General features: G+C 43.4%; 49 protein-coding genes (2 of these 49 running past the window's edge). 27 read left to right on the forward strand and 22 right to left on the reverse strand.

From position 1 onward, the window contains the following. On the forward strand, nucleotides 1-859 hold the 3' portion of the coding sequence (locus BTV98_RS01000; protein ID WP_058369378.1) for a DUF2628 domain-containing protein. 71 nt of this gene lie to the left of the window's left edge; 859 of the gene's 930 nt are visible here — the last part of the coding sequence; its start codon lies beyond the left edge, outside the window; the stop codon is at nucleotides 857-859. Nucleotides 860-909: 50 nt separating this feature from the next. Here the strand turns inward: BTV98_RS01000 and BTV98_RS01005 are convergent, their stop codons facing one another. From BTV98_RS01005 to gmk, 8 genes are all read right to left on the reverse strand, one after another. Next, nucleotides 910-2,799, reverse strand: a complete 1,890-nt coding sequence (locus BTV98_RS01005) for a monovalent cation:proton antiporter-2 (CPA2) family protein (protein ID WP_058369377.1) — start codon at nucleotides 2,797-2,799, stop codon at nucleotides 910-912. Nucleotides 2,800-2,861: 62 nt separating this feature from the next. After that, nucleotides 2,862-3,566 carry a hypothetical protein gene (locus BTV98_RS01010; protein ID WP_058369376.1) on the reverse strand — a complete coding sequence of 235 codons (705 nt, stop codon included), beginning with the start codon at nucleotides 3,564-3,566 and terminating at the stop codon, nucleotides 2,862-2,864. Between the two features lie 542 nt (nucleotides 3,567-4,108). Beyond that, the gene (locus BTV98_RS01020) at nucleotides 4,109-5,278 is read right to left on the reverse strand and encodes a cation diffusion facilitator family transporter (protein WP_058369374.1); all 1,170 of its coding nucleotides are present in this window, start codon (nucleotides 5,276-5,278) and stop codon (nucleotides 4,109-4,111) included. Between the two features lie 307 nt (nucleotides 5,279-5,585). Next, nucleotides 5,586-7,859, reverse strand: coding sequence for a primosomal protein N' (locus tag BTV98_RS01025; RefSeq protein WP_075102740.1), 2,274 nt, complete (start codon nucleotides 7,857-7,859; stop codon nucleotides 5,586-5,588). Nucleotides 7,860-8,066: 207 nt separating this feature from the next. Next, entirely contained in the window at nucleotides 8,067-8,447 is a 381-nt protein-coding gene (locus BTV98_RS01030) for a RidA family protein (RefSeq protein ID WP_058369372.1), read from the reverse strand. A gap of 125 nt (nucleotides 8,448-8,572) precedes the next feature. Continuing rightward, entirely contained in the window at nucleotides 8,573-10,759 is a 2,187-nt protein-coding gene (locus BTV98_RS01035) for a bifunctional (p)ppGpp synthetase/guanosine-3',5'-bis(diphosphate) 3'-pyrophosphohydrolase (RefSeq protein ID WP_058369371.1), read from the reverse strand. A gap of 469 nt (nucleotides 10,760-11,228) precedes the next feature. Then, complete coding sequence (rpoZ, locus tag BTV98_RS01040; RefSeq protein ID WP_058369370.1) at nucleotides 11,229-11,489, reverse strand: DNA-directed RNA polymerase subunit omega; 261 nt, start codon at nucleotides 11,487-11,489, stop codon at nucleotides 11,229-11,231. A gap of 170 nt (nucleotides 11,490-11,659) precedes the next feature. Then, on the reverse strand, nucleotides 11,660-12,289 hold the full coding sequence (gmk, locus tag BTV98_RS01045; protein ID WP_058369369.1) for a guanylate kinase: 630 nt from the start codon (nucleotides 12,287-12,289) through the stop codon (nucleotides 11,660-11,662). A gap of 303 nt (nucleotides 12,290-12,592) precedes the next feature. Between gmk and ispH the strand changes: the two genes are divergently transcribed. From ispH to BTV98_RS01105, 12 genes are all read left to right on the forward strand, one after another. Continuing rightward, on the forward strand, nucleotides 12,593-13,549 hold the full coding sequence (gene ispH / locus BTV98_RS01050; protein WP_058369368.1) for a 4-hydroxy-3-methylbut-2-enyl diphosphate reductase: 957 nt from the start codon (nucleotides 12,593-12,595) through the stop codon (nucleotides 13,547-13,549). A gap of 10 nt (nucleotides 13,550-13,559) precedes the next feature. Continuing rightward, nucleotides 13,560-13,805, forward strand: coding sequence for a hypothetical protein (locus BTV98_RS01055; protein WP_058369367.1), 246 nt, complete (start codon nucleotides 13,560-13,562; stop codon nucleotides 13,803-13,805). A gap of 120 nt (nucleotides 13,806-13,925) precedes the next feature. Next, nucleotides 13,926-14,741 carry a thioesterase family protein gene (locus BTV98_RS01060; RefSeq protein WP_058369366.1) on the forward strand — a complete coding sequence of 272 codons (816 nt, stop codon included), beginning with the start codon at nucleotides 13,926-13,928 and terminating at the stop codon, nucleotides 14,739-14,741. A 230-nt stretch (nucleotides 14,742-14,971) separates the two neighbouring features. After that, nucleotides 14,972-16,492, forward strand: coding sequence for a catalase (locus BTV98_RS01065; protein ID WP_075102741.1), 1,521 nt, complete (start codon nucleotides 14,972-14,974; stop codon nucleotides 16,490-16,492). A 248-nt stretch (nucleotides 16,493-16,740) separates the two neighbouring features. After that, entirely contained in the window at nucleotides 16,741-18,759 is a 2,019-nt protein-coding gene (gene htpG / locus BTV98_RS01070) for a molecular chaperone HtpG (protein ID WP_256713807.1), read from the forward strand. A gap of 212 nt (nucleotides 18,760-18,971) precedes the next feature. After that, nucleotides 18,972-20,462 (forward strand): C13 family peptidase, encoded by a 1,491-nt coding sequence (locus BTV98_RS01075; protein WP_058369363.1) that lies wholly within the window; start codon nucleotides 18,972-18,974, stop codon nucleotides 20,460-20,462. Between the two features lie 215 nt (nucleotides 20,463-20,677). Then, entirely contained in the window at nucleotides 20,678-21,568 is an 891-nt protein-coding gene (gene fghA / locus BTV98_RS01080) for an S-formylglutathione hydrolase (RefSeq protein ID WP_075102742.1), read from the forward strand. Nucleotides 21,569-21,952: 384 nt separating this feature from the next. Beyond that, nucleotides 21,953-22,198 carry a TIGR03643 family protein gene (locus BTV98_RS13835; protein ID WP_075102974.1) on the forward strand — a complete coding sequence of 82 codons (246 nt, stop codon included), beginning with the start codon at nucleotides 21,953-21,955 and terminating at the stop codon, nucleotides 22,196-22,198. A 105-nt stretch (nucleotides 22,199-22,303) separates the two neighbouring features. Further along, the gene (gene rpe, locus BTV98_RS01090; RefSeq protein WP_075102743.1) at nucleotides 22,304-22,996 is read left to right on the forward strand and encodes a ribulose-phosphate 3-epimerase; all 693 of its coding nucleotides are present in this window, start codon (nucleotides 22,304-22,306) and stop codon (nucleotides 22,994-22,996) included. A gap of 51 nt (nucleotides 22,997-23,047) precedes the next feature. Continuing rightward, complete coding sequence (locus BTV98_RS01095) at nucleotides 23,048-23,398, forward strand: hypothetical protein (protein WP_058369360.1); 351 nt, start codon at nucleotides 23,048-23,050, stop codon at nucleotides 23,396-23,398. A 67-nt stretch (nucleotides 23,399-23,465) separates the two neighbouring features. Then, nucleotides 23,466-23,777 (forward strand): hypothetical protein, encoded by a 312-nt coding sequence (locus tag BTV98_RS01100; protein WP_058369359.1) that lies wholly within the window; start codon nucleotides 23,466-23,468, stop codon nucleotides 23,775-23,777. Nucleotides 23,778-23,950: 173 nt separating this feature from the next. Further along, nucleotides 23,951-24,262, forward strand: a complete 312-nt coding sequence (locus tag BTV98_RS01105; protein ID WP_058369358.1) for a hypothetical protein — start codon at nucleotides 23,951-23,953, stop codon at nucleotides 24,260-24,262. Between the two features lie 114 nt (nucleotides 24,263-24,376). Here the strand turns inward: BTV98_RS01105 and rpmG are convergent, their stop codons facing one another. Beyond that, nucleotides 24,377-24,532 (reverse strand): 50S ribosomal protein L33, encoded by a 156-nt coding sequence (rpmG, locus tag BTV98_RS01110; protein ID WP_010201403.1) that lies wholly within the window; start codon nucleotides 24,530-24,532, stop codon nucleotides 24,377-24,379. A 39-nt stretch (nucleotides 24,533-24,571) separates the two neighbouring features. Then, a complete protein-coding gene (rpmB, locus tag BTV98_RS01115) occupies nucleotides 24,572-24,808 on the reverse strand; it encodes a 50S ribosomal protein L28 (protein WP_058369357.1) in 237 nt (78 codons plus the stop codon). Nucleotides 24,809-25,296: 488 nt separating this feature from the next. Here rpmB and BTV98_RS01120 point away from each other — a divergent pair, with 488 nt between their 5' ends. Both BTV98_RS01120 and purU read left to right on the forward strand, forming a co-directional pair. Then, entirely contained in the window at nucleotides 25,297-33,114 is a 7,818-nt protein-coding gene (locus tag BTV98_RS01120) for an Ig-like domain-containing protein (protein WP_058369356.1), read from the forward strand. Between the two features lie 201 nt (nucleotides 33,115-33,315). Next, a complete protein-coding gene (gene purU / locus BTV98_RS01125) occupies nucleotides 33,316-34,245 on the forward strand; it encodes a formyltetrahydrofolate deformylase (protein WP_082638055.1) in 930 nt (309 codons plus the stop codon). 120 nt (nucleotides 34,246-34,365) lie between these two features. On the opposite strand, the gene BTV98_RS01130 is transcribed toward purU, so the two are convergent. After that, nucleotides 34,366-35,157, reverse strand: a complete 792-nt coding sequence (locus BTV98_RS01130; RefSeq protein WP_178379338.1) for an inner membrane protein YpjD — start codon at nucleotides 35,155-35,157, stop codon at nucleotides 34,366-34,368. Between the two features lie 354 nt (nucleotides 35,158-35,511). On the opposite strand from BTV98_RS01130, the gene ffh reads away from it, so the two are divergent. The 7 genes from ffh (at nucleotide 35,512) to BTV98_RS01165 (ending at nucleotide 41,917) form a co-directional block, all read left to right on the forward strand. Then, entirely contained in the window at nucleotides 35,512-37,059 is a 1,548-nt protein-coding gene (ffh, locus tag BTV98_RS01135; protein ID WP_058369353.1) for a signal recognition particle protein, read from the forward strand. A 330-nt stretch (nucleotides 37,060-37,389) separates the two neighbouring features. After that, complete coding sequence (gene tsaB, locus BTV98_RS01140) at nucleotides 37,390-38,085, forward strand: tRNA (adenosine(37)-N6)-threonylcarbamoyltransferase complex dimerization subunit type 1 TsaB (RefSeq protein ID WP_058369449.1); 696 nt, start codon at nucleotides 37,390-37,392, stop codon at nucleotides 38,083-38,085. 82 nt (nucleotides 38,086-38,167) lie between these two features. Continuing rightward, nucleotides 38,168-39,010 carry an undecaprenyl-diphosphate phosphatase gene (locus BTV98_RS01145; protein ID WP_058369448.1) on the forward strand — a complete coding sequence of 281 codons (843 nt, stop codon included), beginning with the start codon at nucleotides 38,168-38,170 and terminating at the stop codon, nucleotides 39,008-39,010. Nucleotides 39,011-39,060: 50 nt separating this feature from the next. Next, nucleotides 39,061-39,954: a class I SAM-dependent methyltransferase gene (locus BTV98_RS01150; RefSeq protein WP_058369447.1), complete on the forward strand. Its 894-nt coding sequence runs from the start codon at nucleotides 39,061-39,063 to the stop codon at nucleotides 39,952-39,954. 77 nt (nucleotides 39,955-40,031) lie between these two features. Continuing rightward, a complete protein-coding gene (locus BTV98_RS01155; protein WP_058369446.1) occupies nucleotides 40,032-40,280 on the forward strand; it encodes a hypothetical protein in 249 nt (82 codons plus the stop codon). A 58-nt stretch (nucleotides 40,281-40,338) separates the two neighbouring features. Then, nucleotides 40,339-41,256: a 4-hydroxybenzoate octaprenyltransferase gene (gene ubiA, locus BTV98_RS01160; RefSeq protein WP_058369445.1), complete on the forward strand. Its 918-nt coding sequence runs from the start codon at nucleotides 40,339-40,341 to the stop codon at nucleotides 41,254-41,256. Next, a complete protein-coding gene (locus tag BTV98_RS01165; protein ID WP_058369444.1) occupies nucleotides 41,249-41,917 on the forward strand; it encodes a DUF4112 domain-containing protein in 669 nt (222 codons plus the stop codon). The genes ubiA and BTV98_RS01165 overlap by 8 nt, the downstream gene beginning before the upstream one ends. Nucleotides 41,918-42,022: 105 nt before the next feature. Here BTV98_RS01165 and BTV98_RS01170 read toward each other — a convergent pair whose 3' ends face one another. The 6 genes from BTV98_RS01170 to BTV98_RS01195 form a co-directional block, all read right to left on the reverse strand. Then, complete coding sequence (locus BTV98_RS01170) at nucleotides 42,023-42,658, reverse strand: hypothetical protein (RefSeq protein ID WP_075102744.1); 636 nt, start codon at nucleotides 42,656-42,658, stop codon at nucleotides 42,023-42,025. A 76-nt stretch (nucleotides 42,659-42,734) separates the two neighbouring features. Continuing rightward, complete coding sequence (locus BTV98_RS01175; protein ID WP_058369348.1) at nucleotides 42,735-43,172, reverse strand: secondary thiamine-phosphate synthase enzyme YjbQ; 438 nt, start codon at nucleotides 43,170-43,172, stop codon at nucleotides 42,735-42,737. A gap of 103 nt (nucleotides 43,173-43,275) precedes the next feature. Further along, nucleotides 43,276-45,267, reverse strand: coding sequence for an FAD-dependent 5-carboxymethylaminomethyl-2-thiouridine(34) oxidoreductase MnmC (gene mnmC, locus BTV98_RS01180; RefSeq protein WP_227511778.1), 1,992 nt, complete (start codon nucleotides 45,265-45,267; stop codon nucleotides 43,276-43,278). A 186-nt stretch (nucleotides 45,268-45,453) separates the two neighbouring features. Beyond that, complete coding sequence (locus BTV98_RS01185) at nucleotides 45,454-45,897, reverse strand: hypothetical protein (RefSeq protein ID WP_058369347.1); 444 nt, start codon at nucleotides 45,895-45,897, stop codon at nucleotides 45,454-45,456. After that, nucleotides 45,894-46,223: a YciI family protein gene (locus BTV98_RS01190; protein WP_058369346.1), complete on the reverse strand. Its 330-nt coding sequence runs from the start codon at nucleotides 46,221-46,223 to the stop codon at nucleotides 45,894-45,896. Before BTV98_RS01190 ends, BTV98_RS01185 begins: the two co-directional genes overlap by 4 nt. 192 nt (nucleotides 46,224-46,415) lie before the next feature. Next, the gene (locus BTV98_RS01195; protein WP_058369345.1) at nucleotides 46,416-46,967 is read right to left on the reverse strand and encodes an inner membrane-spanning protein YciB; all 552 of its coding nucleotides are present in this window, start codon (nucleotides 46,965-46,967) and stop codon (nucleotides 46,416-46,418) included. A gap of 190 nt (nucleotides 46,968-47,157) precedes the next feature. Here BTV98_RS01195 and BTV98_RS01200 point away from each other — a divergent pair, with 190 nt between their 5' ends. After that, nucleotides 47,158-48,042: a PHP domain-containing protein gene (locus BTV98_RS01200; protein ID WP_058369344.1), complete on the forward strand. Its 885-nt coding sequence runs from the start codon at nucleotides 47,158-47,160 to the stop codon at nucleotides 48,040-48,042. Nucleotides 48,043-48,394: 352 nt separating this feature from the next. Then, a complete protein-coding gene (locus BTV98_RS01205; RefSeq protein WP_227511777.1) occupies nucleotides 48,395-49,921 on the forward strand; it encodes a diguanylate cyclase in 1,527 nt (508 codons plus the stop codon). Nucleotides 49,922-49,961: 40 nt separating this feature from the next. Here the strand turns inward: BTV98_RS01205 and truD are convergent, their stop codons facing one another. Further along, entirely contained in the window at nucleotides 49,962-51,221 is a 1,260-nt protein-coding gene (gene truD / locus BTV98_RS01210) for a tRNA pseudouridine(13) synthase TruD (protein WP_082638052.1), read from the reverse strand. 371 nt (nucleotides 51,222-51,592) lie between these two features. Here truD and BTV98_RS01215 point away from each other — a divergent pair, with 371 nt between their 5' ends. Then, complete coding sequence (locus BTV98_RS01215; protein ID WP_058369343.1) at nucleotides 51,593-53,230, forward strand: FAD-dependent oxidoreductase; 1,638 nt, start codon at nucleotides 51,593-51,595, stop codon at nucleotides 53,228-53,230. A gap of 91 nt (nucleotides 53,231-53,321) precedes the next feature. Beyond that, entirely contained in the window at nucleotides 53,322-53,933 is a 612-nt protein-coding gene (locus BTV98_RS01220; RefSeq protein ID WP_075102745.1) for a GNAT family N-acetyltransferase, read from the forward strand. Nucleotides 53,934-53,962: 29 nt separating this feature from the next. On the opposite strand, the gene BTV98_RS01225 is transcribed toward BTV98_RS01220, so the two are convergent. The 4 genes from BTV98_RS01225 to BTV98_RS01240 all read right to left on the reverse strand — a co-directional run bounded on the left by BTV98_RS01225 (nucleotide 53,963) and on the right by BTV98_RS01240 (nucleotide 57,363). Further along, nucleotides 53,963-54,205, reverse strand: coding sequence for a hypothetical protein (locus tag BTV98_RS01225; RefSeq protein ID WP_256713809.1), 243 nt, complete (start codon nucleotides 54,203-54,205; stop codon nucleotides 53,963-53,965). 254 nt (nucleotides 54,206-54,459) lie between these two features. Further along, nucleotides 54,460-55,815, reverse strand: coding sequence for a glutathione-disulfide reductase (gene gorA, locus BTV98_RS01230; RefSeq protein WP_075102746.1), 1,356 nt, complete (start codon nucleotides 55,813-55,815; stop codon nucleotides 54,460-54,462). Nucleotides 55,816-56,108: 293 nt separating this feature from the next. Next, entirely contained in the window at nucleotides 56,109-56,561 is a 453-nt protein-coding gene (locus tag BTV98_RS01235; protein ID WP_010201359.1) for a threonine/serine exporter family protein, read from the reverse strand. Nucleotide 56,562: 1 nt separating this feature from the next. Next, nucleotides 56,563-57,363: a threonine/serine exporter ThrE family protein gene (locus BTV98_RS01240; protein WP_075102747.1), complete on the reverse strand. Its 801-nt coding sequence runs from the start codon at nucleotides 57,361-57,363 to the stop codon at nucleotides 56,563-56,565. Between the two features lie 130 nt (nucleotides 57,364-57,493). Between BTV98_RS01240 and BTV98_RS01245 the strand changes: the two genes are divergently transcribed. Next, nucleotides 57,494-57,671, forward strand: the 5' portion of a protein-coding gene (locus BTV98_RS01245; protein ID WP_058369339.1) for a DUF503 domain-containing protein. 104 nt of this gene lie beyond the right edge of the window; 178 of the gene's 282 nt are visible here — the first part of the coding sequence; the start codon lies at nucleotides 57,494-57,496; its stop codon lies off the right edge, out of view.

A 57,671-nucleotide genomic window follows, 5' to 3' on the forward strand; every position in this document is an offset into this window, starting at 1 on the left:
ATTTGATCAATGGTTTATTGGTCATCGCACACAGGGTTATTATCTCAAGCGTTTTGCGCAATTTGATCGGCAAGGGTATCTGTCACCTAAGTGGCACTGGGCTGCATTTTTTATGACTCTACCTTGGCTTTTATATCGCAAACGTTATATGGATGCGCTTGTCTACAGCGTTGCTGGCTGGTCATTTATCCAGCTTAATATTGTCATCGCACTAGTCACGTTTGAGTTTGTAGCGATGTCATATATTCCAGATGTCTATCAGATGGCAACACGTATTGGCATTGCCGCGATGATTTGGTTATTTTGGTCGTTTATGGTGGCGCGCTGGACAGATGCATATTATTACCGCATGGCGAGGCGTGAGATTGCTGATGCTATCAATGACCATCCACGTGATGAGGCGGCACAGCAAGCGCATTTACGCCGTGAGGGCGGGGTGAGCTTATTTGGTTTAGGTTTGGGTTTTGGGTTTTTTGCTTTCGCGCTTATGGTAATCAATGTGCAGTTTTTACCTATTCTTGCTAAGAAAAAAGAAAACGAGGTGTTATTTGATGCGTATGACATTACTAAAAATGCGCAGAATCGAGTCGCGCTAATCTATCAGCAAACAGGCGAGTGTCCGACCAGCTTGCCCCTTAGTACCGATGCTCAGCAGGTACGCATGCATATCACTACGCAAGTGGACGGCCTACCTGCTACTGACTGCGCAGTGATGGCAACCGTTCAAAACGTCAAGTTTCCTATACGCTACCTAAATGGTCAAACGCTAGTATTTCACCATAATCCCGAAAGCGATAGCTGGAACTGCATAAGCTCGCTTAACAAAAAACAAGCTCCCAAACGCTGCATAACTAACTAAGGTTAAGTATTTAAATATTAGGACTGCTAAAGCTGGGTTTATAACAATCGCTATGCTTTAGGATCAGTGGCAATGTCGCTTGAAGTATCATCAACAGGCGTTGCTTGTTTCTTAAGAACTTCATAAAAATCCCCTAAGTCCATCTTACGCGCTTTACCAATATCTTCATCAAACAAGCTTTCAAGCTCTGCCATTGCCGATTGTGCTGATTCAATCATCCTCGCTTCATCATCATAGATAGCTTGCTGACGTTCAATCAAGTCATCATCATAGTCGCGAAAAGTCTGAATAGTGTCGCGTGCTTTTTCAGGTGAAATACCAAGCAGCTGTAAAGACTCACGTGACATATCTAACGAAGACAAATAGGTCTCACGCCAGATATGACGTACGCCAACCTCACGTAAACGATAATAATGTTGACGGTCACGGGCGCGCGCCAATACAACCAAATCAGGATAGTTTTTGCGTAGATACTCAGCGGTGGTAATAGAGCGCTCTAAGTCGTCAACCGCGATGATAAAAATACGTGCTTTACTGATACCAGCAGCCCGTAGAATTTCGGGGTTTTTGGGATCACCATAATAGACTTGGTTACCAAATTTACGCACAAAATCCACTCGGTTTGCCGAGCGTTCAATGGCCGTAAATTCGATATTATGCATGCGTAACACGCGCCCGATAATCTGTCCGACGCGTCCAAAACCTGCAATAATGACCGGATGTTCATGATCGGGGATCGTGTCATGCTCGCGACTAGGCTTACTTTTAGCAAATAAAGGCTCACCGATTTTATCCAATAGTAAAAAGGCGAGCGGGGTGAGTGCCATAGAAATGGTCACGATTAAATTTAGCGTATTTTCCATTTCAGGCGCCAATACATTTTGGGTCGCAGCGACATTGAATAATACAAACGCAAATTCACCGCCTTGAGCTAAGGTCACACCAAGTCGGATACTGGTCGGCCAGCGATTGCCTAGTACCTTTGCAATAGTGGTAATCACAGCGAACTTGATGAACATTAACGCCACGGCACAACTAATGATAAATATAGGATGTGCCAAGATAAGCTTTATGTCAGTTAACATTCCTACTGACATAAAAAATAGACCAAGCAGTAAACCTTTAAAGGGCTCAATACTGGCTTCTAGCTCATGACGATATTCAGAATCCGCTAAGAGTACACCAGTCAAAAACGCCCCTAACGCCATTGATAAACCAATTTGTCCCATCAAAATAGACACGCCCATGACGATAAATAAGGCAACAGCAGTCAGCAGCTCTGACGCACCACTAGATGCGACAAATTTAAAAAATGGTCGAATAACATAACGGCTGGCAAGGATAAGACCACCGAAGACGGCAAAAACTTTGGCAAAATAAATCAAATCGTAGCTTTGTTCGCGCACACCTGACAAAAACGGAATCACTGCTAATAGGGGAATAACGGCAATATCTTGGAACAATAATATGGTAAACGCTTCGCGACCATGCGTACTGGAGAGCTGCTGTTTTTCAGTGAGTATCTGTAGGACAAAAGCAGTGGATGACAGTGCTAGACCAAAGCCGACGATAAAAGCAGTGTCCAAACGTAGAGAGAAAAAATGATACAAAATGACCATTAATAGCGTGCCAGTAAGCCCAACTTGCAAGCCGCCGAGGACGAATATAGAGCGCCGTAGTGCCCAAAGCCGCGATGGTTGTAGCTCAAGACCAATAATGAACAGCAGCATGACCACGCCAAACTCAGAAAAATGTAGCAAGCTTTCAGCGTCGCCTGCCACATCTAACGCGCTTGGGCCTAGTATGAGTCCTGTAATCAGATAACCGAGAACAGTAGCAATACCGAAGCGTTTACCGAGAGGGACAAAAAGCAGCGCTGCACCCAAAAATATGGTGGCTTGTAGCATCAAGTTTGGAGAGCCGGCAGCGGCAGCGAACATATAACATCCTTAGCAATCAATTCAAGAGTATAATCAAAGATATAGTACATAAAACAATACAGTCATTTTTTGCGATAAATTTTCCAAACGCCATTGTCTGCTAATGGATTGTTATAAGCATCGTTACGGCGCTTACGCGGTGTCTGTCTACTATCGACGACTTTGAAATCAGGCAACGCATGGACGATAAGACCGGTACGATAAAAGCGTACGCGCTCAGGCTCCATCATCTCACCCTTACTATCGCGGCAAAATACATAAGCACGTAGGTCAATAAACTCACGATGCGCCACCAATCTTGCCTCGTCATCGTTATCAAATACTGCTGACATGCGCACAATTTCCTCAGCACTATAATCGCCGCATTTATCAGTCAGTGCGCCGACCGAGCCAAAGCTTTTGGATTCTTTGGCTCGGGTTTTGGTCAGATGCAGGCGCTGCACATGATAAATAAACTGCGGTATCTCAAGGCTGGCTGGCAGTGGTAGGTAGTCAGGTGGTAGGTTGGCTGCTGGATAAAAAGCCATCGCACGCTCAAGCAAAGTTTGCCAACGCTGCTGGTATGCTTGGACTTCTGCTAAGTTACCTTCGTAAATAGGCATGTCGCGGATTTGACGTAAAATGTCAGGCGGAAACTGCTCGTCACGAAACTTAGCAATGTCTTCTTGCAGCGTTGATAGCAAAACCTTGGCGTGTTTTTTGCCATCTTTTGACGTAGGGTTGTCAATATAGTCTGGGGCGACAAAGGGCGCTGAGCGTCTAGACATAGGATTATATCGTCAATAAGTAGGTTAAAAAATACTAATAAGTCTGCTTACCAATGTCAATTAGTATACTAAATAGTGGTTTATTATAGTTATTATAAACACATAAACCGCTTTAAGTTTAATTTGTTTAATGATTATAGTATTACAAGCTATGATGTTAAGGCTTTTATTAGATAGATGAGATGCACTGTGATGCTAAAGTTTTTAAAGCGACAAAAACAAGATACTTGGATTGTTACTACGCTAAGAATTTCTATACGCTTTATAATTTTGGGTTTTGTCCTAGCGTTTGGATTTGTGTCGATTATGGCATCAAACATGGGCCCAGCTTATCTACCTGATGTGTGCAATGGCTGTTTAGATTTATGGATTAGAGTGACGTTGTTAGGTCTTGGGCTACTGGTTTGGGTCATGACTCTAGTTTGGTCAATTTGGCTTATATTACGTCACATTTATCGTTGTATTAGACGTAATCAATAATAGAATACGTCTATACCTTCTACAATTCTTCGATCTAACGGCTCCTAATTGATTATTCGTTACTAATGACTATGCCCAATATGACTATTACTATCTATAGGACGTTCTGAGACATTACAAACCAGTGCATCGCTATGGGTGCTGGTCTGCGGGTGCGATAAGCTTTCAACCTGAATGGTGGCATGATGAATACCAAGCGCTAACAAACCTTGTTCAAGACTAGCAATCAATACACTGGCATCCGAGATTCTCATATCCCCATCGACCATCACATGGCAAGATAGCGCATTTAGCCCGCTGGTGATGCTCCAGACATGCAGGTCATGGACTTGTTTCACTTGTGGATGGGCAAGCAGCTTATCTTCAACATCGACCAGCGATATGCCTTCTGGCGTGCCCTCCATCAAGATATGTACCGAATCACGTACAACACGATAACCGCTTACTAAGATAAGTATGGCGACAATGACAGACGCTGCTGCATCCGCCCAAACCCAACCAAACCCCATCATTAATAAGGCGGCAATAATAGCGGCAACTGATCCCAGCAGATCACTTAATACATGCAAGTAAGCGCTTTGCATATTGAGGTTGACAGGCTCTTTTGTGTCAGAACTTTTAGCTTTTACATGGTCTTCATTTGATCCATGACTGTGCGCGTGCCCATCGCCACTGCTACTACCACGATGCATCAGCCAAGCGACCAAGATATTGACTAGCATACCGATGGTCGCGACGATTAGCATACCTTGGGTGGCAATCTCTGGCGGTGAGTTAAAGCGTTTGATCGCTTCATAAAAAATCATCAAGGCGATAATCACCAGCGTCGCACCATTAACTGTGGCTACGATAATCTCAAAGCGTTTATAACCAAAAGTTTTTTGATGGGTGGCTGTTTTTTCGCCGATTTTAAATGCCATTAAGGTTGCACCAAGTGCAATGGCATCGCTTAGCATGTGACCTGCATCAGATAATAGTGCCAAACTGCCAGTTAGTAGGCCACCAATCGCCTCAATAAACATATAACCTGTAATAATCACAAAGCTAATCAGTAACGTGCGTTGATAGCCTTTGGTATCTCGCGGTGCGGTAGTTTGCTTTAAGTGTTCATCATGATCGTGAGTATCTTGATTGTCAGGAGTATAGTTACTATCGTCATTTTTATACACATCAATAGGCTTACTTGGAGGCAAGTGCTTCTTTTGCTTATGATTGGGATCTTCTTGACTCATAACGTTACTCAAATTTATTAAGATTTATAGTAAATAACTTCAAGGACTAATGATAAATCTAACATAGTCGAGTATTAGAAGCTGTAACGACGAGGTAAAAATGAAGCCAGTAAGCTATAGTCGATTCACTGTAAAAATGACATAGTGCTACTGGTATAAATTTTCCTTGCATGCTGTTATCACAGAGGCTGCGCAAAATTCATTCCAGTAGCACTCTTCAATTTATAACCATGTTATTTTGAATTGACTATACGTTTAGTAGCCTAAGAATAATAAGAGGAAACGGTGATAAGTTTGAGGTGTAAGCCTACCAGCCAATAGGATCAATATCTAAAGTCAGTTTTAGGTATTTGGCGCTGGGCAGAGCCAGTACTGGTTGCCACCAGTGACTTAATACATGGTGGAGCTGCTGGCGCTCTTTGGCGAGCAGGAGTAGCTGCGCATGGTAGCGACTGTTTTTTTTACTCATAGGTGCATCGATGGGACCTAATACTGCCAAGTTGTGGTTACTCGGCAAAATAGCGATGGCATCTTTAAGTACTTGCATGGTAGCGGCAAGGGTTTTGCCTTCACAGCGAATCAACGCGGCATGGGTGTAAGGCGGCAGTCCCATTATTTTGCGCTCTTGCAATAGCTCACGTGCAAATGATTGATAACCGTCTTTTACCAATTTTAATAATAAGTCGTTGTCGGGCTGCAATGTTTGAATCAGCACGCGTCCTGCTTTGTTGCCACGTCCTGCTCGTCCTGCTACCTGAATCATCAGCTGCGCAGTATGCTCAGGAGAGCGAAAATCCGCGGATAAAAAGCCGCGATCGGCATTGGGTAAGCATACAAGAGTGACGTTGGGAAAATGATGACCTTTGGCGACCATTTGCGTGCCAACCAATATGGCAGGATTGCCTTGATTAATACGCTGATAAATATTTTCCCAGCTGTCTTTGCGCCGTGTGGTATCGCGATCGATTTGAATAATCGGGTACAGCTCTTTGCTGGTTTGCGGATTGGCAAAAATCGCGTGCAAATTTTCGCTTAACCTTGTCGTACCTATACCTTTGGCATCCAAGTTTTGACTGCCACAATCAGGGCACACGGTTGGAATATAAGCTTGCCAGTCGCAGTGATGGCATTTTAGATATGAGCTATGTTGAGACTGACTATTATAATGAACAGTCAGATGGGCGTCGCAGCGTGGACAATCTGCTTGCCAGCCGCAAGCTTCGCATAATAAGACAGGTGCATAGCCGCGCCGGTTTAGGAACACCAATACTTGATCGCCAGCCTCTAGTGTCTGCCGTATTGCCCTAATCATGGCGTCTGTCAGCCCCGTATCGTAGCGTGCGCCATCGTCTGTCGTCTGTTGATGCGTACTTTGCAAGCGCGCATCAATAAGCTGCATGGGCGCAGGCTTGGCATTACCTGGTCGTGTTCGAAGCTGGCACTCTACCAGTTTGCCATCATCGACCAGTTTTAGATGTTCAAGAGAAGGAGTGGCGGTACCAAGTATGACTGGAATATTGTATTGTACACCGCGGTAGAGCGCGACGTCAGCGGCATGATAGCGCAAGGTATCTTGTTGTTTATACGAGCCATCATGCGCCTCGTCAACGACGATCAGCCCCAAGTTAGCAAAGGGGTAGAGCACTGCTGAGCGCGTACCAATGATGATTTGGGCGTGTCCTGTGCGGCAGTCTTGCCAGCCTTGCAGACGGTGAGTATTGTTCATACCAGAATGCAGCAACACAATATGAGCAGCAAAGCGACTGGCAAAACGGGCGCGTGTCTGCGGTGTCAAGCCAATCTCTGGCACCAAAATTAAAACCTGTTTCCCTGCCTCGAGTACCGCTTGCATGACTTGTAAATACACTTCAGTCTTACCACTGCCCGTAATGCCATTTAATAAAAAACCTGTGTAGCGCTGAGCTTGATGAGTAGCGATGATAGCGCTGACCGCCTGCTGCTGTTCTTCATTTAGATCAAGCGGCATTTTTGCTAATGTAACAGGAGACGGCGCTTGTTTTGGCTCAATATAGCGCTCAATCAGACCTTTTTCTTCTAATGTCCTTAAAAAGGCGCGCTCCATACCTTCTAATAACAGTACGTCTTCACTAGCACCGCGCGCGCCATGTAGCTTGAGCATATCAAACTGCTGCTTTTGTTTTTTTGCATTAGCATGAAAGTCATCGTCGCTTACATGCGGCAAAATCCGCCAGTGCGTAATCAGTAAGTCCAGCGGCTTGCCTTGACGCACTAGGCTTGGCAGGATAACAGCCAAAACATCACCGAGCGGGTAGTGATAATAACGCGCAAGCCAATAGGCAAGCTTTAACATACTGACATCTAAAATAGGTTCAGCATCTAGGCATTTATTGATGGGTTTAAGCTTACCGCTAGGCACACTGCTATCAGCTTCAGCGATATGAGCGATTACAATACCGATTAGGGTTTGACGACCAAATGACACCTCGACACGGCTACCAATCTGAGGCAAAGGCACGTTTGATGAGGCGTTGCTATCTGTTGATACGCTATAGTCAAATACCCGATAAAGGGGCACGGGTAGAGCAACTTGTACCAACATAAAATGCACCCCTAGCTTTTTGATATATAGCTTTTAAATTAAATTTTTAGATATGTAGCGTTTAGCTATTTAGATTATGATATTGAGAAGAAGGATGGCAATAAGCCCAAATAAACATATTTGGGCTTACTCTATGGTTATCTTTTTAAAAGCATGTTTTTTGACTTAATCATTTAAGCATTAAGTCAAAAAATATAGCAGTTTATTTTATTCAATATATAAAATGGCTTCAATCTCAACGACGCCACCCTTTGGTAGGGCAGCAACCTGTACGGCAGCACGGGCTGGGTATGGCTCGCTTAAGTTTTCGACAAAGACCTCATTAAGGACAGCAAAGTCATTTAAGTCAGTCAAGGATACGTTAAACTTTACCACGTCGCTTAAGCTACCACCGGCAGCTTCACAAACGGCTTTTAGGTTAGCAAATACTTGCTTTGCTTGCGCTTCAAATCCGTCACGTAATTCCATCGTTTTAGGGTCAAAACCAAGCTGGCCTGAGATATATACGGTATTACCGACTTTTACGGCTTGTGAATAGGTGCCAACAGCTGCTGGGGCTTTATCAGTTTGGATGGTTTGACGGCTCATATTATATCCTTGTCTTATTTTTACTGGTTTAGTTTGCAAGAGTTTTTGCTAGAAGCTAGCAGGAGAGTCTAGCATTGTTTTAGATTTTTTTAAATTCATACAAAGAGTAACGCACGCTTATACGCTTATAGCTGGTATAAACGCACGATATTGGGAAAGCCAAGTAAAGAGCGCAGTTCACGAATACCTTGGGCCAAATGATCGCGGCTACGGACAATAACATGAACGATGGTGTCGCTGCTACGTACATCGACAGTTTCGACACCGATATTGAGCTGACGCAAGTGGTAGATGACTTCACTGATTTGTTCATCGCTAAGAGCGATAGACAGCTTTAAGTAAGCTGGGAAACGAATCTTTCCATTTTGCTCTTCTTCTTCACTTTGTTTGATCGCTTTATCCCTACGCCAGCGTAACTGTATGACCTGATAAGGATTGTCTTTACGGATATCATCAAGCGAGAAGCACTTATGACGATGGACGACCAGACCATGACGTGATAGATGTCCGACGATAGGGTCTCCATAGATAGGATGACAACAATTGGCAAAATCAATCTCAACACCAGCAGCATTTGCAATCAGCTGCTGCGGTTGTACCATGCCATTGTGGTGTCGTTGAGCCTGTAAGTTGCTGACCTCATCACTGAACAAACGTGACACTACAAGCTGCGGTAGTAGAGTGCCAGAGCTTATTTGTTCAAAAAGAGCACTTTTCTCTGGCAAGCCGCGCCATTCAATAAGGTTTTGCCAGTCGCTATCCGTCAAGTCGTCGAGGTTTTTTTGGTAGGTTTTTAGTGCGCGATCCAAAGCCTGTTGACCATGATGCTGTTTATCAGCTGCGGATAAGTCTTTAAACCAACGTAATATCTCTTCACGGGCTTTATTGGTAACGACAAACCCAAGCCATTCAGCTTTTGGTTCTGAGTGACTATTGACTTCGATTTCGACCAGCTGGCCGTTTTTGACTACGGTACCCAGTTTGGCTTTTTTGCCATCGATATTGGCTCCGACTGCCACATTACCGACCATAGGGCCCACAGCGTAAGCAAAGTCTAGTGCTGTTGCCCCTTGCGGTAGCTCATAGGCACGGCCTTGCGGACTATAGCAAATGATTTTGCTAGAATGCAGATAATCCATCAGCTCGTTAATGGTAGAAACAGCCGCGGTGAAGTCAGGACTGTTTTCATCTAAGGTTTCTTCATCGACCAAGTCTTTCATGTTGCGTAATGAGGCTTGAATGACAGATCGACTTACATCAGATGCATGTTCTGCTCCGATAACCCCAAGTCTGGCTGCATTTTGCATCTGTTTGGTCAAGATAGTGACTTTTACAAAATCATTATCACGTTCATAAATCAAGGTGAGTGATTGATTACCGCCAGGTAATGGTCTGCGTATATTGTCCTCAATATGTGAGTCGTCGATCTGATACTTTTTGATCAAGTAATACGCCAGCTTGTCACAAGCTTCTATATTGTCCAGCACAATCTCAAACGCATAATGGCGAAGTAGGGCATTGATTTCACCGCGATTGCGGAAAAATTGTCGGTATATAACCACACGATTATCTAATACCTTTACATGACCGCCAAGCCCTAGATTATTGAGGACTATAGTCAAATAACGATGGATGGCCTCTCTTTGAAAATTACGTCCTAGACCGTGCTGTAACAATTTATCAGATAACTTATTATACATGTCAGAATTAAGGTTGCGATAACACAAGACTTCAATGTAATCAGCAATATCATTAAGACCCATCAAGCGTGCGAATGGCACATAAAAATCTAAGGTCTCTTGGGCAGTAGCGCGCTGCTTTTCAGGGCGAACCGCATCAAGCGTAGACATATTGTGCAGACGGTCGGCAAGCTTAATGATTAGCACGCGTGGATCATTTAAAGTTGCAGTGAGGATTTTATGAAAAGTAGCTGCTTTGTTTTGCTGCTTATTATGAGTAGAGGACTTAAGCTTGGTGACGCCATCGACCAGTCTTGCAACGACCTTGCCATATCGCTGTTCAATCTGCTCATCACTAACTTCTGTGTCCTCGACCGTATCATGCAAGATTGCTGCAATGATAGTATCTCGATCTAGCCGAAAGCCGGCCAATATCTCAGCGACCGCTATGGGATGAGTAATATAAGGCTCACCTGATTTGCGCCGGTCTTTTATGTGCGCAACATCGCCAAAGGCACAAGCATCTATAATGTCGTGACGCTCAGCTGCACATAAATACCCAACCGAACGCAGTAAATTATACTGAGCTTCATCAACCAGATGGTGACTGAGTTTGGGTAGGGTTTGGCTCATAGAGTGGCGATCCTATTGTTCGTTACATGACTGGTAGTTAATGCTGAACCAGTTTTAATGCATCTGATGACTTAATGCTATATATATGGGTGGGACGATGGTAGCAGCGAGAATTATATTTATAAAGAGTAGTTAAGCCACAAACTCTTCATTCTCTGTTTTCTTGGTTGCAACGCCACCCTCTAATTAATCTTAAATTGCGCTGAATGTCAACTACTAAGCACATAGACAGTTTAAAAACTTTTAAGCTGTAATAATGGTTAAATGCTGTTTGCAAATATATTTTGTTAACAATCGTTTAGAAAAATATGGCCAGTATAAACGGCAAAAACCACAGCATGACACTGTGGTTTTCCTGTGGTTCTATTAGGGCTTTTATTATTGAGTCTTTGTTATAGCGTCTGATTTGAGCTTTAGTACAGATTATATGGCAATCGCTCAGACAAAAACAAGACTGTACTGCATAACTCTAGAAGCTATGATCGCCTGATAATGCTAAATCCAGTGAGCTTGTAGCAAAATTATGCTCCGGCTGGTTTAGGATGTCACGCGTAATCTTGCCAGCGGCAATTTCACGTAATGCCAATACTGTCGGCTTATCGTTGTCGACTTCTACTAAAGGTTCAGCAATACCTTTTGCTAGCTGACGAGCGCGTTTACTGGCAACCAATACCAATTCAAAGCGATTATCAACATTCTCTAAACAATCTTCAATCGTTACTCGTGCCATAAATAGCTACCTCGGTTGTTTTTATCAGTAACGAACATGGCTCGCCACTCAATAAAAATAGTATCAAAAATATAAGGGATAACAACTGGCTATTATAGCATTTATTTACCCAAGCGCGCAGTTGCTTTTTACGTCCCGTATTTTAAACGCTATAGAGTTAAATATTCGACTTATGATTGGTCAGCTGGGTCTAATAATAAGTTTGTGATAACGCGGCTATAACGCTGCTGTTGTCGTCTTAGCGTTTGTCTATCGGCTACGATGATAGATTTTAGCTCTGTTAATGCCACCTCAAAATTGTCATTGATCACCACATAGTCAGCATGTACATATTGTGACATCTCATTGACTGAGCCTGCTAAACGCTGTTCAATGACATCGTTGCTGTCTGTTGCGCGTGTTGATAGACGCTGACGTAACGTCGCTACGCTTGGTGGTAAGATAAACACCATGATTGCTTCAGCAAATATCTTTTTGACTTGCAGCGCTCCTTGCCAATCAATCTCCAAGATAACATCGACGCCTGCTTCTAACTGCGTACGCACGCTTTGCTCTGAGGTACCATAATAGTTGCCAAATACTTCTGCATGCTCCAAAAACTGACCTTCAGCGATAGCTTTAGTAAAAACATCGACACTAGTAAAGTGATAATGATGACCGTCAATTTCCCCAGGTCGCGGCTGACGGGTAGTATGAGAGACACTGACAGTCAGATCGTTGGTGGTAGCAAGTAACTGTTTGACCAGTGAGGTCTTGCCAGTACCAGAGGCTGCAGTAATAATAAACAATGAACCTGTCATACAGTGTGTCCTAGTAATAAATGAGTAATCAAATAAGTAAGCAGATAAAGACTGGTAAAAAAAGAAAATGCCATCATGTAAAACGATAGCAAGTACGACTAATAACAATTACGTCTACTTTAATAATTATAAACTGCTTTTGATATCGTCGTATTGATGAGTAAACCTGTCAACGTTATGACGATTGCGACTATGGTATTTTAGAAGGCAATAAAAGCAAATTATGCTAAAGTAGCGTATTGTTCCACTCTAATTTTTTGAATTCAAGTTTAGAATCTAAATTATCTAATGATAGGCCGTCTTATGCAAATTTATCTTGCTAATCCACGCGGATTTTGTGCTGGTGTGGACCGCGCAATTGCGATTGTTAACGAAGCATTAACGCGTTTTGAGCCCCCTATTTATGTACGTCACGAAGTTGTACATAACAAGTTTGTGGTTTCAGACTTAGCCAATCGCGGTGCTGTATTCGTTGAGGAGCTCAATGAAGTGCCAGATGGCTCAATCGTTATTTTCTCAGCGCATGGCGTCTCAAAAGCCGTTGAAGATGAGGCAACACGCCGTGACCTGACTGTATTTGATGCCACTTGTCCGCTAGTCACTAAGGTACATATCGAGGTCGCAAGATTTGCGCAGGATGGTATGGATGCAGTGCTGATAGGCCATGCCGGTCATCCTGAAGTTGAAGGTACAATGGGACGCTTTAACCGTCGTCATGGCGGGCAAATACATCTGGTCGAAAACGAGGGCGATGTCAAAGAATTGACGGTACAAGATGCCGAACGTTTAGCGTTTGTTACCCAAACCACGCTGTCAATGGATGATACCGCGCGTGTCATCGATGCATTACGCGACAAATTTCCTAGTATTCAAGGGCCACGCAAAGATGATATCTGCTATGCCACTCAAAACCGACAAGACGCGGTCAAAGATTTGGCTGGACGCTGCGAAGTCGTTTTGGTGGTAGGCTCACCAAACTCATCGAACTCTAATCGTCTACGTGAATTGGCAGAACGTATGAGCTGCCGCGCTTATTTGATCGATAATGCCAGTGAGATGAATCGTCAATGGTTTGAGGGGATTGAAAGTGTTGGGGTGACTGCTGGCGCGTCAGCACCTGAAGTGTTAATTCAAGAAGTACTACAACAGCTTCAAGACTGGGGTGGTGATTTGCCCAGTGAGTTGTCAGGTATCGAAGAAAACGTGACGTTTAGTTTGCCAAAAGCGTTACGTATCCCAGTTACCCAAGTAGGTAAATAGGCAAAATAACATGAAAAAACAGAAAAAAAGATTTGTATTGTCAGAGGCGACACTTGATGAGATTAACAGACAATTAACAGTTAATATGTTTGTCATTGGGCTGCTGGTCATGTTGCTTGGTCTAAACACAGTGCACTTTATAAAAGAGTACAATCTTTTTTACGGACTTCTAATCGCCACTGTCATTTTCTTATTGTTCTTGATGATAAAGAGCCGCAAGATTCTTAAGATGAAAAAACAAGAGTTTACTAAATAGGGCGTAAAAATAGATCAACGCCCAAGTATTCTATAGGTTATACAACCCTACTATATCTGAAAATACTATAACTAAAAACACTACATCTAAAAACACTACATTCAAAAACTAAGGATGGTTATGTCAGCTTACTATAAATTTATAAACCGCGAGCAACAAGCCGATGGTAGTTGCGTAGCACACTATCAACCAACCAAGCATGCACAAGGCGCTTGGAACGAGCATGAGCAGCATATGGCGCCAGCGACTGGGTTATTGACTGTCGAATTGGAAAAATTTTTACCGCAGGCCAATATGCGTATTGCTCGTATCAGTCTTGACATCTTAGGACTGATTCCACTTGATGAGTTTACTGTTACTACCCGTTGTATTCGTCCAGGCAAGACTATTGAATTAATAGAAGCAGTCATGAGTAGTCGTGGTCGTGATTGTATTATTGCGCGCGCTTGGCGTTTGATGACTCAAGATACCAGTGCTGTCGCAGGACTAGAAGATCAGAAGGCCTTGCATCAGCCAGACGAGCTGCCTGTTTGGGGAGATATGAAAGGTTGGCCGGGCGGTTTTATTGAAAGCGTGCGGTTGGTCGCTGCTCCAGAGCGTCGGCCAGGCAAGGGTATGGTCTGGATAACCAATGATATCGAAATGGTAGCAGGTGAATCCACTGATGACTTGGTCCATCTTTTGGGTATGGTTGACACGGCTAATGGCGTCGTACCTCGACTTGGCATAGAACTGTCAGCTGCTCAATGGATGTTCCCAAATACTGATTTGCAAATTCATATGCATCGCGCACCGAAAGGTCGCTGGCTTGGTATCGAAGCGGTGCAACAGTACGGCGATGATGGGATAGGACTGACCAGTGCAGTATTGCATGATGTACATGGGCCTTTTGGTCGCAGTGAGCAAATTTTGACGATTCGCCCAATGCCGCACTAATTATAACTGATATGTAGTTGGTCGACTTGACTCAAATTGAGTACCATGAAGGACCTATTTTATGTTAAGAGCCAATTTTATGTTCTAAAAATCAAAACGGAAACATGCGTTTAATTTATTATACTAATAATTGAAAATCGGTTCTAATAGGAATTAGTAAGACAATAAGTCATATATAAGATGCAATGATGGATGTCAGTCTCTAATTTATTCCTTAAAGGAGCCCTACAATGAGCGATAAAAAATGCCCTTATGATCCTACCCAGCTCACCATGAGTAATGGTGCCCCAGTGGTAGATAACCAAAATAGTATGACCGCAGGTAAGCGCGGTCCATTACTGGCACAAGATTTATGGCTTAATGAAAAGCTGGCTGATCTCAATCGTGAGGTGATTCCAGAACGTCGTATGCACGCTAAAGGCTCTGGTGCGTTCGGTACTTTCACTGTTACCAACGATATTACTAAATATACTCGGGCCAAAGTTTTTAGCGAAGTTGGCAAGCAGACTGAGATGTTTGCGCGTTTTAGTACCGTTGCAGGTGAGCGCGGGGCAGCCGATGCTGAGCGTGATATTCGTGGCTTTGCGCTAAAGTTTTATACCGAAGAGGGTGTTTGGGATATGGTGGGTAACAATACCCCAGTATTCTTTGTCCGTGACCCGCGCAAGTTTGCAGATTTAAACAAAGCGGTAAAGCGCGACCCACGTACCAATATGCGTTCTGCGACCAATAATTGGGATTTTTGGACACTATTGCCCGAGTCTTTGCACCAAGTGACTATTACGATGAGTGATCGCGGCCTGCCAGCTTCGTATAGACATATGCATGGCTTTGGCTCGCATACTTACAGCTTTATCAGTGCTGATAATGAGCGTTACTGGGTAAAATTCCATTTTGTCACTCAGCAAAGTATCAAAAACCTAACTGATGCTGAAGCCGAAGCACTGGTCGGAATGGATCGTGAAAGTCATCAAAAAGATTTGTATGATGCTATTGAAAACAAAGACTTTCCAAGATGGAAAATGTATGTGCAAATCATGCCAGAGGTAGAGGCGGATCAAGCGCCTTACCATCCTTTTGATTTGACTAAAGTATGGCCAAAAGGCGATTATCCACTAATAGAAGTGGGTGAGTTTGAATTAAATAAAAACTCTGCCAACTATTTTGCAGATGTAGAGCAAGCGGCTTTTGCACCTAATAATCTTGTACCAGGTATCAGCGCTTCACCAGATCGCATGCTACAAGCTCGCTTATTTAGCTACGCTGATGCTCAGCGCTATCGTTTGGGCGTCAATCACAAGCAAATTCCAGTGAACAAACCACGTTGCCCTGTGACAAGTAACCAGCGAGATGGCCAAGGCCGTGCCGATGACAACTATGGTAGCCTACCGCACTACGAGCCTAACAGCTTTAGACAGTGGCAAGATCAGCCTGACTATGCTGAACCACCACTCAAGATTGATGGTTATGCCAAGCATTACGATTTTCGTGAAGACGACAGCGACTACTTTAGTCAACCACGCGCATTGTTTAATCTGATGAATGATGAGAAAAAACAGATGCTTTTCGACAATACTGCAAGAGCAATGGGTGATGCTCTAGACTTTATTAAGTATCGGCACATTCGCAACTGTAACTGGTGTGATCCTGCTTATGGAGAAGGTGTTGCCAAAGCATTGGGTATGACCGTTGAAGATGCCATGGCAGCGCGTGATTCAGATCCAGCTTGTCATTTGCCAAGCTGTCTATAGACTATAAATTATGTAAATTTATCTAAAAGCCCCGCCTTAGGAAACTAGGGCGGTTTTTTTATGACTAATAACTGTTTTTGCTGTATTTAAGCTTGAAATTTTTGCCCATGACCCTATTTGATTAAACAGCCTAGCAGTATTTACCGTGCAGTTTTATCTATAAGTTGCGCTTATCTGCTGGTACTTGATGTTCTTGTATTTAATCTATGCTGGCAACAGCATTTTTGGTATAAATAATAGGAGTTTTTATGAGTGAACAGGCCCAAGCGGACAATAAAAATACTGATAACCTTAATACTAATAACAGTACCGCTAAAGAAAGCACCCCTGAAATAAAAAAGCATACTTTTGAAGCAGAAGTGGCGCAGCTTCTGCATTTGGTGACGCATTCGCTCTATTCTAATGCCGATATTTTTGTGCGTGAGTTGGTCTCTAACGCCTCGGACGCTTGCGACAAATTGCGCTTTGAGGCGACCAATGACGATAGTCTTTATGAAAATGATGGCGAGTTAAAAATTCGTATCGCTGTTGATGAGGACGCTAAAACAATTACTTTTACTGATAATGGTATTGGTATGAATGAGGCGGATACCATCGAAAACTTGGGTACGATTGCCAAGTCGGGCACCAAAGCATTTTTAGACAAGTTATCTGAATCTCAAAAGCAAGATGGCCAATTAATCGGGCAGTTTGGTGTTGGTTTTTACTCAGGCTTTATCGTGGCCGATACCATTACAGTTGAGTCACGCAAAGCAGGCGAGCCTGCGGATAAAGGCGTGCGCTGGGTATCAGATGGTACTGGTAGCTTCACCGTTGAGATAATCAACAAAGCAGAACGTGGCACCGCTATTACTTTGCACTTAAAAGAAGAATATAGCGCAGGCGAAGACAACTATCTAGATCGCGGCAAAATCAAGCGTTTGGTTAACAAATATTCAGACCATATCAGTTTGCCCATTCAGATGCGTAAAGAAGTCTGGCAAGAAGATGTCGCTGATGACAGTGACGATTCGGAAGAAAATAGCGCACCTAGTGGCGGTGAGATGGTACTTACCGATGAGTGGGAAACCATTAATAAAGCCAGTGCGCTATGGACTCGCTCGGCATCTGAGATTGAGGATGACGAATATGTCGATTTCTACAAAAACATCACTTATGACATGGATGCACCATTGACTTGGACGCACAACCGCGTTGAAGGCCGTGTGCAATATACGCAGCTACTGTATATTCCCAAAAAAGCGCCGATGGATCTGTATACTCGCGAGCAGCAGCATGGTCTCAAGCTTTACGTCAAACGCGTCTTTATTATGGATGATGCCGAGCAGTTGTTACCGATGTATCTACGCTTTGTCAAAGGGGTTATCGATTCTGCAGACTTGCCACTGAACGTCAGCCGCGAATTATTACAAGAGTCGCGTGATGTAAAATCTATCCGTGATGGTAACGCACGCCGAGTTCTGACCATGCTAGCTGGTCTTGCTAATAGCGAGGATAGCGATAAACAAGAAAAATTCGCTCAGTTCTATAGTGAGTTTGGCGATGTGATCAAAGAAGGTCTTGGCGAAGACATGGGCAACCAAGAACGTATTGCTAAGCTACTGCGTTATGCAACCAGTACGAACGATAAGGTTGTAACCAGCTTTGAGGACTACAAGGCACGTATGAAAGATGGGCAAAAAGCCATCTATTATCTAACGGCTGACAATTTGGCTGCTGCAAAAAACAGCCCACAACTTGAGCTATTTAAGAAAAAAGGCATCGAAGTTATTTTGATGACCAGCCGTGTGGATGAGTGGGCGATGAATTTCTTAACCCAATTTGATGAGACACCGCTACAGAACATCGCAAAAGGCGCGGTAGATTTAGGTGACTTGCAAGACGACGAAGAAAAAGCAGAAGCTGAAAAGGCACAAGAGACCATGAAGCCAGTTGTCGATAAGTTAAAAACGACGCTTGGTGATCGAGCTAAAGATGTCAAAGTGTCAACGCGCCTAGTTGATAGCCCAGCTTGTTTGGTCGTAGGTGAAGGTGAGTTGTCACCACAAATGATACAAATGCTGCAGCAAATGGGACAGGAAGTACCAGAGAGTAAGCCTACACTTGAGGTGAACCCTGATCATCCACTTATCCAAAAGCTTGAGAGTAGCGAGCAATTTGATGACCTTGCTCAAGTAATCTTTGATCAAGCGTTACTGGCAGACGGCGGTCAACTTGAAGATCCAGCTGCCTATCTTAAACGCGTGAATGAGTTATTGATGAAATAACGTCTGTTAATTGCATTAAAAAAGGTCTTGAATACAAGGCCTTTTTTTTGTTCAATCTTTAGTCCAATACTTTATGAGGTATTTTACAAATTATACTTATAGTCTTAACTGACAATCCGTTACAATCGCGATAGATTAGCAAGATAAACTATGAGGTTATGTTATCAGTATGTTGATAACCATTTGTCTCGACTAGATAGAGGTCTAAGTATTTGCCACTCTCTTCGCTAAAAACTGTTTCTCTTCAGCGCTTTTCACTCAACTTCGCTGCCAATATTATTGCTGCCCTTTGGATGCTGGTAGGGTCAACACGCGCGTTTTCTTGGGTAAAACCAACTTTTATACAATTTGTTTTATTCGCCTCATTAGCTTTAGGCAGCAACGTCTTATTTTCTTGGTTGGCTGCTGAAACTGGTAGTGTCTTTAATGAACAAGGACTAGTCAGTTACTTAATTTGGCCCGCTATTATTTCTTTGGCCGGTATTGTTCTGGCGCGGCGTTCTGGTAATCATACGTTGGTGTTCGTACCAGTGGTGCTATGGTTGGTTGCTGATACCTTATCTGCATTGTTGCAAAGTATGGTACAGGTTTTGGGCAGTCATGGATGGTTACCCAATTGGAGCTATTCTTTTTTACCGATATTGTTTTTAGTATTGTTCTTATGGCAAACATTAGCATTGTTATGGATATTTGCCCGAAGACTGCGTACCCCTTGGTGGGAGCGAATTATTATTTTATTGGGAGCAGTAGCATTACTAACCATTTGGCAACGCAATGTCGCAGATCAACCTATCTTTAAGCAGATACCCATACAGCCTGTGTTAGAGGAAGCAGCACTGTATGAGCAACCACGTTTATTACAACAGGCATTGGCAAGTATTGATCCAAACGTACCAGGCCAGAATGACTGGTATTTTATGGGAGTTGCAGGATTTTCTGAGCAAAATGTTTTTCGCTCTGAGATCAATAAGGTGCGAGAATTGTTTGATGTACGTTTTGGCACTAGTGGTCATTCGTTGGCACTCATTAACAATACATATAGCTGGTTGGATGAGCCAATAGCGACTAAGACTAGTATCTTACAAGGGCTACAAAAAATTGGTCAGCGAATGGATGCTGATGAAGATGTGCTATTTATGGCGTTATCCTCACATGGTGACCAAGACTTTATCCATTTATCTAACCCACCACTTGATATGGACAATCTGGATGCCACATGGTTACGAGAGGCGCTTGACGCTTCGGGCATTCGCTGGCGTGTGATCGTAGTATCAGCTTGCTATTCTGGCTCATTTATTGATGAGTTAATTTCGCCAACGACTGTAGTGATAACGGCTTCAGCCGCTGATAAAATGTCGTTTGGCTGTACCAATACGGCAGAAATGACTTATTTTGGTCAAGCGTTTTTTGCAGAAAGCCTACGTGAAAACACCAGTTTTGCCGCAGCCTTTAAAGATGCCAGTCTACGTGTCAGCGAGCGTGAAAACTTTATGGGCTTTGAGTCATCAGACCCGCAAATGGTGGTCGGTAGTTTGATGAAATCAGCCTTGCCAGCATTTGAAAAAGTATTGTTTGATAAAGCGCGTGCCCCAGTAGAGCGTCTTACTAATAATACGGAAGCCAGCGACCCTATGCGTGACGTTACTACCAATAATGATGCCATCAATGGTAACAAAAATATTGCTATGCCCAACGCAGAGTAATAAATAAGCGTCATTTGTTTGACTCATAGCATTGATCTACTACGCCAACCATTATTAAAAGCTTGCGTGCTCGCGCTTTTGGTTTTGCTCACAATGACGTATCTTTCGTTTTACTTATCACTACGTCCATCATTTGTGAAAATGTTATCATTGTCTTATTGGTTGACGCAATAAAACATGGTTTATTTTAAGTTTAATAAAAAAGGATAGTCATCATGAGTAATTCTTATAACAATAGCTTACCTGCCAACACTCAGCTCACACAAAAAAGCGTGAACCGCTGCTTTGATGGCGAACAGCATTATTACAGTCATCAGTCTGCGACGACCAAAACGCCAATGACGTTTAGTATCTACTTACCAGATGAAGCGCTGGCAGGAAAGGTCTGTCCTGCCATTTTGTATCTGTCGGGTTTGACTTGTAATGCTGACAATGTCACTCATAAAGCGCATTTTCAACAAAGATGTAGCGAGCTTGGTATGATATTTATTGCGCCAGATACTTCTCCTAGAAGTAGTGAAGATATCGAAGTACCAAACGATGAGCGTTATTTTGTCGGTCAAGGCGCAAGCTATTATGTCGATGCAACTTGTGCACCATGGGCAGAAAACTTCAATATGCAAAGTTATATCGTCAATGAGTTATATGATTTGCTTCGTTCTGAGTTTCCTATTAGCAGTATCGGTGTTACAGGACACTCTATGGGTGGTCATGGCGCATTATTACTCGGTTTTAAATTCCCAAGTAAGTTTGTCAGTGTTTCAGCGCTATCCCCAGTAAGCGCGGCCAGTGAGTCAGCATGGGGAGAGGCCGCTTATACAGAATATTTCGGTGATGACAAAGCGCAGTGGACGCAAGCAGACGCTGCTCAAACCATTAAAAGTGTCGGTCGCCAATATTCAAGCATCTTAGTTGATCAAGGGGGCGCTGATAACTTCTTAGCGGAAGGGCAGTTGCAAACATCCAAACTCCAACAAGCTTGTGAAGAAGTATCACAACCCCTGACGTTACGTTATCAAGCGGGACATGATCATAGCTATTACTTCATCCAAACTGTGATCAATGACCACATTGACCATCACTGGCGTATGGCACAACTATGCTAGTTCGTTTTTTTATCGCCTATTTATAAGTTTATGATTAATAATGATTTATAAAGTCATTTATATGACTGTATTGTAGAGAGACTGGTTGGTCGATAGTTTAACCAAGCGTTATTATTACTATAAAATGGCGCTTGGTTAACTAAATGCACAAAGCATATAAGGTAAAAATACATGGTATATCATCAAGCATTATGCGTAGATGAAAATTCAAATAAACAACCAAGAAATGAGCACTCATCGCTTGCAACTATGCAAGCTGATATCAATAAAGCGTTACGATTAAAAAAACAGAGCAATGTTCAACCTCTAGATAAAGTCAATAAAGACGTTGTAAGCTCAGATCAGTTACAGTCGCAATCATTAAAGACAGCAAGTGATAAAGTATTGACCACCGTGCAGATATCACGTGTGATAGAGATGGCGTGGGAAGATAGAACACCCTTTGGCGCGATAGAGCACAGTTATGGGCTTAATGAAACGTATGTCATCAAATTGATGCGTCAACAATTAAAGCCTGCGTCTTTTCGCTTATGGCGACAACGTGTGACTGGCCGCGCCACTAAGCATCAAATAAAACGATCTTTTGAAGTTGGCCGTGCTTATTGCAAAACTCAATACAAGCCGCGATAGTAGTTTTTAAGTAGTAAGTTTATAAGCTTATCTGGCATCAATAGTGTTGAGATAAGCGTACTTGTTTTTATCAATTTATCAAAAATTTAATTAGGTAGCTTAATTATGATTAGTCCTTCTAACCAATATCTAATCGCCCCTTCTATCTTATCTGCTGACTTTGCACGCTTGGGCGAGGAGGTCGAGACGGTTTTAAAAGCGGGCGCTGACGTCATACATTTTGATGTAATGGACAACCATTATGTGCCCAATCTAACTTTTGGTAGCATGATTTGTAAGGCGCTGCGTGATTATGGTATTGATGCGCCTATCGATGTCCATCTAATGGTCAGTCCAGTTGATGGTATGATTGAGCAATTCTTGGAAGCAGGTGCAAGTGTGATCACTTTTCATCCAGAAGCTAGTGCTCATGTAGACCGCTCGTTGCAACTGATCAAAGATGGTGGCGCAAAATGTGGTTTGGTACTTAACCCAGCCACGCCATTGCATTATTTAGATTATGTCATGGACAAAGTCGACCAGGTATTATTAATGAGCGTAAATCCTGGATTTGGGGGGCAGTCGTTTATTGAGAGCACGTTAGATAAGGTTCGCGAGGTTCGTCAACGTATCGATGCGAGTGGTCGCGATATCCGGTTAGAAGTAGATGGCGGTATCAAAGCGAGCAATATTCGCGCGATCGCTGAGGCGGGTGCCGATATGTTTGTGGCGGGTTCTGCTATCTTTAATCAAGATGATTATGAAACTGCTATCACGGCCATGCGCCAAGAGCTAAACTTAGTAAATAGCGCGGATTAGCCATCATAGAGATACTGGCAACAATATTCTTACTTCATATAAGGATGCATTATGAATAAGCCAACCTCACCAGTACAAAACGATAAGAGTTCATCTGATAAACAGCAAAAACGCAGTTTAGTACCCAAAGGAATCACCATCGGTTTAGCAGTATTTTCATTAATACTAAGCCTTGCTGGATATGGTTTTCGCTTAATGCTGGGAGAAGATGTCGGCAATGTATTACGGCATGCTGCAATGGTAGTCCCGGCTTTTGTACTTGGTATTCCGTTACTTTTTTGGTTTGGTGCGCGTGTGTTTAACAAGGTTAATGGTACTAACATTGCAGGCTGGAATGCGATAAGTCTAGGCTATCTGACTTCCTGTATTGCAATGTTATGGTTGATGGGCACTTATAGCTAGATTTCACGTTATTTATAAATTTTTTATCATGGTTAAGTCATGATTTTAGTCTTGACTGGAATTTTATATGCAAATTATGCCCACTCGTATTGCGAATATTATTTATCCAAAAGATTTACCCAACGTTTTATTCACTAGTCTTATCATTGCTTGTCTATTGCTAGGGTTGGCTTCACTGAATCATGGTACAGGGTTTCAAGGCTGGTTACATGTCTTTGAGAGTTGGCTATTGATGCTCATTATTATACCTACTGCTACAGCCACTGTTGCCTTGCCATTTAAATACCGTGATCCAGCGTTAGAGCTAAAGCTTATGTATTATCTTGGTATGTTTGTCGCTTTGCTCTTCACCTTAGCAAAGTTGCGTTACTGGCGTTAAACAATGGACTATTATGATCTTATTGATTACTTGTTCATTGATAAGAGTTGCATGATTGCCCTTGAATTATAGTGTCAAAGCGTCCATTGTATGAGTATGATACATTTACTCATATTGTCCTGAGACGAAAAACTCTATGCAACGATGAGACAGTATAATTGAGGACATATTAGATGCCATACGATATTGATAATGAGATAGAAGTAGACAACGACAATCAAGATAAGTTTGCAGGATTTGGTAAAGAAACGACTCTTGAATTGGTAGAAAGTGATGACGGCAGGTTGTTGTTACGTGATGCTGAACAAGACGAAACTCCATTAATGACCATCGATTTTTCGGATAAGCTCAAAGAGCTGCTAGGTAGTGATACTCAAGCGATCGGTCAACATATGATTCATGCTGCTATTCAGGTGATTATGCAAAAGCAGATGAGTCAATGGCATGCGCACGTATATGACAAAGAGCCCACGCATTATAGTTAATGCGTTATGAGAAACTAAAGCAGTTTATTTATAAAAGTCTAAATTACTGACCACAAAAAAGGGTTTATCAATTGATAAACCCTTTTTTGTTTTCAAATAATAAAGTAATCGTTATTACTTGATTTTTGCTTCTTTAAAGATCACGTGCTGGCGTACTTTAGGATCAAACTTTTTGATCTCCATTTTGCCAGGCATTGTACGCTTGTTTTTGGTGGTAGTGTAGTAATAACCAGTACCAGCAGTCGATACCAACTTAATTTTATCTCTCATGATAGCTTTCCTTTAAATGGTGGTCTACAAGCGCGTGGCTTAAACTTTTTGACCTTGTGCGCGTAGATCCGCTAACACTTTATCAATACCAAGCTTGTCAATAATGCGCATACCTTTGGTAGATACACGTAGACGGACAAAACGGTTTTCAGATTCTACCCAAAAACGGTGATTTTGAAGGTTTGGTAGAAAGCGACGACGGGTTTTGTTGTTTGCATGCGAAACATTATTACCCACCATAGGGCGCTTTCCAGTCACTTGGCAAACTCTAGACATGGCGAACTCCTAATCTATGAGGTATGAGATATTCTCATACCAGTCTGGGCAAGTTGCGCGTATTTGCGGCATGGACACAGCAAGCAGCAGCTTTGCACCAAACAAAACTATATGAAGGTTGAGCTGGTTTTACTGTCATATAAAGGCAAATAACAGAGTGACCAATTCAGAAAATTTTAAAGCCGACATTTATACCATAAAATCAGTGAATACTCAAATTATTTTACGATAAACATCGTCTTATAGAAGCGTCATTATACCTTGAATTGACACTGCTATGTGATTGATTACTTAACTTATAGGTATAATTTTTAGTTGTAAGTTACAACAAAAGTCAGTAAGGTTACCGTTATAATTTTAATACATTATATATATAGAGTAAACAGAATGTAACTTTATCTATTTTTATTATGCATTTATAGATTGGGTACGATTCTTGCTTGTATTTTTGAACATATCATAGCTGATTCGGATTCGGAGTCCAAAACATGTCACATAGCTCGCTACCTTTTACTTCTAAGCTGTTTCAACTTACTTCTTTGACTTGTGCATTGGCATTAGCAGGATGTGGCGGGGGCGGCGATAGTGACACAGTAGATTCTGTTGCGCCTGCACCTGATTTAGGTATTGAGCAGCCAGGCTCAGGTGGTAGTAACGGGGGTAATAATAATGGTGGTAGTGATAATGGTGGTGAGCAGGTATCTACAGAGGATTTTAGTTTACAAAAACTTTATACTGTCCCTACAAACATAAAGCTTACAGATGAACCTGTCATTTTTAATGTAACTGTAAAAGCGGTCGAAAACATATCTGGCGGCGCGGCTATCGATAAGGCAGTCAGTCTAAGTATTGATGACTCACTAAATACTGGTGTTACCATTGAAGGGTCTAGCACTCAGACTACTGATGACAAAGGTGTGGCGACCTATGAGTTAAAGCTTAACCCGCTGGTACTTGATGAGACGCAAAAAGCAAATCTAATCAAAAATGGTTTTAGCTTAAAAGCAACGGCTAAACAGCCGTCAAATGGCGCAACCATCAATCAAGTGTTGACCGTCCGCATCAGTAAAGAAGGCAGTGGTGATGGCACTCAAACAGTAGTCAGTACTCTTGTTATCGACAATCGACTTCAAACAAGTTCAGTATCTAATAACAAGCTAAATCCTTACGGTGATACGGCTCAATTTAGCATTATTCTCAAAAATGCGGATGGCGCACGGGCTGCAGACGTACAGGTCGGTATGGGAATTAATGATATCAAAGGGGTTGCTATTGTCGGAAGTAACAAAACCACTGATAGCAATGGTATGGCTACCTTTGACATTATTGTTGATAAAGGGTTATCAAAGGCTGATCGTGAGGCGCTATTACAAGGCGTGGTTTATGCTATCAATATCGTAGAAAAAAATGGTGCGACTAAAAAAGTCTCAGGCACATTGCCGGTTGCGATTCCTACCTCAGACTATAAGCTGACAGTATCTGGAAACGCCAGCGCACTTAACGCTTATGGTGACAGTCAAACGATCACTATTAATGCAACCGCGATTAACGACAAAGTTCCAACGAACATTGCTGGGGCAAAAGCCTCTATTAAGCTCAATAGCGATATAAAGGGTGTCAGTTTAAGTACTGAGGCGCTTACTTTTGATGCTAAAGGCCAAGCAGTAGTTGATATTATTGTAGCGCCAACGCTGAGTGATGCGGAGCGTACCAAGCTTGCTAAAGAGGGTCTCAGCTATACGATTACCTTGTCTGAGCCAAATAACTCTAAAACAGTAAAAGAGGGTAAGAGCAGCGTTGAGATACCTGCTGCCAAATATCAAATCAAAGCAGCTAACACCAGTAAAACGAGAATATCAAGTTTTGGTAGTAGCGTGGATATCAGCTTTCGCGTCAATGATAAAGACGGTGGCGCAGTAGCTGGTGAAAAAGTCACAGTAAACTTGCCTGCTGCACTGACCGCAAAGGGGCTATTGAGCTTAGACAGCGCAGCCACGCAAACTACTGATAATAAAGGTGTGGTCAGCTATACCGTCAGTATTCCAAAAGGATTATCAGAAAGTAATCGTGCGATTTTAGAAAGCGCAGGTAGTTTTGTACTGTCTGCCAAGGCCGTTGAAGCATCAGGTGCTAGCAGTAAGATAGATAGTGCTCGCGTACAGATTACCGCTGAAAGTGAGACGATCTTAGATGCAAAAAGCATTCCTAGAGCTATTAATGTACTCAAAAACAGCTTTAGTATTCAGGTGGCCGCTAAGCGCCCTGACGGTAGTGCGGCAAATGACAAAGAGGTTAAGCTTACTATTACAAATGTACCAGGCGTGAGCATTGCCGGCAGTAAGCAGATTACCAATACTGCAGGTGTCGCTGAATTCACAGTAAATATTCAAGATTTAACGGATACTCAGCGTAACAACCTAGTCAAAAACGGCATTCCTTATACCGTTACTTTGACAGATGATGATGGTATTACTAGCGAAACTTATAATGCATCGGTCATCATGCCTGTCGCCGAATATAAAATAAACGCAGGCACAGCAAGCAAAAACAAACTACTCAGTACTGGCGGTGAAACTACCATCAGCTTCCGTGTTAATGATAAAACTGGTGGTATCGTGGCAGGACAGCAAGTGACCGCGAGCTTGCCCAGTACCTTAACGCAAAAAGGGTTAGTCACACTTACTAGCGCCGCCAATCAAACGACAGATGCTCAAGGTGTCGTTAACTATACTGTGCGCATCCCTGAAGGGTTGTCCGTTGATCAGCGTAAAGCTATTGAAAACAGTGGGTTTTCATTAACCGCAAGCCTGACAGAAACATCAGGTGTAAGCGTTAAAGCCAACAGTGAAAAAATTACTGTTAATGCGGATCCGACTAGGAGTGATATCGTCGTCAGCGCCAGCACTATGCCAAGCGTGGTCAATGTGTTGAAAGACAGCTTCAGTATACAAGTGGCAGCCAAACTGCCAAATGGCAATGCGGCAACCAATAAACCTGTTGAACTGAGTATCGAGGGTATTAAAGACATTAGCATTGCTGGTAACCAACAAACGACAGATGGGTCGGGTAATGCTACATTTATCGTCAATATTGATCCAAGTCTAAGCTTAGCTGAGCGCCGCACTATCGCTGCTAGTAACATCGATTATCAAGTTGTATTAACAGATAACGACAGCCGTGCTATCGAATCTTTCACTGCTGAAGCTGATGTACCAGCCGCTCAATACAAAGTTAGCTTTGGCCAAATGAGTAGTGATAAGCTGTCAAGCTCAGGTGGTAGTACGACCATCAGCTTTCGTGTCAATGACAAAAACGGTGGCGTAATAGCAAATCAAATAGTTAAGGCAAGCCTACCAGCTGCTTTGGTGAATGCTGGTGTAATTACTCTAGATGACGCTACAAACCAGACTACTGACGCTAAAGGCATGGTCAGTTTCAATGTACGTGTACCGACCAATCTGAACCAAGCACAAAAAACACTGATTGAGAACAACAGTGGCTTTGCACTAAATGTCGCAGCTGTAGAGGCTACAGGAGCCACAAGCACTGCGAGTGTTGCCATTAGTGTCACTGATAAGGTACAGGCCAGTCAAACGACACTCGCTGTCACCACCAATCCTGCGCCAATCAATATTTTAAAAGACAGCTTTAGCATTCAAGTCTCAGGGACACGTAACGATGGTAGCGCTGCTGCAGACAAAGTGGCCAGATTAACGATTAATAACGCCTCAAAGCTCACAATACAGAACAGTGAACAAAAAACAGATGCAAAAGGTGTAACCACATTTACCGTAAATATTAGTCCTACGATGAGTGAGGCTGAACGTCAAGCATTGGTCAAATCTGATCTTAGCTACACCGTGAGCCTCACTGATATTGATGGTGTAGTCTCTAGTAAATATAATGCACCAGTCATCATTCCAGCCGCCCAGTACCAGCTAAGCTTTGGTACTCTAACCAACAAGCAACTATCAAGCTCAGGTGGTAGCACTACTATCAGCTTCCGCATTAATGATAAAAATGGTGGAGTAATTGCAAACCAGCCAGTGACAGCAAGCTTGCCTGACAATCTAGTTGGACTCTTAAGCTTAGACAGTAGCGCCACCAAATTAACCAACAATCAGGGTGAAGTCAGCTTTACCGTTCGCGTGCCAGCAGGATTGAGCACTGATCAAAAAGCAAAAATTGAAAAAGTTGGGTCGTTTGTGCTCACCGCGATGACCGTCGAAGACTCCGGTGCTAAGAGTGTTGTGACAAGCAGCCTGATTACACTTAGCGATGAAGTAGGTCAAAGTGAGATTCAGCTTGTTGATAATAGCACCCAACCTGTGCTCACCACTGATAAGCAGTTTGTAGTCGATATCACGGGTAAGTATCCTGATAGTAGTGCTGCTTTAAATAGAATCGTCAAGCTTAAGATCGACCAGCCTGCACTGTTTACAATCATTGATGCTGAGCAGAGCACGGATAACGCAGGCCGTGTATCGTTTACTGTAAATATAAAAGATAACCTTAGTGAAGATGAGCAAAATGTACTTGCCAAATCAAATATCAACTATACTGCCACCATTATTGATGTTGATGGTACCCAAGCTACGTTGTCTGGCAAGATTCAGGTAGAAAAGCCTACCACTACATTAGATTTTGCCTCTATCCTTACCCCAAGCATCAGTGAGTTTGGTGGTGAGGGCGTTATTAAAGTTAAGCTATTAAGTAACAAAAGCAATAGCGCTGTACAAAACCAAGAAGTCAGTATCTTACTTGGTAAAAAAGCTCAGGATTATGGCGTTACTGTTAGTTCAGACAGTAACACTACTGACTTTAATGGTGAAACCACCTTTATCGTCACTATCCCTGAAGGTTTGAGCTATGAGAAGCGTGAAGAGCTCAAGAAGGTCGGTATCAATTACCAGCTATCTTATATCGAAAAAGGTGAAACGTATACGTCTGATATTAAAAACGTCATCATTACTACGCCAACTGTAGATTTAACTGTTCTAAATAATCCAAATCTGATTAACAATCGTCCGTTTTATACTTTAAATGGTGAAGGCGATACGGCGGTTGTGAATGTTGGTATTAGTACGCAAACCACCAACGTTGCAATCAGTGGTCAGCCTATGACCATTGATTTTGCTGACAAAGCATTAGCAGCGCTATTAACCGTTAATGGTAAGTCGGGTGATAACCTCACTTCAATGACCACTGACGATAATGGTAACGTTAGCTTTGAGATAGTTGTTCCTAATAACCTAACTGATGAAGAAAAAGCAGCTCTTAAAGATAAAAAACTGACAGCAACATTACGAGAAACTTTAACTGATAAAACGCAAGAAGTTCAGTTTAATGTCCAATCAACCAAAGCGGCGATCGATCTGATTGATTTAACGCCTACGCCACTCAACCTAAACGGTGGTCAAACACAGGTAGAAGTCATTGCCAAAGACAGTCAAGACAATGTGATTGCGGGACAAAAAGTTTTCCTAGCACTCCCTGCTGCGATTGCAGAGCAAGGCGTGCGTCTGGTCAGTGGTAAAGAGCAGGTCACTAATAATTCAGGGGTGGCCAGTTATACCCTTGCTGTGCCAGCAGGGCTGACAGAGGAACAGAAAAAAGCCATCGGCTCAAGCTTTTTTGTCGCTTTTTCAGCGGCGGATAAAAATGGCAATATCGCCACCAAAACCAGCACCGTCACCACCACCACGCCTAGTAGTGCTACGGGTACGACAGAAAATATCACTATCGGCGCAAACAAGGTAGTTAGTACCAAAGGTGATACCTTTAAAGTCTTTGTACGAGCGACAGATAATGATGAGGCTATTGGTAACCGTGAAGTACGCTTAAATGTTGATAATCCGCTCCAAACTGGCGTTACAGTGACCAATGGTACGGCTACCACTAATAGCGACGGTGTGGCAACATTTGACCTCAAACTTGAGCCTGGCGCTAACGTCAATCAAGCGATTTTAGAGGCAGGCATCAAGGTCACAGCGAAAACTAAAACGTCTGGTGGCTTTGATATTGAGTCAGACTATATTGTACCTGTAGATACCGCGACCATTGATGAGTATCAAATCCTTGTCAGCTCTGATAAGTCCACGCTAACTACTGGTGGAGATCAAACCAATGCCACCTTCCGCGTGACTGACAGCAAAGGCGGCATCTTAACGGGCGTTCCTGTGCAGCTGGCTATTACCAATCTAGCGGCAAGTGGAGCGGCACTTACGACACCAAGCATGGTAACCACTGATGCGAATGGTCAAATAGATGTCGGCGTACTTTTAGCCGCAGGCAGCATTAATGCGCGCCTAAATCACACTATTGATATTGAAGCCAAGATAGTTACCCCTGAATATGATGCTAATGGTGATGTCACACTGACTACCCGTGAAAGTAAAACACTAAGCCTATCAGCCGTGGGTACGAAGATTGGTATTGAAGCGAGCAACACTAAGCTGCAAGATAGTGAGGCAATTACCATCACTACCACACTCGTTGATGGTGCAGGGCAGACGATTGGTAATGCAGCAATGCAGCTGATTGACGCGAATGGTGATTTGATTGTACCAACGGCAATAGCGACTACTGGTAACGATGGTCAGGCAACGTTTGAAGTCAAAGAAGATCAGCTTACCTTTGACAATAATGGTAACTTACAAGTGTTTACCCGCGCCGTTGGTGAGGACAGTATCAATACCCAGCGTAGTATCAATAGCATTGATCTGGTCAAGGTTTCCCAAGCGGGTATCAGCTTTATCGATATCCAAGATGTTTATGACGTTAATAAGCCGCAACTTATCAATATACAGATCCGTACAGACTCTGCTAGTGAAGCAGATGATCTACTTGGCAAAAATGTTGAGATACAAACCACTATCGGTAAGTTTAACAATAACGATGTTATTACTACTAAGGCAATTGCGCCAAATAATATTACTGGTAATATCATTACGGTACCTGTAACACTGACATCTGAGCTTGCTGGCATAGCGGTACTACAAGCTAAAATATTAGGCGTAACTTTACAAAACGGTGAGCCGCGCTATCAGACCACCGTCGATACACGCTTCCGTGCTACGACACCTGCGAAAATGCTATTCCAAGCAGTCAAATCGGTCATCACTCCTGGCACCAGCACCGAAGTGGTAGCGACAGTCAAAGACAAAAATGATGTGCCAGTAGAAGGGCAAACCGTCGTATTTAGCCGTGCGGCAGACTCATCAGCAGGTCGTTTATCGGCGGCTACAGCGATAACAGACAGTAAAGGTGAAGCCCGTGTCGTCTATCAAGCCAATGCCAGTTCGCCTATCGGTGGTGTGATTATCAACGCACGTTTACTACAAGATGATGCCAATATCGGTAGCAAGACCAGCAATATTACCGTCTCAGAAGAAGCTGTATATACCACGTTAGCATTCTCTAGTAAGTTATCTTCTGATGATATTTACTATACGGTACGTGGTTCGATATCTGTCATGGATGGCTCAGGACGCGCGGTGTCAAATCAGGAGGTGTCAATTAAGTCTTATGCGACGGAATATGCACAAGGTGTATATTGTTTACTAGATAGTACAACTACTTATCAAGCTGCTGATATTGATGAGCTTGACGAGTTTGGTAACGTGATAAAGACCACCACACCAGAACCGAAAGTCTTCTCTGAAAAAACACCAGTACCGTTAAAGTCTGATTGGTATCCTACGGAAGATGCTAATTACAACTACACGCTAGATCAAGATTCTGATCCTACATTAAACGAAGATAAGAATTCTAGTGGTAAGCTTGAAGCTATTAATCCAGTGACTATTCTTGGTAACAAAGTTTCAGAGGATGGCTATTCATTTATCACAAATGATGAAGGTCGCGCTGACTTTGAGATTCGCTACCCGTTACGTTATTCAAATTGGGTGAAGGTACGTTTTGATGCTTCCACCTTTGTAAATGGTAGTGAAAATACTCAAAGTATCAACTACCAATTACCAACTTCAGTCGATGACTTGATAATAAATGATACTACTTTAATAACTCCTTGGATTGATAATGCAAGTCCGTTTGGTACTGGTGGTGCTACATGTACAAATAGCCTAAATGTTACAATCAATGAGAATACGCCACGTACTAGAGTTATTTTGTCGCCATATTCACCAAACTATAATGTGACTATAGACGGTAAGTCATCGAGTAATCAGGCAGAGGTAGGGTTTAATACATATATCATAGACTTCAACAAAGCGTTTGAACTTGGCTCGACGGCTACTGTAAGCAATAATGGTTTCGGTTTCTCTAAAGTTATCAAAGTTGAGTAATGTTTCATAATTTCTATTTAAAAAACTAATATTTAATAAAAACCCCCAAGTTGGGGTTTTTGTATTGGTAATATAAATAACGTAAAACAACCAACTCAGTAAGCAAAATATAGCAAAAACGATTAGAATAGTGGATTTGCTATGCTATTAGTAGTTCTTTGAATGCAGGCAGCAATCATTTTATTTTAGGTTAAGCGCACTATGTCAGATACTGTAACGACGACTTCATCAAATGCTTTATCGCACCCTATATCCAGTGCTCCACTCCCTCTTCATACTATCGACACTGCCACGTTATTGATTAAGTGCCGCGACCAAGCAGGCATTGTGCAGGCAGTATCAGAGTTTATCCATCGCTATGGCGGCAATATCATCTCTCTTGATCAGTATTCTACTGCTCACGAGGGTGGCCAGTACTTTATGCGTTTAGAGTTTGTTTTAGAAGGTCTGAGCGAGATCATTGATAACTTTGAGGCCAGCTTTGCTCATACGGTTGCCAAGCGTCATAAGATGTCTTGGCGTCTACATGACAATGCGATCAAAACCAAAGTTGGCATCTTGGTATCAAAGTTTGATCATGCGTTATTAGACTTGCTATGGAGACATCAGCGCGGCTTGCTCGATTGCGATATTAGTTGCGTTGTCAGCAACCATCCAGACTTACGTCAAGCGGTCGAAAACTTCGGTATACCTTTTCATCATGTGCCAGTGACTAAGGATAATAAGGTAGAGGCGGAAGAGCGGATTCATCAGTTGATGGAAGACAATGATTTGTTAGTATTAGCGCGTTATATGCAAATATTATCGTCTGACTTTATTGAACGCTGGCCCATGCAAATTATTAATATTCATCACTCATTTTTGCCTGCTTTTGTGGGGGCAGATCCTTATCGTCAGGCGTATGATAAAGGTGTCAAGCTTATTGGTGCAACGGCGCATTATGTCACCGCCGAGCTTGATCAAGGGCCGATCATCGAGCAAGATGTGCACCGCGTGACTCATCGTCAAAGTGTGATAGAACTACGTGCTATTGGTCGTGATATCGAGCGCAATGTCTTGGCCCGCGCAGTGAACTGGCATGTACAAAACCGAGTGATAGTAACAGGTAATAAGACAGTGGTATTTAATTAAAAAAGCTTATTGTTAGGAAAGTTTGTCACTAAGTCTGTTACTAAATCAGGGTTAAGTTTGCTAATATCATTTGTAACGTATGCCAATCGATTATTATATATATTTAATACAGCTGAGATTCTATAACACTAGCTCTAAAACAAACTTGCTACCAACAAAGCCTACTGCTAATAAGATAAACGCATAAAAGGTAATGTTGGCCGCTCGTTTGCCACGCCAACCTGCACGCCAATGACCTATCAATAGTACGCCAAATAATAACCACGACAGCAAGCTAAAGACTGTTTTATGTAAAATGTGCTGTGCCATTAAATCTTGTACGTAAATAAAGCCAATGCCTAAGGCGATGCTTAGTACGATAAAACCTACCAGTATCATGTCAAACAATAGGCTTTCCATACTTTGTAAGGGAGGTAGTTTGTTCACCCAAAAACGATGAATGGTATGATGCTTGAGCTCACGGATCTGCAAACGCAAAAATAGCGCTTGTAGGGCAGCCATTAGCAGTACGCAATAGGCAGCAAGTGACAATAAAATATGGGCTTCAAGTCCAATACTTACATCGGTCAATGGCTGATACGGGGCGCGGCCAACATAACCTATCGTCATGCCAATAAGCGCAGTCGGTGCAGCTAAAATTCCAAGACTAAGAATAGGGCGATATAAGCAAAAGAGTACGTAAAAGAATAAGAAAAATAGACTGATGAGACTGATTATATTAAATAGGTTAAAATTTAATCCATATAACGTAACGACATATGGATACAATAGCGCGGCATGGGCAAGCATACCAATGATTAATAAACCAAGGCTTAAACCCTTATGAATAGGGTGACTCTTTGTCAGCGCCCAACTGATATGGATACTGACCAATATATAAGCCATACTGGCAATGATAAACGCAAGGTGCACTGGTAAAAAGCCTCATCCCATAATGAGCACAAAATCGCCGCTCAATTTAACGCTAAAGTGGTATTATTAGAATAATCGTCCAATTTATCATAAAATGAAGGCTAATTGAGAATCATCTCTATTATTCTTTATAGCTACTAAGACAGTAGTTGCCAAATCTACAGATGCTAAGGCATCAATTACGCGATGGTGTTGATAAGTAGTTGTTTTTGGATAAATTGCATATAAAACAAGCGAGTAATATTCCAAACTATTTTATTTAGTCCATCTTTAATAAAGTGCTTTTTGACTGCATATATTTTAATAAGAAGCCTTTTGATAAAAATATTTTAACTGTTTAATTGAGAGTTATTTATGTTTGATACCTTAACAGAACGTCTGTCGTCGAGCCTACGTAATATCGTAGGGTCTGGACAACTGACTGAAGACAATATCAAAGACACGCTGCGCGAAGTGCGTATGGCGCTCTTAGAAGCTGATGTGGCGCTACCTGTCACGCGCGACTTTGTCAAACGTGTCAAAGAGCAGGCACTGGGTGCTGAAGTGCTAAAAGAGCTGGCGCCAGGACAAGCTTTTGTCAAAATCGTCCATGATGAGCTGACCGAGATGATGGGCAGTGCCAACCAACAGCTTGAGATGACAGGCAAACCGCCGGTTGTGTACCTACTAGCAGGTCTACAAGGTGCGGGTAAAACCACCACCGCTGGTAAGTTGGCCAAATATCTACAAGAGCGCCAAAAGAAAAAAGTCATGCTGGTCTCAGCTGACGTCTATCGTCCAGCAGCAATCAAACAGCTTGAGCAAGTGGCTGGTCAAGTGAATGCTAAATTTGTCAATTCAAGTGTCGATGAAAATCCTATCGATATTGCCCGCCGTGCCATCGAAGAAGCCAAAATCCAATATCAAGACATTTTGATTATCGATACTGCGGGTCGTTTGCACATTGACGACACCATGATGGATGAGATCAAGGCACTAACGGCAGCGGTTAATCCATCTGAGACGCTGTTTGTCGTCGATGCGATGACGGGTCAAGATGCAGCCAATACTGCCAAAGCCTTTAACGATGCGTTGCCATTAACTGGTGTTGTCCTCACTAAGACCGACGGTGATGCACGCGGCGGTGCTGCATTGTCTGTACGGGCGATCACAGGTAAGCCGATTAAGTTTTTGGGTCGCGGTGAAAAGCTAGACGCTTTAGAGTTGTTCCATCCTGAGCGTATCGCCCAGCGTATCCTCGGTATGGGTGATGTACTAAGTCTGGTTGAAGAGGTCGAGCAAAAGATCGACCGTGATAAAGCCGAAAAAATGGCGAAAAAGATGCAAAAGGGCGGTGATTTCGACCTTGAGGATCTATTAACTCAGTTTCAGCAAATGAAAAACATGGGCGGTATGTCAGGTTTCCTCGATAAAATGCCAGGTATGGGCGGCTCTGACATGCAAAAAGCTGTCGAGGACGCTAAGCCTGAAGAAAAAGTGCGTGAAATGGAAGCGTTGATTAATTCTATGACCCCATTTGAGCGTAAAAATCCAGATAAGATCAATCCAAGCCGTAAGCGCCGTATCGCTGCGGGTTCTGGCCGTGAGATTCAAGACGTCAACCGTTTGCTAAAGCAGCATAAGCAAATGGCAAAAATGATGAAAATGATCTCAAAGCCTGAAGGTATCAGTAAAATGATGAAGTCGATGCAAGGCTTAATGGGCGGTGGCGCCGGAGCTGGAGGCGGTGGTCCTCTATTTGGTGGTGGCGGTCAGCAGGGCGGCCCTAAAGATGTGAGCCCGCAACAGATGGCGAAGCAAATGGGACTTGACCCTAATAATATGCCTAGCACCGAAGAGATGCAAAAACAGATGCAAGAGTTGCAGGATCAAGCCCCTAAAAAGTTTAAGACGCGGTTTTAATAGTCCAGTAACAAGTTTCTGTTATTATAAGTTTTCTTTTTAATGAAAACCCAAAGCTAAAGCAGTTTTGGGTTTTTTTGTGAAAATTATGAGCAAATATTTTCTAATAATTAAAGTATGAAAAACGTAGAAAGTCATAAAATCACTTATCCTAAATGCTATGATAGGCGCAATTTTATTGGGGTGTTTTTATATAGTCGTTTCAGTTTAAAAGTAGTATAAGTTTAAAGTGTTATAAAGCAACCGAGTGTGTAGGTAGTACTACAGACGAGACGCTATAATGTTTACAGCGGACTGACTATAGTGCCAAAAGTATAAGCCGAGGTTACGATGTTTTTAGCAATGGATACCGTGTTTGATCAGTGTTCGATCGCCGTTTTAGATGCGAGAGGGCAAGTGCTGTCGAACCATACCGAGACGGGTAAGCGTCAGCAGACTCAGCAAATCTTGCCTATGATTGATGCAGCGTTGTCTGAAGTAAATCTCAACCTTGCTGACATACAAGCACTTATCTTTAACCGTGGCCCCGGTGCATTTAGCGGTATTCGGATTAATACCGCTGTGGTGCAGGCGCTATCAGTGGCGCACGACTTGCCCTGTGTCGGTGTGTCTAGTTTGCAGGCTATCGCCCAGTGTGCGTACCAGCAGTATGGTGTGACTGAAGTTTATAGCGCTCTTGATGCGCGTATGCAACAAGTGTATTTTGGCCAGTATGAATTAGTGGTTGACGACCAGTCGGGTCGTAACGTCATGCAGCCCGTATTGGCTAATGATAGCACTGAGCAACTGCTAGATTATGACAGTCAAACTGCGCTTAAACTTGCTATCGTCGGTAACGGTGCACCGCTCTTAAAACTGTATGATGGACAAATATGCCATGACGATGTCTGGCCAGACGCGACAGTGATTGGCCAGCTGGGTATCACTCAATTCATGAGTGCTGGCGGTACTGATGCGGCACATGCGCTGCCCAAGTATCTGCGCAATCAAGCATGGAAAACCCTAAAAGAGCAAGGTAAGGCTTAAGCGCTGCTAGTCGCTATAAACGATAACAACCTCTCAAACATTATACTCAGTCACCTGTAAATCTGGATCTAGGAATACCATCGTGGATATCATTTTATTAATTCAAGCTGTCATCATGGGTATCGTCGAAGGTATCACTGAGTTTTTACCCATTTCTAGCACGGGTTATTTAATCTTATCTGCCGATTTAATGAACTTTTGGACCAAAGACAAAGTTGATTTGTTTGTGGTGGTGGTACAGCTTGGTGCTATTTTAGCAGTCATTTATGACTATTGGGGTAGGCTCTGGCAGGCACTTATGGGTTTGCTGACGGGTAAAGCAGAAGGCATGACCAATCCAAGACAGCTGGGACTGAGTTTGATCGTTGCTACCATTCCTGTAATGCTCGTAGGCTTTACGTTTGCCGATGAGATTAAAACTTATCTGTTTAATCCGATCACGGTCGCCATCATGCTTATCATCGGTGGTCTGCTGATATTTTATGTCGAGAAACGCCCGAAAACGATCGTTGCTCGTGAGGCTGAAGACGTCAGTCTAAAGACAGCGCTAATGATAGGGTTGTTTCAATGTCTGGCGCTGATACCAGGTACATCGCGCTCAGGGGCGACCATCATCGGGGCGCTTTGGCTTGGGGTCTCGCGTAAGGCTTCGGCTGAGTTTTCATTCTTTTTGGGGATTCCCGTCATCGTAGGTGCCGCCTTGTTGGATTTATTCAAGCACGGTGATGTGTTGAGCAGTAGTGAAGACTGGCTGGTATTGGGCATAGGCACAGTAGTGTCATTTATCGTCGCGCTGCTTTGTATTCGCTGGCTGGTGGCGTGGGTCAGCCGCCGTGACTTTACGATTTTTGCATGGCTACGTATTATTACTGGTGTAGTGGTATTATTGGCGTCTTGGTTGTTTGGCTATCAAATGGCAGGCTAAATGTGCCCTATGATTTGTGACCATATAAGTAATAAATAGAGAGCATAGTCATGAGCGCGTCGCGACCAGCAGCTAACAATCCTAGTGTGCAAAGCTACTGTCAACTGTTTTATATCAGCGATAGCCAGCAAGTACAGATTGAGCGCTTGCAAGCCTTGATAGTACAGCAGCAGTTACCCATTGTCTTGAATACTGAGCGATTGAGCGATAAGCTCAACCAAAAACGTCGTAAGCAGTTAAGTCAAACGTCCACTTTACCCGTTTTATTATTGGATGAAAAAGACAAGCTGTCGTGGTTGAGTGATGGGTTAAGCGTTGCGCCAGAATGGGATAAATTGCAGCGCCGTGTGGTAAGCGCTGGACGTAAGTCTGAGCTATTGCTGCAAGCGGCTAAAATCACGTCGGATAGCTGCGTTATCGATGCAACCGCGGGCTTTGGTCATGACAGCTTGATATTGGGCAGCACCGGTGCTCAAGTCACTATGCTTGAGCAGCAGCCGTTGATGGCATTACTATTGTTAGCAGAGCAGCAGCGCATGAGTGCACAGCCCAATTGGCAAAAGCTCATGAGCCGTCTGCAAGTTATCAACACCGATGCGCTCAGCTACTTTGCAACCTTACCAGTTGATATGACAAATGCGACTAAAGCCGTGGATGTGATATATCTAGATCCGATGTTTCCAGAAGACAGCTACCAAGACAGCAAGACGGGTAAAGGCGCTAAAGTCGGCAAGCATATGCAAGCGCTGCACCAGTTAGCAAGCCCGCCAACACTGGACGAAGAGCGACAACTGCTACAACATGCGCAAGCTATTGTTGGAAATAGTGACAAACAAGGCCGCGTGGTGGTAAAGCGTCCACAGCTTGCGCCGTCACTTGCCAATCAGCAGCCCAATGAGAGTTGGCATAATGCGGCAGTCCGCTTTGATGGTTATTTTGTTTAATAGACGTTTTGTTATTACGATGAATGGACTCGGTTAATCAGCTTGAGTGTTTAGAGTTAATGGATTTAGGAGCCGGAATGTCAGCGTTAATCATATGGATCATGGGAGCAGGGTTATTATTAATAAATATCATACTGCGTACTCGGCTGCTTCGACTGGAAGCGTCACTTAAAGCACTCAGAGACCCACAAGAGTATTTGACTTATCTGCATAAGCAAGCTCAAACAACGCAAAATAATAAAGTGGCTGCTATCAAAGCGCTGCGCAAAAAATACCCTGAGCTATCACTGATCGAAGCCAATAAATTATGGCAGCAAGTCCAGTAATCTTATCCGAGCACATAAGCTGCCTACCTAACTTTTTATTGATGATAATTAAACTACCATGACATTTTCAGACAAACTACATGCCTACCTGCAGTTAACACGTTTTGATAAGCCAGTCGGTATAGAGCTGCTACTTTGGCCGACGCTTTGGGGCGTGATGCTAGCCGCTATGGGTCAGGCTCAGCAGCAGGGCTCAGTAGCCGGTCTGCCGAGTTTGCGCGTATTTGTCCTCTTTGCGCTCGGGGCGATTTTTATGCGGGCGGCAGGTTGTGCGATTAATGACTTTGCCGATCGGAAGGTCGACGGTCATGTGTCTCGTACCAAAGGCCGACCATTAGCAGATGGTCGCTTGTCTGCCAAAGAAGCCATTGCTGCTTTTGTGATACTCGTCTTACTCAGCGCCAGTTTATTGTTTTTCTTGCCTATTGCAGTGTTTTATTGGTCGTTAGGAGCGGTCATATTGGCCTTTATTTACCCCTTTATGAAGCGCTACACTCATTTGCCGCAAGTGTTTTTGGCTGCCGCGTTTGGCTGGGCGATACCGATGGCGTATGTCGCGATACAAGGCGCGCCTGATATCTGGTGTTGGCTGTTGTTTATCGCTTATATGTGCTGGACGGTAGCATATGATACCCAGTATGCCATGGCTGACCGTGAGGACGATCTAAAGATTGGGGTTAAATCCACAGCGATACTCTTTGGCCGCTATGATGTCGTTATCATCTCGCTACTACAGATGCTATTTTTGCTCATTATGGGCGTGGTGATGTGGCATTATTTTGCACCGACGTCGCTTGGTATCACGCCAGTATTTGGCCTAGCGCTGGTGGCGATGATGTTTGCTAAGCAAAACAGCGCCTGTGCCACGCGTCATGCAATGTCTTGCTTTCAGGCGTTTTTGGCCAATATCTGGGTCGGGCGCTATGTCTTTGCACTTATTGCAATTGCGTGTCTATGGACGACTTTTAATGGATAAATTCAACAAGCTCTCAAAGTCAAAAGCGGGAAAACGGGTAGAACCCAACGGCCCAAGCGTCGATTATCAAGCTAATCTGGCTGAGCATGGACTGACGCGCGCGCAGGTCATCGCCACCGAGCGTAAACTGGCCAAATTCGCCAACACCATGGACTCATTGGTGCGTGTGCCATTTACCAAGCAAGGCATGGGCGCTGATGCCGCGCTGTCAACCATTCCGTTGGCAGGAGATTTGGCGGGGCTGGCGTTGACCAGCTATGCCTTTATATTAGGACGTCAACTAGGCGTGCCGGCACATAAGATGACGTCTGCTGTCAGACTGGCATTGATCGATATGGTGGTAGGCATCGTCCCTGGTATCGGCACATTGTTGGATATCTTTATACGTCCCAGCCGCAAAACCTTGGGCATCGTCCATAAGCATCTACACGATGAGTATGGCATCACCGAAACCATGCATATGGATCGACCGTTTTTGCATCAATCATTAGAAGACAAGCAGCAGCAAAGTTGCTTTTGGCGCAATCCTATCGTGGCTTGGGTGTATTTGCATATCCCAGACATCATTGGTCTTATCGTCCTTTTGGTGATTGCTTGGGGACTGTGGGCGCTTATTAGTTGGCTGGTCGAGGTATTTGGCAAGACTACGGGTTTTGGTTAAAAATAAGCAATAAAAAAGGCGGCACACGAACGTAACGTTTGCCGCCTTTTTTTATTGCTTAAAATATTATTTTTAAGAGGCTTAAGCTATTTGTCTTTTAATAATTTACTCAGTGACGACTTCAGCATCAGCACTGATAGCATCAAAGCTTTTGACGTTATTGTTTTCAATCAAGTCGATACTGCTACCACCAGCATGAGTTACCAGCTGTATATGACCATCTGTAGAGTGATACGTTGGGTTGTTATCTTGGCCTTCTGGTGCGCTTAGGGTCATCATTGATTTATTGGGCAAGGTGACAATGGCATTGAGTACGCCCGCCGCTGAGGTCTCAAAAGTGACGGATAACGATTCGCCAGCTGCGCTTTTATAAATAACATCAGTGATTTGCGCGCCTTTAATGGCTTGTTCGGGGTTGGGAGTCGCGGCTGTTGTATTTGGTGCTACTTCTACGGTTTTGATATCGTTTTCAAGCTCGCTTACGCTGACATCGTTCTTTGACTCTTCGGTAGAATCAACCGAGTTTTGAGAGCTGTCTATAGGTGCACCACTATCATTGTTATCACTGTCATCATTAACAGGCGTACTTTGAACGGTGGTCGTTTCAGCTTGTGGCTCATTAGCTGCTTCAGGTTCTGGCGACTTTTGGCAAGCAGTTAGTATCAGTACACTAAACAAAATGACGGGAAAAACATGTAAGTAGGACTTGGTTTTTAATGAAGCTAAAGTAGGGGCTTTCATAATGAGGTTATTATCCATTAAGATGGGTTATTTGAGTATAGTAAGCAGTAATCTGCTGTTCAATGGCAACCTATTACTAGGTGCTTACGGTAATAACTAGCTTTCGCTGTCCGCCATGTTTATCAAGGTTGTCTCGATGCTCGCATAAATATATGCCTTGCCACATTCCTAATCCCAATGCACCATTGATAAGTGGAACGGTTAAGCTGACCCCAAGCATTATACTTTTAAAATGGGCGGGCAAGTCGTCCGAGCCTTCTAGCGTATGGCGATATTCTGGCTGATCGGCTGGTGCAATTTTATTCAGCCAATCTTCGGTATCTAGTCTGACATCTGGATCAGCATTTTCGTTGATAGCGAGACTGGCTGAGGTATGCTGTAAAAATAGGTGGACTAGACCTGCTTTAGGTGAATTGGGCATTAGCTCAACAAGCGCATCTTCAATCATTGGCGTTATGATATGAATGCCGCGCGCATACGTGGGTAGGGTAAGCGTGGTTTGGTGATAGGGCATTGCATACCTCTTGTCATTAGAATCAATTTTATAGATTCATAATACAAGATAGCCATGAGTGTGAAAAGCTCAGTCATAACAAAGTTGAAACTAGGTTTGGGCTTTAATTAAGCGGCGTCTGCAAGCGTATGCGATTAGGCGATAGTCGTGCAAGCATCGCTGCCGACAATGGTGCAAACGATCCTAGCATCATATCTGCAAGCGTTTCAGCGCATATAGGCGCTAACGCATAGCCTTTAGCGCCCATCGCACTCATGACCCAAGTACGCTGGCTTTGTGCTAATCGTCCTACGATAGGATGATAATCAGGGGTTTGAGTTCGAACGCCGGCGCGCCCCTGCCATAGACTGCTATCGGCTGGAATAACAGATTCCATCTCAGGAATGGCAGTGACGAGCTTATCACGACTAATTTGATGTTCTTCATCACGAATATCGGTGCTTGTGTCATTACGTATAAAGCTCGCCCCTAACAATAGATGTGCTGCCCCTTCTACCACACCGTTTAACTCGTTATCGCCAGCTTGCGCGGTAAAGGCGGCACAGTAGCCGCTGTATTTGAGTGGTACTTTTGGTAAGTTTGTAAGCTCAGCGGCGGTCGGCGTAAACCAAGAGAGCTGGCCACGAATTTTACGACAATCAAAAATGCGCCGATCTAGCTTATGACTCTCAAATGCTGCGCAAATCACCACATTATCGGCACTAATAGTCATCGCGCCTTTGTCCTGATTACTGCCTTCAACACGAACACAGCTTTCCATCTCGTTAATACTGCTAACGTCTAATTGCTGAAAGCGGATGAGTGGATGGGTCAGTATTATATTTTTTAATGCTTGAGGGTTGACCAAACCGGATTGCGGTAAGTACAAATTCTCTGATAAATCTTGCGTTTTTAATCCAGTAGTCTCTTGTGCTTGCGCAAGCGATAGCGTGGTTGCCATCTCATCCGGATAGTCTGCAATTTGTTCTGTGCCGATATTGGCTTTTATCAGCAAATCTAGTGCGCCAGTTAACTCGAGTACCGGCGCTGTATTTTGCTTTGCAGCCTCTTTATTAAGCTGTCGATATAGACGGCTGCTATAGAGATAACCGATGCTATGCAGATGCTCATCGACATGATGAATCGGTGTCATCTTAGGCGCGAGTAGGGCGCGAGGATTGCCCGATGCTCCTGCTAAAGGTGCTGATTTGTCTGTCAAGGTAACCTTGATACCGCGATTGGCAAGTGACCATGCTGTTAGCAGTCCAGAGACGCCAGCGCCAATGATTACAGTATGGACGCTATCAGCAGATCGATTATTAGCATGGTCGTGAGCGTTGTTATTAACGTCTGTCAGGTCGGTAGGCATAGGTACGATAGCCGTTAGCATTTCGCGCTTACGGCCAAAACCTTTAACTTTTTTGATCTCAAAGCCGCAGTCTTTTAGCGCGCGTTTGACGATACCGGCGCAGCTATAAGTAGCTGCGGTCGTGCCAAGGTAGGAGAGACGCTGTATTTGTGCGAAGATGTTTTCAGCCCACAATGTACTATTACAAGAAGGGGCAAAGCCGTCCAAATACCATGCATCGATATAGGGTGTTGGGATATAGGGAACGGGCTGTAGAGATGTATCTAATGCCAATTTGGCTAAGCTATCCGCAGCATCACCAAACCACATATCGACAGTCAAATTATCATCGAGGAAGTTTAGACGATGACATCCTGCGATCAGAGGCGGATAAGCCGCTAAAAACTGCGCAGTCAGCACAGACAGCTCAGGCGCACGCTGTGCCCATAAAGCTAATATTTGAGTGAGGTCTGTGAGCGGTATCGGGTGCTTTTCTGTAGTAATAAAATGTAGCTTCGCTGTTGCTAAGTGCGGATGCATGTCACGCAGCTCTCGCCATAACTGCCACGTTGCCAACAAATTTAGCCCAGTACCCAACCCCAACTCTGCGATGCTAAAGCATTGATGTGGCACAAGGTTTGTCAGTCTCTTTGGCAGCTGATTATGCGCCGAAAATACATGACGTGACTCTGCTAGACCGTCGGCATGCGAAAAATACACATCGCCAAACTCACCAGATACCGGTACCTGGTTGCCCGTGTCATCCATTTGCCAGTCAATCTTGGCAGGGCGAATGGCAGATGGCTGTGGTGAGTGAATGTTTGGCGACTGATTATCTGGCTGATTATCTGGCTGATTATCTGGCTGTTTATCTGGCAAGGAGGCAGATGTACTGCTATTTTTTGGGAAGGCGTTAGACATAGACGATCACATTAGAGAAAGCGATAAAAAAAGCTACCAGCGCTCACGGCGGACAAACACAAGCCACGAGATAAAAATACCAACAAGCAGGCTAATCAAGACGGTAAACGCACCGTATAAAAACAGCTGGCCTTTGCTCTCATAAACCAAAACATTCACTTGCGTCTGTAAGTCATTCACTTGCCGCTGCAATTGAGCATTACGGCTAAGTAGTTGCTGATTGGCAGCCGATAGTGCTTGGCTTGACGGCTGAATCTGTGCGGCTAGAGTATTGCTAGCTGGCAATGTTTGGTTAGGCGCTGGTTGATTTGGTGTTGACTGAACAGAAGTGTTTTGGTTGCTGGCAGTCGACATCGCTACCGAATCAGTATTTGTAACCGATGGCACTGCATGCACTGACACAGCGATGGCTAGAAATACACTAGCTAGGCTATATTGATAGCAGCAAGTTTTTAATGACAATGTACGCTGATTCACGACTTCGCTACTTTATTTGAGGTGCTATCGTCTACTTTTGGCAAGGTATGGATAAAGGGTCTGATATCTACATGACTGTATACACCATCCCGTAAGTAAGGCTCATCGTTTGCCCATGCTTGCGCGTCTTCCAAAGACTCAAAGTCAGCGATGATTAAGCTACCTGACATCGCCTCCAAGCCATGCTCGATAGGTGTTGGACCTGCGATGATAAGACGGTTTGCACGGTCTAAGGCTTGCAGGCGTTCGACATGTTCAGGACGGGTGATTTCACGTTGTGCGCTGCTATTGGCAACGTCGTGACCGATAATAGCAAATAAAGACATGATCCTTCCTTTGTTAGTAGTAGGAATAAAAAGTTATAAATTATAATAATGCCGACTTAATAGTAGTGGTTTATTATTCTAGCGATAGAAATTTAATAACCGCTCAACGTCTATTATAAAACGGTAAATAGCAAAATAAACGTCATTGATCATACTCGTATGTGTTAGTACACAAAATATGGCTATGCTTCTTTATTTTGCAGACTTGTCAGTCAAAGCTGGATTTAAATGCTTTTTTAAGACTGCAAACTGAGCGATGACAAACACCAACATAATCGGAATCCAGCCATAAGTTTTAAAGTTAATCCATGCTTCATCAGACATTGTAAATGCCGTGATATAATGTAAAAAGCCCATAAAGGCAAAAAACAGTCCCCAAGCGACGGTTAGCTTTTTCCAACCGCTCATCGTGAGCGAAAAGACATCTTTCATGGCAAGCTGCATCAAGGGTTTATTAATCGCAGCACTGACAATCAGCGTTAATGCAAAGATACCGTTGATAATTGGTGATTTCCAGCGCAGATAGATGTCATCACGCAAAAGTAGTGTGCCGCCGCAAAACAAAATGGTTAGTATCAATACCACCCATTGCTGTTTATCAAATTTGCCTTTTTGGCGCACAAAATGAATTGCATAAACGACGATGGTTGCAATAAGTAAAGCACCTGCTGCTGCCAAAATACCACTTTGACGAGCAGTGACAAAAAAAGCAATCAAAGGAATGAAGTCTAGTAAAGCTTTCATAACAAATGGGATGTCCAACAAAAACGTAGTGAGTAGTTTACACGTCTACTGAGGCAAAAAAAAGCAATCAACATCACAAACATACTGATAATAAGAGTAAGTGTTAGAGAATCTCATTAACGTTTTCTATTGAGCTGCTATCTGCTCTTTACAATCCTATATATTTGTAACAAAATCTAAGGCCAACTTTATGAAAATTGACTTACATTGCCACAGTACCTGTTCAGATGGCACGTATGCACCAGCAGATGTCGTACAGCGTGCCCATGCTGCTGGCGTTGATGTACTGGCATTGACTGACCACGATACACTACTGGGCATTGACGAAGCTAGGGCGACAGCCACAGCATACGGAATGACACTTATTAATGGTGTTGAAATCAGCTGTGAGCATACGCTAAGTGGCGGCTATGGAAAAAATAAATCGACCAACAAAATCATTCACATCGTCGGACTTGATTTTACCGATTTAGATAAAATGCACGCAACGCTGCAGCAGTTGCAAGACAGCCGCGCTACTCGCGGTCAGCGAATTACCAAAAAGCTAAGCGAGCTATTGGATATTGACTATGACGAGCTATGGCAAGCCATACTTGATAAAGCAGGTGGCAATCCACAAGCGGTTGGACGGGCGCATATTGGTCAGGTGTTGTTTGAGCGCGGTGATGTCAAAACCGTGCAAAAAGCCTTTGATAAATATCTGGCTGACAATAAACCCGCTTATGTGGCGATCGATGCTTTGAGTATGGCTGAAGGTATTGAGCTGATACATGCGTGCGGCGGTAAGGCTGTGCTCGCGCATCCAACGCGTTATCAGCTTTCAGCGACGCGTGTACGTAAGCTCATCGCTGAGTTTGCAGAGCTGGGCGGTGATGCTTGTGAGTTGCCAGCGACCAGTGAGCCGATGAGCACCCGCCGGATGGTCGATCGTAGTATCGCTGAACATAGACTTGCTACCTCAATTGGTAGTGACTTTCATGGTAGCAATATGCCATGGCGCCGTATTGGAGATGTGCCAGACTTATCAACTGAACAACAGGGCGTTTGGCAACTTTTTCAAAATACCAGACATTGATTATTGAGCAATTATTAACCATATGTCATATATAGAGACCATTGATAACAATCATATTGCCAAATGATTTGAAAGTTGCCAAAATCAATAATAAACATACTAGAATTATACAGGTAAGAATTACGTTCACGAAAACGAGTATAGTGCTGCGTCAATTGACGGCTTATTTAAAATTACACTGCATATCAACCATTTAAGGTCTAATCTAATAAGTATTGTCATCTACCATATCCTAAGTTCAGTACCAATGTAGTAGTAATCAAGGCATAAGGCCTTTATTGCTTTAAACTCATCTATCAGTCTGTTAGCACCTATCACAAACCATGTTGTTTGGATTGGTCTTGGTGACAGAATGAATAAATATGCACGTGGTAACGCGTATATGGTTACATCGATATACCGAGCAGGCTACAAAAAACTTTCTCAAATGATTTTTGAGTGGCAAGCTGCGGATAGAGCGTCATTGTTAGCCATATTCATTGTGATGGAAATCATCATGCATTGGCTATGGTTTCTATTTGTCTGGTTACGACAAGATGCGTTAGATAGTTATGTGGATATGGCTCTCTTATATCCAATATGGATTATCATAACGCTCATAGGGATATTCTTTTGGTGGATGGTAGGTCACTTATCTCGTATCAGAGACGATTATAAGCGTCTGCATAATTGGCAAATCGTACTCATCTGTGTGTATGGTTTATATATTGCAGTCATCGTTTTGGTCATGGGTCATAGCAGCTTGGTTTCAGGAGTATCGCTCGTCGGCGGTACGATGCTTGCGATGATGCTAGTACGCCGTCGTTACATTTGGTATGCGTTCTTGTTTCAAGTTTATTTGATTGTATTGATGGCAATTTTGCCTTATTTGGGGGTCACTTTACCCAGCATGCGTCAATTAAATATTACCTCGTTACCGCTTGGTACCTATAATTATCAGACCTATAGTGAGATGACGAGTATCGAAAACGCGATAGAAGCCACTATTTTTCAAGATGGTACGCTTAGCTGGGATAGTATAAACGAGATTCGGCGCTCTTCAGTATTCTTCTGGCGTGCAACGCATATGTATTTGGCATTGCCCAAAGCCATTTTTATGGTATATATTTTTAGTACGCTGTTGTTGATTTTGGATAATAGCAAAAAACAAATCGTACAACATGCCAATCATGATGAGCTGACAGGTCTAAAAAATCGCCGCTATGGCCTAACTAAAATGCGCCAAACGCTAGCCAAACTCACCAAAAATCAAGATTATACCGTAATCTTACTCGATTTAGATCTGTTTAAAGACATTAACGATAATTATGGTCATGATGTCGGCGATCATGTATTAAAAGAAGTTGCAAATACCTTAACAGATAAGCTCACTGAGACAGATATTGTCAGCCGTTACGGTGGTGAAGAGTTTTTAATCGTCTTACCTGATATGACCCATGATCTGGCGATGGCTATTGCAGAACAGCTGCGTTGCGATATTGCGGCTCATGTGTTTCAAATAGATCATAGCTTAAGCTTTAGTGTAACGGCGAGTCTAGGGCTTTATACACTGACTCATACGGAGCGAGCATGTATCAAACAAAGATATACGGCTATAAAATTGAAAGAGACGATGACCACGTCATCATTAACGAAGTTGCCAGCGATTAAGTCACGTAAGAGCAATCGCGCATCTATAACAGCATCAGAGCTGCGACGCGCCCAGTTGCCTAGTGATATTTGTCAGCGTTTAATCAGAATCGCAGACAAAGCATTGTATGAAGCCAAAGATCGCGGTCGTAATCAAGTCGTCAGTGCCAACGATATGATAGTAGCAAAAGACAATATTAAGCCACTATATAGTAGCCGAAAAAACAGTAGCCAAAAAACAGGTACTTGATTGGTTATGATCAGTATGGCTCAAAAAAAGCAGCTAATCTTTATACACTCGGCGATGAGATGTTTAGCTGTTGTACCAAGCTTGCCAATACACTGGTCGCAAAGCTGCCAGTCGTCAAAGTAAAGTTTAATACCAGCATTTGCTTATCACTGTTTTGTTCCTCCCGCCACTCCCAGCTTAGCGCCTCAATTGGTAATCGCAGCGCGCGTCTCTGGGCTTTGACATCGCGCTGCTCTAAGCCTGCTGCTAGCTGCGTCAGCAGTGGATTATTTTGTATCACATCATTTTCAAGCTGAGCTGCTGTGCCGCTGACTTTGTCGTTACCCACGCCCCAAAGCACACCAGTTGGATGAATATCACCACTGGCAACACGCGCACACAGCGACTCGTCTATCTCTTCACTGGCAAATATCGAACCTGAACCATCTAAATTAAACACTTCACCGGCAAGTCCGGTATTCCAGTTGCCTGCGCGGACTCTGGCTGCCAATATCTCATTAAATAGTAAGCTGCGCGCGGCAGATAGCTCCATCGCGTTTTGCTCGCGTGGTACGCGTTTACGTTTGCTCTTTTTTGTCTGAGGTTTAAAGGCAGGTGCTGGACGGGCAAACAGTCTCAAAGCCTCTGTGATATTGTTACCATGCCATCCAAAGCGCTGCGGGCCAAAGTAATTGGGCACACCGCTTGCGCTGATATTTTGCAAATGCTGATCTACTGATGCCTTATCGCTACCTTCTAATTTAATATTACGTAAGGTGATAATAAACTGATTGGCCCTATGCGTGCCGCGTCCTAATTTTTTATTATGCCAATGCTGGGCAATGATGGTGACCGACTCACGCTCACCGATATCTACTGGCGCAAACTCAGTCGCAGGCAACTGCTTTTTGGGTATTCGCAGGCTAAACCACTGCGTCGTCAGTGCGTGACGGTCTTTGAGGCCCGAATAACCGACATCACGCAACGGAATCTCTGCCCATTCTGATAGCAATTTTGCCAAATACGCCGTATTTATCCCTGATTTTTCAATATGTAGCCATAGATGCTCGCCTTCGCCAGTGAAGTCGAGTGGCAAGAGTTCGTTGACAACAAAATCTGTGTTATGGGACTTGTAAGTCGCTTGTTTGATAGGCGGCGGTACTGGCTGCGGGAGCTGTGCGGTATCTGTCGCGGCTTTGATATCGATGTGTGCAGTATCATCATTTGTAATAGCCAGCTCGTTATTAGCTGGCTGATGGTTTAAAGCAGGCTGAGAAATAGATTTATCTGTTATTTCGTTCCAGTTATCTTGAGAAGTCATAAAGTCGTCTTGTATTTTGATTATGAGTTTTAGCTTGAAAGGGTAGAGCTATTCGTCAAAGGCCAGTAAGTATTAGAGAATTACGTTTTGCAACGCAGCGAACATACAAATAAACAGCGTACGCTAAGTGTTATTGTTACTATCAATATAACTGTTTTTTTATATGTATGGTTGATACTAAATAAAATGGATAGATGACATTATGATACGTGACTGGTACAAATTTTCTCGCTTAGCGTAGATAGCAGACAGAGGCTTCATAAAATTCATCTCAGTAATGCATGGTAGTTCGCAGTACCCTTGCGTTTTAGTATAGCGACTATCTCCACACGTTTTATTTAGGAAGCAATGATAACTGTTAAGGATAACCTATGAGCCAAGTGAATAGTAACCAAGACGATAATAAAATCGCTGCCAAAAATCTAGTAACCATCAAAAAATCTGATATCCCAAATGGCGGTATGAAATCCTACAAACAAGATGACGATAGTATCATTTTAATTACCCGCGATGAGGATGAGTTTTTTGCTTTCGATGGCAGATGTCCTCACGTTGGTGCAGATTTAGGTGATGGCATGCGCTGTGGTAATCGAGTGGTCTGCCCGTGGCATCATGGCACTTTTGATAGCCGTGATGGGAGGCTGTTAGAGCCAGTTGCTATGCGTGGGCTGACCCAATACGAGCTGACAGATGAAGGCGATAGCTTAACTGTCAATACATCAGCGAAGATAGATAAACGAGTAGATAACGATAAGCTGACTGATACACATACTATTATCGTGGGCGGCGGCGGTGCGGGTTTTATGACTGCTCATCAGCTACGCCATACCGGTTATGGTGGCAACATTACCATTGTTAGCGCTGACGATAATGCACCTTATAATCGACCATTATTATCTAAAGCATTTATGGCCGGGCAGATAGACGAAGATAAACTGTTTTTTGGTGGTCCGAATTGGGCTGATAGAAATAATATTGATCTACGCTTAAACCAAACGGTTAGTGACATTCAACCTAATGAGCGAACGATCGTTATTGAAAATGAAAGTGGTGAGAACGAAAAACAAACCGCAGACTTTTTAGTCGTAGCGACAGGGGCACAGCCAAAAGTACCAGCATTTAAAGGCGCTGATGCCAAAGGCGTTTATACCCTGCGCGACTTAGATGATGCCAAAGCCATTAAAGCGGCCAGTAGCGGTAAACATGTCGTCATCGTCGGTACGGGCTTTATCGGTATGGAAGTGGCGTCATCACTTATGCAAGCAGGAAATATCGCCTCTATCACCATTATCGGGCGTAGCGCTCGGGTTATGAGTAATATCGTATCAGAGAGCATCAGTAATGCTTTGATTGATTTGCATAAAGAAAAAGGCGTCACCTTTGCCTTTGGTGCGGGCGTCGATGCGATCAATAGTGATAATGGTGAAGTGAGTGGGGTAAAACTGTCTGATGGCAGTACGATTGCAGTAGATGTGGTTATATTAGGTACAGGCGTAGCACCACGTACCGAGATTTTAAATGAGGTGAACGATCCTGACGGCGTGCAAGTGGACGATCACTTGCAGCTGCGTGATGGGGTGTATGCACTTGGCGATATTGCCAAAGCTCCCAATCAGATGGGGCGCATGCGTATAGAGCATTGGCGGGTAGCGTTGCAGCATGGTATCGTAGCGGCAGCGGCTATCTTGAATGAAGATAATGTCAATGCTTTAGAAGAGCGTATTCCGTTCTTTTGGTCGGCGCAGTACGGTAATAGCCTGCGCTATAGTGGTCATGCAGCGACTCCTGATAACGGTATTGTGTTTGGCACACCAAGCAAGTTTGACTGTATCGAATACTACTTTGATGATGAGGAGGATAACTCCCGTGCAAGCGCTGCCATCTCACTGGGGCGGGACAAAGAGTTGGTCGCTTTTAGTGAGCTGCTGCGTCGTGGTCATGCACCAACGCGAGCGCAAATTAATGCAGGATACGATATTATCGAACAAGCGCAGGCGTTATCGCGCTAGCATTTACAGGCGGATAAGGTTTACTATTAAAGCTGGCTTGATTATCCAAGTCAGCTTTTTATATCGTAATAGTAAAGGGATATCACAGAGTATGAATAAAGAGATTATAAATAAAAACCATATAAGTAAGGACGCTGTGTTTTTACGGCAAGCCAAAGCGGATGATATTGGCGCACTTGAACAGCTATTAAATCGCTGTTATAGAGAAACCGCAGGCTGGACCAATGAAGCGGATTTAGTTGGCGGCATTCGCATCACTCAAGCTGAGCTGGCAAGTATCATCGATAATCCAAAACACTATCTGTTTGTTTATCCAAAAACCACAACAGGGACGTGCGATGGCGATGAAACTGACGAGCTGTTGGGTTGTATTGCCGTTGATATAAAAGTCGACGCTGACGCAAATGAAAAAGCCTATATTGGTATGTTTGCGGTACATCCAGACTTGCAAGGAGCGGGCGTAGGCAATGTGATACTACAAGCCGCCGAGACGTTTGCAGAGCGGCATTTACAAGGTAACAATCGACCAAGTCGTCTGACCATGTCTATCTTAAGTCATCGTCCTGAGCTCTTGGCTTACTACCAGCGCCGCGGCTATCAGTTGAATGGTAATAAGATGCCGTTCCCAGATGACGGCAATAATGGCGAACCGAAGCGTCAAGACTTAGCATTATTAGAATTAGAGAAAATCGTTAGCTCATAAAGGTTGGCTTTAATTGTATCAGACTTGAGCTAACCCCAAAAATGCCCAAAGGTCATAAACAGCCCAACGCTTAGTAGAATAAATGCCACAATAATTAAACGCTTAAACCAGTTAAAAGCAGGCAAACGCGTGGCAGGGTCATCCGACATAAGGTAGGCAAACAAGCACAGTAAGCTTGCCGCTAACGTCATAATCCCAAGGCCAATTGGTAAAATATAGAGGTATACTTGCCACACAGTCATCTCACAAACGGCTTCTATTAAGCGCATCATAGCAGTATCATGATTGTGCTGTCTGTATCTGACGCTACGCTAAATCAAAAATAGGTAATAAAAAAGTCTATTCTATAAAGAACAGCCTTTTTGCTATTAATATCGTTAATCTTAAATAAAAAGAGTCCAAACATTATAACGTGTCACTGATATAAATTTTACTTGCTTGCTGTGTCTACGCTGACAGAGGCTGCGCAAAATTTATCCCAGTAACACTGTATTTATTTTATAGTGGATTGATTATATCTAACAAATTAACGCATCGTCACAAACTCTTCTGAACCAGTAGGATGAATGGCGACCGTATTGTCAAAGTCAGCCTTGGTCGCGCCCATCTTGATCGCTACCGCAAAGCCTTGAATCATCTCATCGACACCAAAGCCGATGCCGTGCAAGCCGATGACTTTTTCATCTTCGCCTAAGCACACCAGTTTCATCACGCACTTTTGGCGGTGCTGCGTCACTGCGCTGTACATAGAAGTAAATGTTGAGGTATAGCATTTAATGTTGTCTTTACCAAAGTGATTGACCGCATCAATCTCAGACAAGCCAATCGTGCCAATAGGCGGATGGGTAAAGATAACTGTCGGTATCAAGTCATAAACCAAATGCTCATCGGTTTTGTCATTAAACAAGCGCTCAGATAGCCTACGACCCGCCGCGATAGCAACAGGGGTCAAATCAATGCTGTTTTCGATAATGTCACCGACTGCGTAAATGCCCTCAACGTTGGTATTTTGGAATTTATCGACTTTGATTTTACCGTTATCAGTCGTCTCTATACCTGTCACTTCCAAGTTAATACCATCAGTAGAAGGCGCGCGACCAATCGCCCAAATCAAACAATCTACGGTATCAAGAGCGCCGTCTTTGGTAAATAACTCTAAACAGCCATCTTCTTTTTTATTGACTTCCGTTAGTGTGGTATCGGTGTGCAATTGAATGCCATCCTGCTCCATCTCTATCAGCAATGTCTCCACGATAGTATGGTCAAATGAGCGTAGCGGCGAGTGTTGACGGACGTACAGATGCACCTCAGCACCCAGGCTGTTGAGCACGCCAGCGATTTCAACGGCGATATATCCTGCCCCGACGATGGCCACCCGTTTTGGCAAAGCATTTAAGGCAAAAAAACCGTCAGAATCAATACCGTATTCTGCGCCTTTAATATTTGGCTTAATAGGATGACCGCCCGTTGCGATCAAAATATGATCAGCCGTGATATGCTCGCCATTGACTTCGACCGTATTGGTATCGACAAACTTGGCAAAACCTTTTATCACTTCCACGCCATTTTTGGCTAAGTTATTATCATAAGCGCGGTGAATGTTTTGGATATATTGTTGGCGACTATTGACTAGCTTTTGAAAATCAAAGCCCTTTAACTCGACATCAAAGCCATAATCTGGCGCATACTTCTCAATTGCTTCGGCCACTTGCGCACCGTACCACATCACCTTTTTGGGCACACAGCCCCAATTGACGCAAGTGCCGCCTAACTGCTCCGCTTCGATAATAGCGCATTTTTTGCCATAGCTTGCCGCGCGGTTGATTGAGGCAATGCCGCCGCTACCGCCACCAATGGCGATATAGTCATAATGTTTTGTCATGGTTAAGTCTCTTTAATCAATGCTTGTGATGAATAGTATGAACGCGATTGTTTTTTAGTTTTATTGTGAGCTTTACTGTAATGGGTATGAGAGTATATCTTACAAGTTTTTTCATGCTTAAGGCGTGCCAAGTAGTATTAATAATCCAATCTCAATTATTTATTTTTCTTGGCGTAGGCTGGGTTTTAGCCCAACATTTTACCCAAGTTGAGAGCTAAGGCTCAATTTATAAAAGTCTTTAAGTAAAAATAGCCCAACACAGAATAATTTCATTTAAACCTATCTAAACTCACTTAAACAATGGCACGCCGTCTATAAAATAACAGTCCGGGAATAGACAGGCCCAGCACCAATCCTGAGGTCACAAACAAAGCCTCAAACAAATACACCATCATTTGACTAAATAATTCGTCCGAAAAGCCAAAATAACCTATCTGTACCATACTGACCATTGCTTTATAAGCAGCAATACCTGGCATCATACAAATGACGCTTGGCGAGATTAATGCTTTGGGCGGTAGGGTATATTTTTTAGAAAAATAAACGCCCAAAAAGCTGGCAAGCATCGCCCCAAAAAAGCTGGCTACCACCAGATGTACGTGCTGATAGACAAGCGCTGTTTTTAGCCCAAAGCCAAATGCAGTCATCAGCAAACAGGGCAAAATATAGCGTTTGGGTACGCTAAACATCAGCGTCCAACCAAGGGTAATAATACATGACAGCACCACGGTTTCGATGAACCACATATCAAAACCCCCAGTGTTGTATTTGCAGTAAAACCAGTGCCATCACGATGCCAACGCACGCTGACAAAGTCAACATATACGTAAACACGGCACGTCCAACGCCGATATTGACATAGCCCTTTAGAATGTCTGAGAAAGAGTTAATCAAAGGAAAGCTTGGCACCAGTAATAGCACGCTCGAGGCAACCGCAATATCAGCATTATTACCAATATCAAAATAGTAAGTCGTCGCCCCAATTAAAGAGGCGATAAAAGCCGTCACGATGACCGTGATAAAGGGATTGAAATGGTGCTTAGCCAAATATATGCGGGTAAACATCGCTACCATGCCTGCGATAAAGGTTACGGCGGTAATCGATAAGCTACCGCCGTTAAGATTCGCAAACGCAGCACAAGATGCACCAACGAATATGCCTACCAGCCACGTTGGGTATACTGCTTTATCTAACTCATCAAAGGCACGGGTGGTGCGGTCAGTCAGCTCAGACTGTAGCTTGTCATTACGCTTCGCAGCTTCGGTTTTATTAACGATTTGCTGGATTTGTACCAGCAAATTGACATTAATGCTTTGATTGATCGTATCTCTGGTAGTGGTGATACAGCGTTCATTACAGATGGTCGTCAAGGTAATGGCATTAAAATTAAGCGAACATTCGACGCTACTCATGCCCAAAGCAAATCCCAAACGTTTAGACAAGTCCACCACCACAGCAGACTCAGCGCCATACTGCATAAGAAGTAATCCGCAGCGCACGCATAGTCGAGTGATGCGCTGCTGCTGTACGTAGCTGATAGAGGTCATGGGCGAGATACGTATGTTGGTTGGTATTGGTACGCTATTATAAAGGGTCTAGATGCTGACGCGCAGGCATTATCGGACATTATATTTGATGCTACTATAAAGTATAAACTTTTTTGGTAAGGAGCACAAAATGCATATCGCTATCTTAACCCTAACTTTTGCGCTACCGGGCTGTAGCTCACTAAAAGAAAAGCGTCAACGGATGGGCGGATTGCATGCGCGCTTTGGCAATACGCCAAGCATCGCTGTCTGTGAAAGCGGTGAGCGTGATCGGCATGATGCCAGCGAGTGGACGTTTGTGATAGTGG

The sequence above is a fragment of the Psychrobacter sp. Cmf 22.2 genome (assembly GCF_001921745.1).
Classification (GTDB): Bacteria; Pseudomonadota; Gammaproteobacteria; order Pseudomonadales; family Moraxellaceae; genus Psychrobacter.

Coding starts and splice junctions, on each gene's coding strand:
- BTV98_RS01005 (WP_058369377.1), bottom strand. CDS start 2,799: ATGTTCGCTGCCGCTGCCGGCTCTCCAAACTTGATGCTACAAGCCACC.
- BTV98_RS01010 (WP_058369376.1), bottom strand. CDS start 3,566: ATGTCTAGACGCTCAGCGCCCTTTGTCGCCCCAGACTATATTGACAAC.
- BTV98_RS01020 (WP_058369374.1), bottom strand. CDS start 5,278: ATGAGTCAAGAAGATCCCAATCATAAGCAAAAGAAGCACTTGCCTCCA.
- BTV98_RS01025 (WP_075102740.1), bottom strand. CDS start 7,859: ATGTTGGTACAAGTTGCTCTACCCGTGCCCCTTTATCGGGTATTTGAC.
- BTV98_RS01030 (WP_058369372.1), bottom strand. CDS start 8,447: ATGAGCCGTCAAACCATCCAAACTGATAAAGCCCCAGCAGCTGTTGGC.
- BTV98_RS01035 (WP_058369371.1), bottom strand. CDS start 10,759: ATGAGCCAAACCCTACCCAAACTCAGTCACCATCTGGTTGATGAAGCT.
- rpoZ (WP_058369370.1), bottom strand. CDS start 11,489: ATGGCACGAGTAACGATTGAAGATTGTTTAGAGAATGTTGATAATCGC.
- gmk (WP_058369369.1), bottom strand. CDS start 12,289: ATGACAGGTTCATTGTTTATTATTACTGCAGCCTCTGGTACTGGCAAG.
- ispH (WP_058369368.1), top strand. CDS start 12,593: ATGCAAATTTATCTTGCTAATCCACGCGGATTTTGTGCTGGTGTGGAC.
- BTV98_RS01055 (WP_058369367.1), top strand. CDS start 13,560: ATGAAAAAACAGAAAAAAAGATTTGTATTGTCAGAGGCGACACTTGAT.
- BTV98_RS01060 (WP_058369366.1), top strand. CDS start 13,926: ATGTCAGCTTACTATAAATTTATAAACCGCGAGCAACAAGCCGATGGT.
- BTV98_RS01065 (WP_075102741.1), top strand. CDS start 14,972: ATGAGCGATAAAAAATGCCCTTATGATCCTACCCAGCTCACCATGAGT.
- htpG (WP_256713807.1), top strand. CDS start 16,741: ATGAGTGAACAGGCCCAAGCGGACAATAAAAATACTGATAACCTTAAT.
- fghA (WP_075102742.1), top strand. CDS start 20,678: ATGAGTAATTCTTATAACAATAGCTTACCTGCCAACACTCAGCTCACA.
- rpe (WP_075102743.1), top strand. CDS start 22,304: ATGATTAGTCCTTCTAACCAATATCTAATCGCCCCTTCTATCTTATCT.
- BTV98_RS01095 (WP_058369360.1), top strand. CDS start 23,048: ATGAATAAGCCAACCTCACCAGTACAAAACGATAAGAGTTCATCTGAT.
- BTV98_RS01100 (WP_058369359.1), top strand. CDS start 23,466: ATGCAAATTATGCCCACTCGTATTGCGAATATTATTTATCCAAAAGAT.
- BTV98_RS01105 (WP_058369358.1), top strand. CDS start 23,951: ATGCCATACGATATTGATAATGAGATAGAAGTAGACAACGACAATCAA.
- rpmG (WP_010201403.1), bottom strand. CDS start 24,532: ATGAGAGATAAAATTAAGTTGGTATCGACTGCTGGTACTGGTTATTAC.
- rpmB (WP_058369357.1), bottom strand. CDS start 24,808: ATGTCTAGAGTTTGCCAAGTGACTGGAAAGCGCCCTATGGTGGGTAAT.
- BTV98_RS01120 (WP_058369356.1), top strand. CDS start 25,297: ATGTCACATAGCTCGCTACCTTTTACTTCTAAGCTGTTTCAACTTACT.
- purU (WP_082638055.1), top strand. CDS start 33,316: ATGTCAGATACTGTAACGACGACTTCATCAAATGCTTTATCGCACCCT.
- ffh (WP_058369353.1), top strand. CDS start 35,512: ATGTTTGATACCTTAACAGAACGTCTGTCGTCGAGCCTACGTAATATC.
- tsaB (WP_058369449.1), top strand. CDS start 37,390: ATGTTTTTAGCAATGGATACCGTGTTTGATCAGTGTTCGATCGCCGTT.
- BTV98_RS01150 (WP_058369447.1), top strand. CDS start 39,061: ATGAGCGCGTCGCGACCAGCAGCTAACAATCCTAGTGTGCAAAGCTAC.
- BTV98_RS01155 (WP_058369446.1), top strand. CDS start 40,032: ATGTCAGCGTTAATCATATGGATCATGGGAGCAGGGTTATTATTAATA.
- ubiA (WP_058369445.1), top strand. CDS start 40,339: ATGACATTTTCAGACAAACTACATGCCTACCTGCAGTTAACACGTTTT.
- BTV98_RS01165 (WP_058369444.1), top strand. CDS start 41,249: ATGGATAAATTCAACAAGCTCTCAAAGTCAAAAGCGGGAAAACGGGTA.
- BTV98_RS01170 (WP_075102744.1), bottom strand. CDS start 42,658: ATGAAAGCCCCTACTTTAGCTTCATTAAAAACCAAGTCCTACTTACAT.
- BTV98_RS01175 (WP_058369348.1), bottom strand. CDS start 43,172: ATGCCCTATCACCAAACCACGCTTACCCTACCCACGTATGCGCGCGGC.
- mnmC (WP_227511778.1), bottom strand. CDS start 45,267: ATGGATGACACGGGCAACCAGGTACCGGTATCTGGTGAGTTTGGCGAT.
- BTV98_RS01190 (WP_058369346.1), bottom strand. CDS start 46,223: ATGTCTTTATTTGCTATTATCGGTCACGACGTTGCCAATAGCAGCGCA.
- BTV98_RS01195 (WP_058369345.1), bottom strand. CDS start 46,967: ATGAAAGCTTTACTAGACTTCATTCCTTTGATTGCTTTTTTTGTCACT.
- BTV98_RS01200 (WP_058369344.1), top strand. CDS start 47,158: ATGAAAATTGACTTACATTGCCACAGTACCTGTTCAGATGGCACGTAT.
- BTV98_RS01205 (WP_227511777.1), top strand. CDS start 48,395: ATGAATAAATATGCACGTGGTAACGCGTATATGGTTACATCGATATAC.
- truD (WP_082638052.1), bottom strand. CDS start 51,221: ATGACTTCTCAAGATAACTGGAACGAAATAACAGATAAATCTATTTCT.
- BTV98_RS01215 (WP_058369343.1), top strand. CDS start 51,593: ATGAGCCAAGTGAATAGTAACCAAGACGATAATAAAATCGCTGCCAAA.
- BTV98_RS01220 (WP_075102745.1), top strand. CDS start 53,322: ATGAATAAAGAGATTATAAATAAAAACCATATAAGTAAGGACGCTGTG.
- BTV98_RS01225 (WP_256713809.1), bottom strand. CDS start 54,205: ATGATGCGCTTAATAGAAGCCGTTTGTGAGATGACTGTGTGGCAAGTA.
- gorA (WP_075102746.1), bottom strand. CDS start 55,815: ATGACAAAACATTATGACTATATCGCCATTGGTGGCGGTAGCGGCGGC.
- BTV98_RS01235 (WP_010201359.1), bottom strand. CDS start 56,561: ATGTGGTTCATCGAAACCGTGGTGCTGTCATGTATTATTACCCTTGGT.
- BTV98_RS01240 (WP_075102747.1), bottom strand. CDS start 57,363: ATGACCTCTATCAGCTACGTACAGCAGCAGCGCATCACTCGACTATGC.